Origin of the sequence: Streptomyces sp. Z423-1 (genome assembly GCF_013009255.1) — a bacterium.
Taxonomy (GTDB): domain Bacteria; phylum Actinomycetota; class Actinomycetes; order Streptomycetales; family Streptomycetaceae; genus Streptomyces; species Streptomyces gossypiisoli.
This window is the reverse complement of sequence record NZ_CP053109.1, coordinates 8812626-8870296: the sequence shown is the minus strand read 5'-3', so window position 1 is coordinate 8870296 and position 57671 is coordinate 8812626. Positions and strand designations below refer to the sequence as shown.

Here is a 57671-nt window from a genome sequence, read left to right as displayed (position 1 = left end):
TCCCTGCGCTCGCGCCCGTACATCGACGCCGCCGTCTCCGGGGGCGCCTCGCGGTGGCGGGCGGCGGTACGGCACCTGCTGCCCGGGGTGCTGCCGCAGGCCGCGCTCGCCGCCGTACTGATGGTGCCGCACGCCATGTGGCACGAGTCGGCCCTGTCCTTCCTCGGGCTGGGGCTGCCCACGCACACGGCAAGCCTGGGCACCCTCATCCAGACCGCGCGGGGCTCGCTGCTGGCCGGGCAGTGGTGGCCGACTCTCTTCCCCGGACTGTTCATCATCGTGCCCACCCTCGCCCTCGCCGGACTCGCCGGCGCCTGGCGGGAGCGGATCAATCCCCGCCGCCGATCGGAGCTGATGCTGTGACCGACCGCTTGCCGCAGGGACCGACCGGACGACAGCCGGAGCGACCGGCCGAGGGCACGCCTCTGCGAGCCGTCGAGGGCGTCGTCCAGGAACGGGGCGACCGCGTCGGGTTCCAGGCCGAGCGACCAACGCAGCGTGCGGCCGAACGGCTGCCAGATCAACCGACCGAGCGACGAACGCAGCAACCGGCCGGGCAACTGCGGAAGCAACCGGCCGAGCGACCGCCGCAGCGACCAGCCGAACGACTGCGAGAGCAACCGGCCGAGCAACCACCGCAACCACCGGCCGATCGGCTGCCGGAACAACCGGCCGAGGGCACGCCTCAGCGAGCCGTCGAGCGGTCGCCCGTGCTCGCGGTGCGTGGGCTGTCCGTGCGGTTCCTCATGCCTGGTGGGCGGCGCGTCGACGCTGTCGCCGGTGCGCACTTCGACGTGGCCGCCGGTGAGTGCCTGGCGCTGATCGGCGAGAGCGGCTGCGGCAAGTCCGTTCTCGCCTCCGCCCTGCTCGGTCTGCTCCCGGCCAACGCCCAGACCGCGGGCGAGGCGCGGCTCGGCGGGATCGACCTGCTCTCCGCCGGTGAACGGACCCTCGCCCGCCGGGTGCGGGGCCGTCTGATCGGGCTCGTCCCGCAGAGCCCGGCCGCCCACCTCACCCCCGTCCGCACCATCCGTTCCCAACTGGAGGAGACGGTCGCGGAACTGACCGGCGTCCGTGGCCAGTCCGCACGGCGTGCGGCCGCCGAGGCGGTCGCCGACCGCGCGGCGTTCCCCCTGGACCACCTCGACCGCTACCCGCACCAGCTCTCCGGCGGTCTCGCCCAGCGCGCCGCCACCGCGCTCGCCCTCGTCGGCGACACGCCCCTGCTGCTCGCCGACGAGCCGACGACAGGGCTGGACCGCGATCTGGTGGACCACACCGTCGACGAACTGCGCCGCCACATCGACAGCCCGGACGCGGCGAACAGCGGCGGACGCGCCCTGCTGATGATCACCCACGACCTGACGGCAGCCGAACGCATCGCCGACCGGATCGCCGTCATGTACGCCGGCCGTATCGTCGAACTCGCCAACGCAACGGCTTTCTTCGGCTCACCCGGCCCCCGCCACCCCTACAGCCGTGGCCTCCTGCAGGCTCTCCCCGACCGCGCCTTCACCCCCATCCCCGGCCTGCCCCCGGAGCTCGGCGACCTCCCCGACGGCTGCGCCTTCGCCGCCCGCTGCGACCGGGCCACGGACGCCTGCGCCGCGCTGCCGCCCATGACCGAAGCCGTCGCCTGCCACCACCCCCTCGCAGGTCACGGCTCGCAGAAGCCGCGCCCCGCCGCACCGGCCCCCGAGGACATCCGTGCTTGAACTACGCGCCGTCACCGCCGGATACGACCGGCACGCACCCGTCGTACGGAACGCCTCCCTGACCATCGCACCCGGCGAGGCCGTCGGCCTGCTCGGCCCCAGCGGCTGCGGCAAGTCCACCCTCGCCCGCGTCGCCGCCCTCCTGCACCGCCCCGACTCCGGCACCCTGCTCCTGGACGGCGTACCCGTACGGCACTGGCGCCACCGCGCACCCCGCGAGCTGCGCACCGCCTTCGGCGTCGTCTTCCAGCAACCCCGGCTCTCCGCGGACCCCCGGCTGAGGCTCACCGACCTGATCGCCGAACCGCTGCGCGCCACCGGCCGCCGCGAGGAGACACCTCAGCGCGTGGCCGAGCTGGCCACCACCGTCGGACTCACCCCCGACCTGCTGGGCAGACAACCCCACGAAGTCAGCGACGGCCAGCTCCAACGCGCCTGCCTCGCCCGCGCTCTCGTCCTGCGGCCCCGCTGGCTGGTGTGCGACGAGATGACCGCGATGCTGGACGCCTCCACCACCGCCGCCCTGGTCGCGGTCGTCGAGGAGTACCGCGCCACCACCGGCGCGGGCCTGCTCGCCGTCGGCCACGACCGCACGCTCCTGCACCGCTGGTGCGACCGCACGGTCCCCTGGGAGGCGGTGTGCGGGGAGGAGCCAGTGCCCGCAGGCCCGTCCCACTCCGGCGGGTCCTGAACCGCCCCGCCCGCCGCACATGTGGCACACGCCACAACAAGGGCCGGAACCCGGAAGCGGTTCGGGCCGACTGCTCTTGCTGGGAGGTGCGTCTGTGACGACGGGGCGGAGTGGGACGGGGACGGCTGCCGAGGTGGGCGAAGCGAGGGCGGGCGGCGGTGCCTTGACCGCGTTGCTGACCTGCGCCATGGCCTTCTCGATGATGCAGTTGTTCCTGCTGGGGGCCCTGGGCCCGCGGCTGGTGGCGGAACTCGGCGTCTCCCCGACCGTGCTGGGGCTGACGACGACCGTCGGGTTCGCGACCGCGACCGTGCTCTCGCCGGTCGGCGGTCGGGTGGTGGACCGGGTGGGGCCCCGTCGGTGTCTGGTCGCGCTGCTGGCGGTGTCGGCGCTGGCGCTGGCGCTCATCGGGGCGGCGCCCGGCACCGGTTTCCTGCTGGCGGCGGTCGCGCTCGGCGGGCTGCCGCAGGCGCTGGCCAACCCGGCCACGAACAAGGCGATCCTGGCCGTCGTACCGCCTGCCCGGCGCGGCTCGGTGACAGGGACGAAGCAGTCGGGGGTGCAGCTCGGAGCGTTCGCGGCGGGGCTGCCGCTCGCCGCGCTCGCCGGCCTCGCGGGGTGGCGGGCAGCGGTGTGGACGGCGGCGGGCGCCGCGGTCGTGGCGGCCGTGTGGGCGGCGCGCGTGCTGCCCGGCGATCCGCCCGCGAAGTCCACCCCGGCGGCCTGGGTGCCGCGCGGGATGATCGCCTGGCTGATGGTCTTCTCGCTGCTGCTGGGCTGCGGCATCGCTTCCGTGAACACGTATCTGGCGCTGTACGGCGTTCAGCGGCTCGGTCTCGGCCCGACCGCGGCGGGCGCGCTGGTGGCCGTGCTGGGCGTGGCGGGGATCGCCGGGCGGGTCGGCTGGTCGAAGGTCGCGGGCCGCCCCGGCTGGTCGGTGTGGCTGCCGGGTCTGCTGGCCGCCGGGGCGGTGGGGGCGGCGCTGCTCCTGGCTGTCTCCTCGTACGCCCCTCTGCTCGCCTGGGCCGCCGCCGTGGCCGTGGGGGTCTTCGCGGTGGCCGCGAACGCGGTGTCGATGGTCCTGGTGATGCAGCGTGCCGCGCCCGGCCGGGCGGGCCAGGACTCCGCGCTGGTCTCGGCCGGGTTCTTCGCCGGGTTCGCGATCGGGCCGCCACTGTTCGGTCTGCTGGCGGAGGCCGGACGGTACGGGGCCGGATGGGGGCTCGTGGCGGGCGAGTCCGCGGGCGCGGGAGCGGTCGCCGTGCTGTGGGCGCTGCGGGGACGTCGTACGGCCGTACGGACATGACGGCGTCCACGCCCTCGTGGGCGCATCATGCCCTCGCTTCGGTGCTCGGCCGAGTCGCCGTGACCCGTGCCGAAGTCGGCGACCGCTTCCCGCTGTTCGCGGACCCCGCCGACGGGAGGTGGACGACGACCGGGCGCGGCTCGTGGACCGGCGGCTTCTGGGCGGGGCTGTTGTGGCTGCGCGCCCGGTACACCGGCGCTCCGGCGGACCGGGAGGCCGCGCGGCTCCGCACGGCCCGGCTCGCGGGCTGGGCCGAGGCGGACACCGCCACGCGGGGGCTCATCTTCTGGTATGGCACCGCCCTGGCCGAGGGTGAACTCGGCCTGCGGGAGCGGGCGGCCCGGGCCTGTCTGGACTCCTTCGACCCGGAACTGGGCCTGGTGCCCTGGGGTTCGGCGTTCGGCGGGCCCCGGCTGCTCGCCCGGGTGGACGGGGTGCCGGGGCTCGTGCCGCTGCTCGCCACGGTGGACGCGGAGGCGGCCGTGTCCCATCTGCGGCGCCATCTCGACCTCTGCCTCGGGCAGCAGCCACGGCGCTGGTCGTGGCGGCACGACCCGACGGCGGGCTGGACCGCTCGGGAGGATCCGCCGCCGGGCTGGAGCCGGGGCCCGGCCTGGCTGCTGCTGGCGGTGGCGGAGGCCGTACGCCCTCTCGGTGTTGCCGGTCCCGCGGACGCGTTGCTGCCCGACGACCTCGTCCCGCTCGCCGACGCGGCGCGACCCGACGGCCCTCGCGACACCTCCGCCGCCGCGATCACCGCGACCGCCCTGCTCGTCCTCGGGCAGCGGGACCGGGCCGTCGCCGTCCTCGAAGAGCTGGTGCGCTCCCATCTGACCGATGACGGCCGCCTGTTGGACGGCTGCTACGACCTCACCTCCGCGACGGCCGTCCAGCACGAGCTGATCTGGGGTGACTTCTTCCTCGCGTATGCGCTCGCCCTGCTCACCGGCCTCGTCGACCCGCCTGAGCAGGGTCCGTCCGCAGCACCCGGCGGGCCACCGAGGTGATGTGCAGTTCGTCCGGGCCGTCCAGGATGCGTGCCACGCGGCCGGTGCGGAAGAGGGCGGGCAGCGGGGTGTCCGGGCCAAGCCCCGCCGCGCCGTGGACCTGGATCGCCGCGTCGGCCACCTGTTGCAGCGCCCGGGCCGCCGCCACCTTGGCCAGGCCGACCTCGACGTGGGCGTCGAGCCCGGCGTCCAGCCGGGCCACGGCCTCGTGGACGAGCGGCCGGGTGGTGCGCAGGGCCAGCAGCGACTCGAAGATGTGCCGCTGGACCAGCTGGAGGTCGCCGAGCGGACCACGGGAGCGGGTGCGGGCGAGGGCGCGTTCGCGCATCAGCTCGAAGGCGCGCTGGGCCTGTCCGAGCCAGCGCAGACAGCGCAGGGTGCGGCCGAGCTGGAGCCGTTCGCCCGCGACGGTCAGGGCCTTGCCGCGCTCGCCGATCAGGTGGTCGGCGTCGACGGTCACCTGGTCCAGTTCGATCTCGGCCTGACCTGCCGCGCCGAGCACCGGCAGGTCGCGCACCACCCGGAAGCCCGCCGAACCGGTGGGCACCAGCAGCACTGACAGCCCCTCCCGGTCCGGCGCCGAGCCGTCCGTCCGCGCCAGCACCGTCACGAGGTCGGCACCCGCTGCCCCGCTGGTGAACCACTTGCGGCCACTGATCCGCCAAGCCCCGCCCCCGGCCGGATCGGCATGGGTCGCGGTACTGACCGGGTCGGTGCCGGGGACGTCGGGTTCGGTCATCGCGTAGCAGGCCCGCAGCTCCCCGGCGACCAGGGCGGGGACGTACGTCTCGCGAACGCGCGGGCTGCCGTGCCGCCACAGCATCAGGGCGTCCAGCAGCGACGCCGAACCGAGGGCGGCCGGGCCGTGATCGCTCGCGCCCTCCACTTCGGCGATGTGCGCGTACGACCGCAACGGCAGCCCTTGCCCGCCGAGTCCGGTGGGATGCGGCAACGCCCACAGCCCGGCGTCCTTGGCCTCCTTCCGGAGCCGGGCCAGCACGACGCCGGTGTCCGGCCCGCCCGCGTCCAGCACCGGCTCGTGGGGCATGACCCGCTCACGGACGAACTCCGCCACCCGCTGCCGCAACTCCGCGATGTCCGGCGGGCATTGAGGCTCACCCTGCGTCACTCGCACCACTTTCCTCCGCTCCCGTGGGAACTCCGGCCGCCGCCGGTCCGACTGCTCTTGTCGTGGAACAGGTCGGGGGCGACCGCCCCCCGGTTCCCGAGCGTCAGGAAGGAGAGGCATGGCAACTCCAGCCACACCCATCACCCTGCGCACGGCCCGCCCGCTGGAGGGGCTGCGCGTGGAGACCTCGGGTCCGCCCGGTCCGGCGGACGGTCTCGTCGCGGAGCATCTGCGGCTGCTGGGCGCCACGGACGACGGCCGTCCAGGGGGGCGGTTCGCCCTTTCCGGACGGCAGTTCGGGGCGGGGCCGGTCACCGCCCGTACGACGTGGGGTGACGGCGTCGTCGACGAGGCGACCGTGCAGGCGGCCACCGGCATCATGGCGGTGCACGGCCGTCGCGACGGCGGCCCACGCGGCCTCGCCGTCGACTACGCGGCCACCGTCACCGGCGTACTCACCGTCCAGGCACTGCTGGCCGGACTGCTCGCGCAGGCCCGTGGCGGACGCGTCCACGACGCGGAGGTGAGCGCGGAGCGGGCCGGGTTGCTGGCCGTCTCGCAGTATCTGGCCGCCGCCGGGGCCGAGGAGGGCGAGGCCGCCGAACTGGCGCCGGGCGGGCCGCCCTTCACCGCGGCGGACGGTACTCTCTTCGAACTGGAGACGCTCGACCCGGGCGTCTGGGCCGCGTTCTGGCGTGCGCTCGGCGCGCCCGAGGAGGCGATCCGGCGGGGTTGGCGGCCGTTCCAGTTCCGGTACGCCACCGCCTGCGCGCCCTTCCCGCCCGTGCTGCACGAGATCGTGCGGGCGAGCCCCTGGGATCGGGTCCGGGAGGCCGCCGACGGGTCCGGCGCGGACGTATGCCCGCTGTCGTCGCTCGCCCGGCGGGCCGCGGAGTACGACGGCGTGCCGCCCTGGGAGCTGGCTGCGCACGGGGCGTCGTACGCCGGCACGACGGCACCGGTGGACGCCCCGCTCGCCGGGCTGACCGTCCTGGAGGCGGGCCGCCGCATCCAGGCACCGCTCGCCGCCCATCTGCTCGGCCTGCTGGGCGCGGAGGTCGTCCGGATCGAGCCGCCGGGTGGTGATCCGCTGCGGGGCATGCCGCCCGCCTGCTCGGGGATCTCGGCGCGCTGGCTGGCGCTCAACCGGGGCAAGAAGGCCGTCGAGGTGGACATCAAGTCCGCGGCGGACCGCGAGCGGCTGCGGGAGATGGCGGCGCGGGCCGATGCCTTCCTGCACAACTGGGCGCCCGGCAAGGCCGCCCAGCTCGGCCTGGACCACGGGCACCTGGCCGCCGCCAACCCGGCGCTGGTCTACGCGTACACGAGCGGCTGGGCCGGCCGGCTGCCCGGCGCGCCCATGGGCACCGACTTCATGGTGCAGGCCCGTACCGGCGTCGGTGCGGCCGCCCGGCCCGCCGACGAGCCGCCGGCGCCGTCGCTGATGACCCTGCTCGACGTGCTGGGCGGGCTGCTCGGCGCCGAGGCGGTGCTGGCGGGCCTGCTGCTGCGGGAACGCACGGGATGCGGTGTGCGGGTGGACTCGTCCCTGCTGGGGGCCGCCGACGTCCTGACCGCGCCCGCCCGCGCCCGGGCGGTGCAAGGGCTCGATCCACGGCAACCGGCGGGCTTCCGCCGTCCGCTGCCGACGGCCGACGGCTGGATCGCCCTGCCGGACCACGCCGCGATCGCCCACGACCTGCGCGCGCTGTCCACCGGACAGGCGCTGGAACGGCTGCGCGGCCGCGGGCTCGCGGCCGTCCCGGTCGTCACCGACCTCGCCGACCTGCTCGCCACCCGCTCGATCAGCCGCGACGCGCACGGCGCCCCCGTCGTCCCCGACCCCTGGAGCTTCGCATGACCGTCACCCTGCACGATCTGCTCCCCGCCGACCTGCGCCGCTCCTGGGCCGTCGACGGCACCTGCCCCGACCTCGACCTCTACAGCCTCTACCGCGCCCACCAGATCGCCGACCTGCACCGCACGGCGGTCATCGACGCCAAGGGCACACTCTGCTACACCGCGCTGGACCGCAAGGCGCGAAGTCTCGCGGCGGGACTGTCCGGCCTGGGGATACGCGCCGGTGATGTGGTCGGCATACAGCTGCCGGGCGGCCGCAACGCCGTCATCGCCGACCTGGCACTGGCCGCCCTGGGCGCCGTCGCGCTGCCCTTCCCGGTGGGCCGCGGCGGACGGGAGGCGGCGTCGCTGCTCGCCAGATCGGAGGCGGTCGCGGTCATCGCCGCCGCCGAGCACCGGGGCAACCAGCACGCGGCCGACCTGCTGGCCCTGGCCGGTGAACTGCCCGCCCTGCGCGCCGTGATCGCGGCCGGGCCGGGCACCACGCCCGAGGGCGCTGTCGCGCTGCCCGAGCTGCTGCGCACCGACCCCAAGGCCTTCGTCCCGGCCCGACCCCACCCCGACTCCGCCGCCCGCATCCTCGTCTCCTCCGGCTCCGAGGCCGAGCCGAAGATGGTGGCGTACTCGCACAACGCGCTGGCCGGCGGGCGCGGCAACTTCCTCGCCTCCCTCATGACCGACGGGCGGCCGCCGCGCTGTCTGTTCCTGGTGCCGCTGGCGTCCGCGTTCGGCAGCAACGGCACCGCCGTGGCGCTCGCCCGGCACGGCGGCACCCTCGTGCTGCTCGACCACTTCACCCCCGAGGCCGCGTTGGAGGCCCTCGCCACACATGAGCCCACCCATGTCCTCGGCGTGCCGACCATGATCCGGATGATGCTGGACCGCGTCGCCGAGGGCGGCCACCCCGAGTTCACCCCGCCCACCGCCCTCGTGGTCGGCGGCTCACCCCTGGACGAGGCCACGGCAGCGGAGGCACGGCGCGTCTTCGGCTGCCAGGTCGTCAACCTGTACGGCTCGGCCGACGGCGTCAACTGCCATACGGGACTGGCCGCCGAAGGCGCAGAGAGTGACGGGCCGGGCGTCCTCGCGGGCACCCCGGACCCGCGCGTCGCCGACATCCGCATCGCCGCGCCCGGCACCCGTGAACTGGAGGAGCTGCCGCGCGGCACGGTCGGCGAGATCGTGGCCCGCGGGCCGATGACCCCGCTGTGCTACGTCGCCGCCCCCGACCTCGACACCCGCTACCGCACCGCCGACGGCTGGGTGCGCACCGGCGACCTCGGCCTGCTCCAGGAGGACGGCACCCTGCGGATCGTCGGCCGGCTCAAGGACGTGGTGATCCGTGGCGGGGCCAACATCAGCCCGGCGGAAGTGGAGATCGAGCTCGCGACGCATCCGCTGGTCCGGGACGTGGTGTGCGTGGGCGTGCCCGATCCGCTGATGGGCGAGCGGCTCGCGGCCTGCGTGGTGCCGCGCGAGGGCCGGGTCCCCACGCTCGAAGAGCTGTGCGTCCACCTCGACGAGCGTGGCCTGGAGCAGCGCAAGCACCCGGAACGGCTGCTCGTCGTCGACGAGTTGCCGCTCACCCCGGCGGGCAAGCCCGACCGGGCCGGGCTGCGGGAACGATGCGTCGCAGCGACGACCGCCAAGCAGCCGCTGGCCCCGGCGAGCTGACCCGCCACGCGCTGGGGGCCGCCCGGATCAGGCGGCCCTCACGTGCCCGACTGGCTGCGCTACGACGCGGCCATCGCCGTCTCCACCATCTGAGCGGCGTCCCGGTAGACCGCCAGCAGGTCCAGGTCCTCGCCCGGGTAGTTGACGATGTCCACCTGCTCGGCGCCCGAGTCGGGCAGGACCGTGCCGGTCGTCATATGTGCGTTGTTCAGTACCAGTCGGGGCTTCTTCTTCGACAGGTCGGACAGCTGCTTCGCCGTCACGGCCTCCGGCCCGTAGGTACCGGCGAGGTCCGCGCCCGCCATCTTCGCCGCCCACGTCGAGAACACCTGGGCGACGACGGTGGGCCGCTTTCCGTCCGGCCACTGGGCCTTCAGGTCCTTCTGCAGGGTGCCGTATTCGGAGTCGAAGGACGCGGTCCACCGGGCGGCGGCGTCCTGGGTGCCGAACATCTTGGCCAGTCGGGTCACCTCGGCCTTCGCCTTGTCCGCGTCGTTGTCGAGGCTCACCTCGACCAGCTCGGCGTCGGACCCGGCCGCCTCCTTGATCTTCGCGGCGTACGGCTCGAAGGGGGCGTAGAGCACGTAGTCGGCGTCGGCCACCGCCGCCAGGTCGGAGGGCTTGGGGTCGTAGTCGGGGGCGTGCTGCACCGACTGCGGGACGATGACCTTCACGTCCTGCGCGCCCGCGGCCTTGGCGAGGGCGCCCTCCCAGGTGGTGGTGGCCACGACGACCGGCTTGTCCGAGGAGTTCTTGGCGCCGGAGGACGTGGATTCGCTGTCGCCGCCGCAGCCGGTGACGGTCAGGGCGAGCCCCGCGGTGAGGGTCAGTGCGAGGACGGGAGTGATGCGGACGCGGGTGCGCGCCATGAGCTGATTTTCCGTTCGGGGATGAGATGGACGGCGAGGACGACCACGCCGGCGGTGAGGACGAGGACGGGCCCGGGCGGCCAGTCGAAGCGGAGCGCGACCAGGAACCCGGTGAGGTTCACGGCGATTCCGATGCCGACCGCCCAGGCGGTGATGGACTTCAGGGACGTGCCCAGGCGGCGGGCGGCGAGCGCGGGCAGCAGGGTGAGCGCGTCGACGAGCAGCGCGCCGGTGAGCTTGATGGCTCCGGCGACGGCCACCGCGACCAGCACGAGCAGCACCAGGGTGAGCCGTTCGACCCGTACGCCGGAGGACAGCGCGAGTTCACGGTCGTACAGCAGCAGGGCGAGATCGCGGCGCTTCCACCAGAACAGGGCCGGGACGACGACGGCCAGGGCGCCGATCACCCACAGGTCGGCGGTGCCCACCGACAGGATCGACCCCCACAGCAGGGCGAACGCGCCCGCCGCGTTGACCCCGGAGACCGCGAGCACGAGCAGCGCGGCCGCGATCGCCAGGCTCATCAACAGGCCCATCGCCCCCGACAGTCCGTCCGGGGTGCGGGCCAGCGGTGCGACACCGGCCCCCGCGAGGGCGCAGGCGAGCAGCGCGCACAGCATCGGGTCGAGCCCGGTCAGCAGACCGACCGCGATGCCGAGCAGCGCCACGTGCATCATCGCGAACCGCACCGGCATGATGTCCAGCCCGACGATCACGACACCGATCACGGGCAGGCCCGCGGCCGCCAGCAGCAGGGCGAGGCCCGCGCGCTGGACCGGGGCGAGTTGCAGCAACTGGCCGACGTCGGCCGCGGCGAAGGCGTTCACCGCACCTCCCGAAGACAGACCGCGGCCAAGGCGTTCACCGCACCTCCCGCAGACAGCCCGCGGCCATGTCCAGCACCCGGTCGCAGCGGTCGGCCAGCGCCCGGTCGTGCGTGACGACCACGACGGTCACCGGCAGGGACAGCAGCACGTCGGCGGCCTCCTCCTGCCCGGCGAAGTCGAGCGCGGCGGTGGGCTCGTCGGCCAGCAGCACCCCGGCGCCGGCGGCCACACTGCCGACCGCCCGCGCCAGGTACATCCGCTGCAGCTGTCCCCCGGACAGGGTGTGCAACGGCCGGTCCACCAGGTGTCCCACATCCAGCTTCGCCGCCGCCTCCACCGCCTCGGCCCGCGCACCGCCGCTGGCCAGCAACTCCCCGGCCGGCAGCGGGAACCGGCCGGTCGCCGGTTTCTGCGGAATCCACGCGCAGGCCCGGCGCCGCCACGCCCACTCGGCCGCGCTCCGGGTGTCCCGGCCGCCCACCAGAATCCGGCCCCCGCACTGGCGGTGCAGGCCGAGAACCGCCCTCAGCAACGTGGTCTTGCCTGAACCGTTGGTGCCGGTCAACGCCACCCGCTGGCCGGCCGCGACGTCGAGGTCGACGTCCCGCACGGCCTCCACACGGCCGTGCCGGCAGGCGACCTCGCGCATCACGACGTCCAGTCCCTCCATGCCACCTCCTCGCTCCTCCACAGCAGTCGGAGGGAGGGGGCGGCTGGTTCCCGGCGATCGCGGGCAGCGAGGGGCGTCGTCGGCCTTCTCCGCGTCGGACAGGCGGGCGGCGAGATGCAGCACCTCGTACGCCCGCGGCGCCATCGGTACCGTCGGGCGGCGCGCCACCCCTTGCTCTGGGGTGATCCCGCACCATAGTGGTGCGACATGAGCACGGAACCGATCGATCCGTTCGAGCCGGGACATCCGCACGGCGCCCCGGTGACCGCCGCGCCCGACCGCGCCCTCGTCGGTATCGGGATGGCCGCCGTCGTCGCCGTCGTCCTGTGGGCCTGGCTCGGCGACGAGTCCTTCGACAGCGTCTCCTCCGCGAGTCTGGGCTGGGTCCTGGACAACTTCGGCTGGCTGTTCGTGGTCGCCGCGGACGTGTTCCTGGTCCTGTGCCTGGTGATCGCGTTCAGCCGGTTCGGCCGGATCAGGCTGGGCAAGGACGACTCCGAGCCGGAGTTCGGCAACCTCGCCTGGATCGGGATGATGTTCAGCGCCGGCATGGGCATCGGGCTGATGTTCTACGGCGTCGGGGAGCCGCTCACGCACTATCTGAGTCCGCCCCCGGCGAGCGGTGTGGCGGCCGAGTCCGCCGGAGCGGCGCGTGCGGCCATGGAGTACTCGTTCTTCCACTGGACGCTCACCCCGTGGGCGATCTACGGGATCGCGGGGCTGGGCCTGGCGTACTCCACGTTCCGCAAGGGCCGCGGCAATCGGCTCAGCGCCGTGTTCGTGCCGCTCATCGGGGCCCGGCGGGCCGTGTCGTGGCAGGGCAAGGTCATCGATCTGCTCGCCGTCTTCGCGACCGTCTTCGGCACGGCGACGAGCCTGGGCCTGGGCGCCCTCCAGGTCGCCGAGGGGCTCGATCTGACGGCGGGGATCGACGCCACCCGGAACACGGAACTGATCATCATCGCGGCCCTGTCCGCGGCGTTCGTCGTCTCGGCCTTCTCCGGTCTGCACCGGGGCATCAAGTGGCTGTCGACGCTGAACGTCGTGCTCGCGGCGGCCCTGATGGCGTTCGTCTTCCTGCTCGGCCCGACCGTCTACGTCCTGGACACGATCCCGGCGTCCGTGGGCGGCTATCTGAGCAATCTGCTGCCGATGGCCACGCGCACCGGCGCCTTCTCCGACCACGCCTGGCTGGGCGCCTGGACGATCTTCTACTGGGCCTGGTGGCTGTCGTGGGCACCGTTCGTGGGCACGTTCATCGCCCGTATCTCGCACGGCCGGTCCATCCGCGAGTTCCTCATCGGTGTGCTCCTGGTGCCGAGCGGTGCGACCGTCGTCTGGTTCTGCGTGATGGGTGGTACGGCACTGCGGCTGGAGTCGACGGGGCAGGCGGACCTCGCGGGTGCGGTGGAGGACGGCGCCGAGGCGTCACTGTTCGCGATGCTGGACGCGCTGCCGATCGGCACGGTCACCTCGTTCGTGGCGATGGTCCTGGTGATGACCTACTTCGTCACGAGCGCCGACTCGGCGTCGCTGGTGATGGGCTCTCTGACCAGCCGAGGCGCCCTGCACCCGCTGTCGTGGCTGGTGGTGATGTGGGGCGTGCTGATGGCGTCGGTGGCGGCGGTACTGCTGGTGGTGGGCGGACTGAACTCCCTCCAGACGGCCACGATCCTGGTGGCGCTGCCCTTCGTGGTCGTCATGCTGCTGCTGTGCGGGGCACTGCTGAAGGAACTGCGGGAGGACCCGGGCGCGGGCCCCACCCGCCATCACGCGCTGCACGGCCTGCAGGACGTCGTACGCACGATGGTCGGCGACGCCGTCACGGAACAGGCCCCGGCGCGCCACTACCGGCTGCGACGGGCGGCGAAGGCCCGCAGGGAGACCGACGACGAGCCGTGACGGTCGGCATCCCTGCGCGGCGTGCCGGGCTCTGTTCAGGTGACCGGCGGCATCTCGCCGGGGCGGGAGTCGAGGCCCGTGCGGTGGTTGACCCAGGAGCCGCGGGTGAAGTCGGGGACGGCGACCGGACGGCCGCCCGCCGCGAGGGACTTGACGCTCAGCGGGATCGGGGAGCACCAGGCGGCGGCGTCGTAGACGTCCATGTCGGGGACGAGCCCGGCACGCATCTGCTGCACGGTGCGCCACTGCAGGACGTAGTCCATTCCGCCGTGTCCGCCGTTGTTGGCCGCGTCGTCACCGATCTTCTGCCAGAGCCAGTGGTCGAACTCCTTGAGGTAGGTGTCGAACGACCGCCAGGTGTGGCCGCTGTGATCGGGCTCCAGGTACACGCGGCCCCCGCCCGCTGAGGTCACTCCGGCGTAGTCCTCGAAGATGCCGCGGCTGCCGGCGAGTGAGTTGATACGGCTGTAGGGGCGGGGCGAGCTCACCTCGTGCTCGGCACGGATCACCCGGCCCTGGGCGGTGTCGATCAGGCAGGTGATCAAGTCACCGTTGATGTAGGTCTCCTTCCAGCTGGGGTGGGATCGCGGGACGAACCGCGCGCGGTAGTCGGCCAGGCCTCTGGGCTCGGTGGCGGTGGCCCGCAGCGTCGTCATGCGGTCGCCGCGGTTGATGTCCATGGCCGCGGCGATCGGGGCGAGGCCGTGCATGGGGTAGAGCGACGCGGTACTGCGGGTGTGCCACAACCGTCGCCAGGAGTCGGTGTAGTACGTGTCGGAGAACAGCAGTGCGCGCAGGTCGTGCAGGTAGCCGCCGTGGCCGTTGGTGACGTCGCCGAAGAGGCCGTCGTGGGCCATCTTCAGCATGGCCAGCTCATTGCGGCCGTAGGAGCAGTTCTCGGACAGGAACAGGTGTCTGCGGGTCCGCTCGCTGGTGTCGACGAGGTCCCACAGTTCGCGCAGTTCGGTGGCGATGGGCAGTTCGACGATGGCGTGCCTGCCGGAGAGCAGGGCGGCGCGGCCCTGTTCGTAGTGGAACTCCCAGGGGGTGGCGACGTAGACGAGGTCGATGTCCTCGCGGCGCAGCATGCGTTCGTAGGCGTCGGCGGAGCCGCCGTACTCGGCGGGCCGGGGGCGGCCTTCGGCGGCCAGTTTGTCGGCGGTTCGGCCGGCGCGGTCGGCGCGGATGTCGCAGACGGCGGTCACGGTGCAGCCGGGGACGGCGGCCCATCCCGAGGCCATGCCGTGGCCCCGGTTGCCGAGGCCGATCAGGGCGACGCGGACCGTCCGGTACGTGTCGAAGGGGACGTTGATCATCGACTTCTGGCCGCGGCGCGGGGCCGGTGGGGTGTCGGCGGTTGGGGCCGCGTGGGCGGTGGCGGTGCCCAGACCTGCGACGACGGCACCGGAGGCCAGGGCTCCGCCCATGAGAGTACGGCGTGAGACGGCAGGGATTTCATGCATGGCGCTGAACGCTCCCTTGTGGGTGGCCGACTGCTCTTGTCGCCGAACGACTCTGTCGACCGGGCGACGGAGTGTCAATAGGTGCTCAAAGAGAGGCTGTTGCAAGCAGAAATGAGCACCCAAGGGTGACCGGTGGGCAACGAGCCGGTGTGCCTACGGGGCCTGCTCTTCCGCCTCGCCGAAGCGGGCCAGCGCGAGGGCGCCCGCGATGGAGGCCACGAAACCGGCGACGGCCAGCGGCGCGAGCCCGTGGCGGGTGGTGTCGCCCAGCCAGACGACGCCGAACAGTGCGGGCCAGACGGTCTCGCCGGTGACCATCGCCGCGGTGGCGGAGGTGACCGAGCCGGACTGCAGGGCCGCGATCAGGAGCAGATAGCCGGTGATCCCGGAGACGATCACGGCGTACACCGCCGGATCGACGAGCAGGCCGGGCAGAGTCAGTCCCTGCAGCAGCCGCGCCGCGACGGACACCAGGCCGAAGCTGATCCCGGCCAGGCCGCCCAGCACGGCCGCGCGGTGCCGCAGCTCCCCCAGGCGGAGGTTCAGTGCCCAGCTCACCAGGGCGAGCCCGACCGAACCCACCAGCACCGCGAGCCGCATTCTCTGGTCGCCGTCCCCGCCGGTCTCCCGGCCCGCGGCGATCGCCATCAGCGCGAGCCCGCCGCACACCGCGGCGACGGCGGCCCACTCCACCCGTCGCAGCCGGATGCGCAGCACGATCGCCGAGACGATCGCGGTGACCGCCAGTGCCGCGGCGACCGCCGCTTCGACGAGGAAGAGGGGGACCGAGCGCAAGGAGAGCAGTTCGGCACCGAATCCCAACGTGTCGAGGGCGACTCCCACGATGAACGGCCACTGCCAGGTGGCCCGCACGGTCGCCCCGGCGCCGCCGGCCACCCTTCGCGCTCCGAGCGCCTGGAACACGGTCGCCGTTCCCATGAAGACGGCGGCGCACAGCGCGAACAGCAGGCCGAGTCCCATGACCGCAGGCTAATGGGCCGACGGTGCCTCGGAGCGGAGGGCGGCCCGCCGTGGTGTCGCGACCGGCGTCGGGGCGGTCCCGCCGGTCAGAGCCCGTCCTCGCCCTCCAGGAAGGTGCCCAGCACTTCGATGTCCGCGATCCGGGAGGGCTCCACCTGGTACGGGTCGTCGCCGAGCACCACGAGGTCCGCTCGCTTGCCCGGGGTGAGGCTGCCCGCGTCGTGCTCCCAGTGGCAGGCGTGGGCGGCGTCGATGGTGTAGGCGCGCAGGGCCTCGTCGACGGTGATCGACTCGTCGGGGCCGACGGCCAGCCCCGACTCCGAGGCCCGTTCGACCATGAACTGGATGGCCCGCAGCGGCGCGCCGTTCGCGACCGGGCGGTCCGAGCTGCCCGCCACCCGGACGCCGTGGTCGAGGAAGCCCCGGCCGCGGTAGAGCCAGCCCGCCCGGTCCTCCCCCATGACGGCGGCGTAGTCGTCCCCGTAGTAGCGCAGAAAGCTCGGCTGGACGACGACGGTGACCCCGAGCGCGGCCAGCCGGGGCAGCTGGTCGGGGCGGACCAGGCCCGCGTGCTCGATGCGGTGGCGGGCCTGCGGGCGGGGGCGCAGTCGCTGCGCCCGCTCCAGGGCGTCCATGGCGACGTCGACCGCCCGGTCGCCGATGGCGTGGATCGCGAGCTGCCAGCCCGCGCGGTGCCCCGCCACGATGGTGTCCTCCAACTCCTCGGCGCTCGTCTGGAGTTGCCCGGAGGTGTCGGTTCCGCGGTAGGGGCTGGTCAGCGCGGCCGTGCGGGCCATCATCCCACCGTCGGTGAAGATCTTCAGGGCTCCCAGGGAGAGGGCACCGTCGCCGAATCCCGTGCGCAGGCCGAGTGCGAGGGCGCGGCTGGTGGTGTCCTCCGGGGCCGTGCGGACGCGGTCGAGGGCGTCGGCCGCCACCATGAGCTGGACGCGTATCGGCAGCCTGCCTGCGTCGTGGGCGAGCTGGTAGGCGGCCGCCTCGATGGGGCTGTGGCCGATCAGACGGCCGCCGACTCCCGCCTCGGCGCAGGCCGTCACGCCTTCGGAGCGGCAGACGCGTGCCGCGCGCTCGATCGCTCGGGCCAGTTCGTCCAGGGAGTGCGGTGGCCGGGTCCGCAGGGCCGCTCCCATGGCGCCCTCCACTAGGAAGCCGTCGGCGCTGACCGCCTCGGCGGGGAGGTCTCGCAGGATCGCGGTGTTGACCAGGCAGGCGTGGCCGGAGAGATGGCCCAGGTACACCTTGCGGCCCGCGCTGACGGCGTCGAGGTCCGCGGCCGTCAGCGGGCGGTCGAGGGTGCGCTGGTCGTAGCCGCCGAAGTCCAGCCAGGCGTCGGCGGGCGCCTGGGCGGCCGCGTCCGCGACGACCCGGAGTACGTCGTCGGCCCGGGTGCTCGGCGCGACACTGGGGACGGCCGCCTTCAGCCCGGTCCAGGCCAGGTGGACATGGCTGTCGATGAAGCCCGGCAGCACCACGGCTCCGTCCAGGTCGTGGGTGCGCCGCGCCGGGAGTCCCGCCACCTCTTCGTCCAGGCCGACGACGCGGCCGCGCCAGATGCCGAGTTCGCGGGCGATCGGGCGGGCCGGATCCATCGTGATGATGCGGGCGTTGGTGATCCTCGACGAGAGCAAGGACGGCTCCTTCCGGTTCTCCCCGGCGACCTGCTGGCACACAGCTCGTTCATATGTTTAGGTAAGGCTAACCTAAGGGGGCTCCGGTGAGGGAAACGACCGGTCCCGACCGCGACTTGGCGGCCTGGGCCGATGGTGTGCTGGCGCGGATCGACGCGCAAGAAGGACTCGACGGCGAGTTGCTCGCCGCGTTGGGGCGTGGTCCGAGCCTGCGCGAGGAGACGCTGGCGCGCATGGCCGAGGCCGTGCGGGCGGCGGCCCTCGGCTTCGGTCCGGCCGGCTGCGCCGCGGCCGCCGGGGTGCCGGAACGGCTGCTGCTGAACTGGCAGGACCGCAACCCCGCGTTCGCCGCGGCGATGTCGGGCGCGCGGGCACTGGCCCGGTCGCACGGGTCCGACGGCGACGGCGCCGCGCGCCCGCCGGCCCCGGCCGCGTTGCTCGTGCTGCTCCAGGCGATTCGCGCGGGCGCCCAGCACGCGTCCGCGGCGGCGCTCGCCGGCATGCCCCGGGCGGCCCTCAGCAGGCTGCGCAAGGAACGCCCGAAGGTGAACGCGCTGATCCTCGCGGCGCGTCGCGCCCGGCCCAAACGGGCAGATCGGCGCGGCAGTTCGACGTACGCACACAGATACCGGCTCGTCAGCGTCGATGATGCCCCTTCGAGTCCTCAAGGGGGTAGCCGCGAGGGGCAGTTCTGATTAGCCTTACCTAAGTTTTGTGCACCATGTATGGGCGCTGTGAACCCCCTTCCGGAGGGATGCGTGAGAAAAGCGGACCTGCCGGGGCGGAGCGTCCTGTGGCGTGCGGTCGGCGGACAACGCCGCGATGTCGCGCTCGGCGCGGTCCTGGGCATGGGTCACCAGACGGGCGAAGCCCTGGTGCCGGTGCTCATCGGACTGGCCGTCGAACGAGGCGTCGTGGACGGTGACGCGGGCGGACTGCTGCTGTGGCTCGGCGTCCTGGCCGTCGTCTACGTCGGGCTGTCGTTCAGCTTCCGCTTCAGCGCACGAGCCGGCGAACGCGCCTCCGTGACCGCCGCGCACCGCCTCAGGACCCAGCTGATCGGCCGCGTCCTCGCTCCCGAAGGCGGCGCGGAGGACGGCCGGTTGCCCGGGGAGCTGGCGAACACCGCCACCGAGGACGCCAAGCGGGTCGGCGCCGTCACGATGGCGCTCATCGTCGGCATCGCGGCCGCGACCGGGCTGGCGGTCGGCGCGGTCGTCCTGCTGCGTATCTCCCTCGTCCTCGGTCTGCTCGTCCTGCTGGGCACCCCGCTGCTGCTGTGGCTGGTGCACCTGCTGAGCAAGCCCCTGGAGCGGCGCAGCGAGACCGAGCAGGAACGCGCGGCGCGGGCCTCGGGCGTCGCGGCGGACCTCGTGGCCGGGCTGCGGGTGCTCAAGGGCATCGGCGCCGAACCGGCGGCCGTCGCCCGCTACCGCCGCATCAGCCAGGAGTCGCTGACCGCCACCTTGCGCGCGGCCCGGGCCGAGGCCTGGCAGAACGGTGTCGTCACCATCCTCACCGGCGCGTTCCTCGCGCTGGTGGCACTCGTCGGCGGGCGACTCACCGCGCGCGGCGACATCAGCCTCGGTGAACTCGTCTCGTCCGTCGCGCTCGCGCTCTTCCTCATCGGCCCGCTCTCCGAGTTCTCCTGGGTCAACGCGCAGCTGGCGCAGGGCCGCGCGTCCGCCGCCCGGATCGCCGAAGTGCTCGGCGCCGACCGGGCCGTGACGCCGTCGGGGCCGTCCGGCAGCACCGTCCTGCGACGGGTCGAAGGCCGACTGCGGCTGAGGGGCCTGTCGTACGGCTCTCTGCGCGAGGTGGACATCGACATCACCCCGGGCGAGACGGTGGGCGTGGTCACCACCGACCCCGCCGACGCGACGGCCCTGCTGCGCTGCCTGGGCCGCCACGCCGACCCGGAGAGCGGCGCGGTGGCACTGGACGGGACGGAACTGCCCGCGCTGAGCCTCGCGGAGGTGCGGGCCGCGATCCTGGTCGCCGAGCACGACGCCGACCTCTTCGAGGGCACGCTCCTCGACAACGTCACCGCCGCCGTCGGCGCCCACGCCGCCGCTCCCGTCACCGCCGCGATCGCCGCGTCGGGCACGGACGAGGTGGTACGCGCCCTGCCCGACGGTCCCGACACGGCCGTCACCGCACGCGGCCACTCGCTCTCCGGAGGTCAGCGGCAGCGGGTGGCCCTGGCCCGGGCGCTGGCCGCCGACGCGCCGGTGCTCGTGCTCCACGAGCCCACCACGGCCGTCGACGCCGTCACGGAGGCGGGCATCGCCGCCGGGATCCGGGACGTCCGCGGCGGCCGCACCACCGTCCTGGTGACCAACAGCCCCGCGCTGCTCGCCGTGACCGACCGGGTCGTCCTGATCGACGGCGGCAGGGTCACCGCGACCGGCACCCACGAGCACCTCGTCCACGACCGCGCCGCCTACCGGACGGCGGTCCTCACATGACCGAGCCCCGCACCGACAGCCGACCCCACTCCCCCCTCCTCCCCGTCGCCACCCCGGCCCGCACCCGCGCCGCCGTCGCCGAACTGCTGCGCCCGCAGCGGCGGTTGGCCCTGACCGCCTTCACCGTCATGGTCGCCTCCACGGCCGTCGGGCTGCTCGTGCAGCCGCTGCTGGGCCGGATCGTCGACCTGGCCGCCGACCGCGGCTCCGTCGACGCCATCACCACCATCGCGGCGCTGCTCCTGGCTGTCGCCGTGGCGCAGGGTATTACGGCCGGGTTCGGTCTGTCCCTGATCTCCCGGCTGGGTGAGACGACCCTGGCCCGGCTGCGCGAGCTGTTCGTCGAACGCGCGCTGGGACTGCCGCTGGAGCGGATCGAGAAGGCCGGCGCCGGTGATCTGACCGCACGGGTCACCGCCGACGTCTCCCTCATCGCCGAGGCCATCCGCAACGCCCTGCCCGAGCTGGCCCGGTCGCTGCTGACCATCGTCCTCACCCTGGGCGCGCTGGCGCTGCTCGACTGGCGTTTCCTGCTGGCCGCGCTGCTCGCGGTGCCCGTGCAGGCGGCCACCGCCCGCTGGTACGTCGCCCGCGCGGTCCCGCTCTACGCCGAGCAGCGCCGGGCCGCGAGCGCCCAGCAGCAGCAACTTCTCGACACCATCGCGGGCAGCTCCACCGTGCGCGCCTTCCGGCTGGAACGGCAGCACACCGAGCGGGTCACCGAGCGGTCCTGGTCCGTGGTGGCGCTGACGATGCGCGGAGTGCGGCTCGTGCTGGGCTTCTACAGCCGCCTGCACATCGCCGAGTACCTCGGACTCGCCGCCGTGCTGTGCACCGGCTACTGGCTGGTCCGCCAGGGCTCGGCGTCCGTCGGCACGGCGACCGCCGCCGCCCTGTACTTCCACAGCCTGTTCGCCCCGGTCAACTCGGCGCTCGTCCTCCTCGACGACGCCCAGTCGGCCACGGCGAGTCTGTCGCGGCTCGTCGGAGTCACCGACCAGCCACCGCCCCCGGAACGGACCGGTTCCGTCCGGTCGGGCGGTGTCGAGGTCACCGTGCGGGGCCTCGGTCACGCGTACCGGCCCGGCCATCCCGTCCTGCACGACATCGACCTGACGATCCATCATGGTGAACGCGTGGCCCTCGTCGGTGCCAGCGGCGCGGGCAAGACCACGCTGGCCCGACTGATCGCGGGCATCCAGCCGCCCACGACCGGCACCGTCCTGATCGGCGGCGTGCCACCGACCGAACTCGGCGCGGCCGCCTCCCGCACAGTCGCCCTGATCACCCAGGAGACCCACGTCTTCGCGGGCCCGCTCGCCGACGACCTCCGCCTCGCCAAACCCGACGCCACCGACGGCGAACTGCGCGCCGCGCTCGACCGCGTCGACGCCCTGGCCTGGGCCGAGGCGCTGCCCGACGGCCTCGACACCGTCGTCGGCGACGGCGGGCACCGGCTCAGCGGCGCACAGACGCAGGCTCTCGCGCTCGCCCGGCTCATCCTGGCCGACCCTCCCCTGGTGATCCTCGACGAGGCCACCGCCGAGGCGGGCAGCTCCGGAGCGCGCGCCCTGGAGAAGGCGGTCGCCCAGGCGGTGGACGGCCGCACCGCGCTGATCGTCGCCCATCGCCTCAGCCAGGCGGCGACCGCCGACCGCATCGTCGTCATGGACGCGGGCCGCGTCGTCGAGGCCGGCACGCACGACGAACTCCGCGCCGCCGCGGGACGCTACGCGGCCATCTGGCAGGCGTGGTCGGACACCCGCGACACCGGCACCCACACCCGCCCCGGCCCCCACACCCCGTAGAGGCACCGCTGAGATCCACCCCCCGCACCGCCCCGCTCCACTGGAACCCGAACAAAAAGGACCACGATGTTCCGCTCCCGCAGAGCACCACGGCTCGCCGCCGCGCTCACCTCAGCCCTCCTGCTCCTCGTCACGGCCACGGCATGCGGCGGTGACGACTCCGGATCCGACGACACGGACGCGGGTGCGCGGGCAGGCGCCTCCGGCGAGTCCGCCTTCCCGGTCACCCTCGCGCACAAGTACGGCAGTACGACCATCGAGTCCGAGCCGAAGCGGATCGTCACCGTCGGCCTCACCGACCAGGACGCGGTCCTCGCGCTCGGCAAGGTCCCGGTCGGCACCACCGAGTGGCTCGGCGGCTACAAGGGCGCGATCGGACCGTGGGCCGAGGACAAGCTGGGCGGCGCCGAGGCGCCCACGGTGCTCAAGGACACCGGCACCGGCCCCCAGGTGGAGAAGATCGCCGCGCTCAAGCCGGACCTGATCCTCGCGGTCTACGGCGGACTCACCAAGGAGCAGTACGAGTCGCTGTCCAAGTTCGCCCCTGTGGTGGCCCAGCCGAAGCAGTACAACGACTACGGCGTCCCGTGGCAGGAGCAGACCGAGACGATCGGCAAGGCGCTCGGCAAGCCGGAGGAGGCCGCCGCGGCCGTCAAGGCGACCGAGGACGAGATCGCGGCAGCCGTCGAGGAGCACCCCGACTTCAAGGGGAAGACCGCGGTGATGGCCACGCCGTACGAGGGCATGTTCGTCTTCGGCAGCCAGGACCCGCGCTCGCACCTCCTCACCGACCTCGGCTTCTCCCTGCCCAAGGACCTGGACAAGGCGATCGGGGACCAGTTCGGCGCGAACATCAGCAAGGAGCGCACCGACCTGCTCGACCAGGACGCCCTGGTGTGGCAGGTCGGCGATGTCTCCAAGGACGCCGACAAGCTGCACAAGGACGCCTCCTACAAGGACCTGAACGTGGTCAAGCAGGGCCGCGAGGTCTACGTCAACGAGACCAGCGACTACGGCAACGCCCTGTCCATGGGCACCGTCCTCAGCCTGCCGTACGTCGTCGAGCGACTGGTCCCGCAGCTGGCCGCGGCCGTCGACGGCAAGACGGACACGAAGGTGGAGCAGCCCGCGTCCTGACGCCCGGCACCGAAAGGAGGGGCGGCCGTACGGCCGCCCCTCCTTTCGTATGCCCGTGGTCAGCCGTCCATGGCCTCGGCCAGGCTCCGGGGCCGCATGTCGGTCCAGTGGGTCTCGACGTATTCCAGGCAGTCCCGCCGCTCCGCCGGCCCGTGGACGACCCGCCAGCCGCCCGGCACGTCGGCGAACTCCGGCCACAGGCTGTGCTGGTTCTCGTCGTTCACAAGCACCAGGTAGACGCCCTCGGGGTCCTCGAACGGATTGCTCATGCTCTTTCTCTCCTCACGGTCCTACGGACGACGGTTCCGCTCTGCCCGTGCGACGAGCCCCTCCAACGCCCGGAACCAGGTCCCGGCGAGGTCCTCGACCGTCTCACGCGGCAGCAGCCCTTCCAGATAGGACCAGTGGGCGGCCAGCACCGGCCCGTCCGCCCGGTCCTCGGTCACCACGTTGATGCTCAGCGCGTGGCCCTCACGCATCGCGGCCTCGGGTCCGATGTCGGCCGCGTCCTCCTCGGGCGCGTACGACCAGTCCCGCTCCTCCGGGATGCCGAACCGGCCGAGGTAGTTGAACTCGATGCGGGCCGGTTCACGGGCCGCCAGTACCTCGCGGGTACGGGGGTTGAGGTGGCGCAGCATGCCGTAGCCGACGCCGTTCGCGGGGAGCGAGGCCAGGTGCTCACGGACCCGGCGTACGGCTTCCTCGGCCGCCGGGCCGCCCGCGAACGCCTCGGCCAGGTCGATCGAGCCCGGATCGAGCCGCACCGGGAAGACGCTGGTGAACCAGCCCACCGTACGCGAGAGGTCGACATCGTCCCCGGCCAGATCCTCCTCACGGCCGTGGCCCTCCAGGTCGACCAGGACGGAGGTGTCGGTTCCGCCGCCGCGCCGCCGCCAGTCGGCGAAGGCCAGGGCGAGACCGGCGAGCAGCACGTCGTTGACGCCCGCGCCGAACGCGGCGGGCACGGTCGACAGCAGCGGCCCGGTGCGTTCGGCGGGCAGCCGCGTGATCACCTCGCGCTGGGTCGCGGTCGTGTCCAGGTCCGGGTCCAACGCCCGTACGAGAGGGAAGGGTTCGCTGCCGCCCTCCAGGACGGCCGTCCATACGGGCAGCTCCGCCTCGTGTTCGGGGGCCTGGGCCAGTTCGGACAGCAGCCGCGACCAGCGGGCGAACGACGTGTCCACCGGATCGAGCCGCACCGGCCGCCCGGCGGAGACGACCTGCCACGCCGCCGCCAGGTCCGGCAGCAGCACCCGCCACGACACGCCGTCGACCACCAGATGGTGGGCCATCAGTAGCAGCCGTCCGGGCGCGTGGCCCGCGTCGAACCACACGGCCCGCACCATGGCGCCCGAGTCCGGGTCCAGCAGTGCCCGCGCCGCGTGCGCGTGCTCGCGTACGGCCTCGCCCAACGCCTGGGCGTCGTGCCCGGCCACGTCCACCCGGTCGATCCACGCGGCCGCGTCGACCGCGCCGACGGGCGGGACGTGCAGCGACCAGTCCTCGGTGGCGTCACGCGACGGCCGCACCAGCCTCGCCCGCAGCAGGTCATGCCGGTCGGCCAGCGCCTGGAGCACGGCGGTCAGGCCGGGCAGGTCCAGCTCCGCGGGCGTACGGACGAGCGCGGCTTGGTGGTACGTGGAGAAGGGGCCGCCCAGTTCGCGCAGCCAGTGCATCACCGGGGTGAGCGGCACCGTTCCGGTCCCGTCGTCCTCCGCGCGCGGCGCGCCGGTGTCGGCGGACTCGGCGACCGTGCTCAGCCCGGCGACCGTACGGTGCCGGAAGACGAGACGCGGAGTGATCCGTACGCCCGCCGCCCGGGCCCGGCCGACGAGCTGCATCGCGACGATGCTGTCGCCGCCCAGGGCGAAGAAGTCGTCGTCCACACCGACCTGTTCGAGCCCCAGCACCTCGGCGAAGACCGCGCAGAGCGCCTTCTCCACGGGTGTGGCGGGCGCGCGTCCGGAGGACAGGCCGGAGAAGTCGGGCGCGGGCAGGGCGGCCCGGTCCAGCTTGCCGTTCGCCAGCTGCGGGAAGCGCTCCAGCGGGACGACGGCGGCCGGGACCATGTGGTCCGGGAGCCGGGCGCCGACGTGGGCGCGCAAGTCCGCGGGGTCCGGTGCGGAGCCGGGGGCCGGGATCACGTACGCCACGAGCTGCTTGTGCTGACCTTGCTGACGTACCGTCACCAGTGCTTGGGCGACGGAGGGATGTGCGGTGAGCACGGACTCGATCTCGGCCGGTTCGATGCGGAAGCCGCGGATCTTGACCTGGTCGTCGGCCCGGCCGAGGTAGTCGATGCGGCCGTCGGCGGTCCAGCGGGCCAGGTCGCCGGTACGGTACAGCCGCGTGCCCGGCGCGCCGAAGGGGTCGGCCACGAAGCGTTCGGCCGTCAGGGCGGGAGCGCCCAGATAGCCGCGGGCCAGGCCGCCGCCCGCGAGGTACAGCTCGCCGGTGACGCCGGGCGGCACGGGTTGCAGCAGGCCGTCCAGCACGTAGGCGCGGGTGCCGGTCACGGGCCGTCCCACGAGCGGGCGTTCGCTGTCGCGGACGCGCGCGACGAGGGCGTCGACGGTGGACTCGGTCGGACCGTAGAGGTTGAACGCCTCGGTGCCGCTCAGCGCCGCCAGCCGCCGCCACAGCGCGACCGGCACGGCCTCACCGCCGACGCCGACGACGGAGAGGGGGCAGGTGTCGCCGTCCAGCAGGCCGCTGTCGGCCATCTGCGCGAAGAACGACGGGGTGACCTCCAGGAAGTCGAAGCGGTGCTCGACCACGGCAGCGGCGAGCAGTTCGGGATCGCGCTGGACCTCCTCCGACACGATGTGGACGCAGTGCCCGTCCAGCAGCCACAGCTGCGGCTGCCAGGAGGCGTCGAAGAAGAACGACCAGGCGTGTCCGGCCCGCAGGTGCCGCCGCCCGGTGATCCGGGTCGCCGGGGTGTAGAGGGTCTCGCGGTGGCTGCGGAACAGGTTGCCGAGGGTCCCGTGGGCGACCACGACGCCCTTGGGGCGGCCGGTGGAGCCCGAGGTGTAGATGACGTACGCCGGATGCTGGGGCGACAGCGCAGCGGTCCGCTCGGCGTCGGTGAGGTCGGCCGGATCCTGGTCGGCGATCCGCTCCGTCACCGCGGGCTCGTCCAGTACCAGCACACCTCGCGTGGGCAGGGCACCGGCGAGGTCGCGGGTGGTGAGGGTCAGCACCGGACGTGCGTCGTCGAGGACGTCGGCCGTGCGCTCGGCCGGTGCGTCGGGATCGAGGGGCAGATAGGCGGCCCCCGCCTTGTGGACCGCGAGGACGGCCACCAGGAACCGCGCGGTGCGGGGCAGGGCCAGCGCCACGAACCGCTCCGGTCCCGCCCCGTGGGCGACCAGCAGCCGGGCCAGGCGGTTGGCCTCGGCGTTCAGCTCGGCGAAGGTGAGCTCGATGCCGTCGGAGGCCACGGCGGGCAGCTCGGGGCACTGCCGCGCCCGGTACTCGAACAACGCGGGGACGGTCGTCGGCGCGGCGAGGAGCGGCCGGCTGTGCCAGCCGCCGACCAGGCGGTCCCGCTCGTCCTCGCCGAGGATGTCCACCCGCCCCACGGTGACGTCCGGGTCGGCGGTCACGGCCCGCAGGACGCGGCGCAGGCGGTCCGCGAAGGACTGCGCGGTCGCGTGGTCGAACAGCTCGGCGCTGTACTCCAGGACGCCGTCGACACCGCTGCCGTCGCCGCGCTCCACGAAGTCGAAGGACAGGTCGAACTTGGCCGTCGTCGACGCCACCTCATCCCGTCGGGCGTGCAGCCCGGGAAGCCCGGTGTCCTCTCCGCCGGAGGCGAGGTACACCACCATCACCTGGAACAGCGGGTGCCGGGCGAGCGACCGGGCCGGGTTGAGCACCTCCACCAGCCGCTCGAACGGCACGTCCTGGTGGTCGAAGGCCGCCAGGTCCGTCTCCCGCACCCGGGCCAGCAGCTCCCGGAAGGTGGGATCGCCGGAGGTGTCGGTGCGCAGCACCAGGGTGTTGAGGAAGAACCCGACCAGGTCCTCCAGGGCCGCGTCGGTGCGCCCGGAGATCGGGCTGCCGATCGGGATGTCGTGGCCGGCGCCCAGCCGGGTGAGCAGGGTCGCCACGGCGGCCTGCAGGACCATGAACACGCTGACGCCGTTGTCGCGGGCCAAGCGGTGCAGATCCGCGGCCAGTCCGGCGTCGAGGGAGAGGTCGGCGGAGCCGCCCCGGTAGCCGGCCTCCAGCGGCCGGGGCCGGTCGGCGGGCAGCGCCAGCTCCTCCGGCAGTCCGGCGAGCGCCTGCCGCCAGTAGGCGATCTGACGCTCGCTGACCTCGGCGAGCAGCCGCTCCTGCCACAGCGTGTAGTCGGCGTACTGGACCGGCAGCGGCGCCCAGTCCGGAGCCCGCCCGGCCGTTCGGGAGGCGTAGGCGAGGGCCAGGTCCCGGTTGAGGGGCAGCTCCGACCACTCGTCACCGGCGATGTGGTGCAGCAGGAGCAGCAGGGTCCACTCGTCCTCGCCGGTGCGGAAGACGTGAACGCGCAGCGGGGGTTCGCGGTCCAGCTCGAAGCCGTACGCCCCGGCCTGTGTCAGCCGCTGGGCGAGCCGCTCCTCGTCCGTGGCCTCCACCTCGAAGGGGATGCGGACCTCGTCCGGGTCCAGGATTCGCTGGAACGCCCGGCCCTCCTCGTCGGGGAAGACGGTGCGCAGCGTCTCGTGCCGTACGACGAGATCGTGCACCGCGGCCCGCAGCGCCTCGACGTCCAGCGCGCCGGTGAGCCGCCAGGCCGAGGGGATGTTGTACGTCGCGCTGGCCCCCTCCACCTGGTAGAGCACCCACAGGCGCTGCTGGGCCGAGGACAGCGGCAGCCGCTCGGGGCGTGGGCGGACCGTCAGCGCCGGACGGGCGGCGGCCTCTGCCGTGCCGCCCTCCGCCAGCCGTTCGGCGAGCCGGGCCACCGTGGGCGTGTCGAACACCGTGCGCAGCGATACCTCGGCGCCGAGCACTGCGCGGATCCTGGCGGTCAGTCGCATGGCCAGCAGCGAGTGACCGCCCAGGGCGAAGAAGTCGTCGTCGATGCCCACCTCGGGGACGTCGAGGACCGCCGCGAACGCCTCGCACAGCAGGTCCTCGCGCGGGGTGCGGGGCCTGCGTCCCGACGTGAGCGCGGCGAAGTCGGGTGCCGGCAGGGCCTTCTCGTCAAGCTTGCCGCTGACGGTGCGCGGCAGGGCGGGCACCGTGACGTAGGCCGCCGGCACCATGTGCGAGGGCAGCGCGGCAGCCGCACGAGCGCGCAGGTCGGCCGGATCCGGCATGCGGTCGCCGACCGGAAGGACGTACGCCACCAGCCTGCGCACACCCGGGGTGTCCTCGCGGACGACGACCGCGGCGGTCGCCACATCCGGGTGCCCGGCGAGCAGGGCCTCGATCTCCCCGAGTTCGATGCGGAAGCCGCGCAGCTTGACCTGGCTGTCGGCCCGCCCCAGGAACTCCAGCGAGCCGTCACGGCGCCGCCGGGCGAGGTCGCCGGTTCGGTACATGCGGCTGCCGGGCGCCCCGAAGGGGTCGGCGGTGAACCGCTCGGCGGTCAGGCCCGGTCGGTTCAGGTAGCCGCGTGCCAGGCCCTCGCCCGCCAGGTACAGCTCGCCGGTCACGCCCACCGGTACCGGTCGCAGGGCGCGGTCGAGGACGTGGGCGCGGATGTTGTCGAGCGGCGCGGCCCATCGGCCGGAGGCGTCGTCGTGCCATCCGTAGGCGTCGACCGCGCACTCGGTGGGGCCGTACAGGTCGTGGACCTGCACGCCGGGCAGGGCGCACAGGCGCTCCCACAGCGGCGCCGGGGTCGCCTCGCCGCCGACAGCGATCACGCCGGGGACGTGGCCGCCCGGCTCCAGGAAGCCGTGGTGGATCAGCTCGCGCAGATAGGTCGGCGTGACGTCGAGGAAGTCGATCCGCTCCCGGCCCAGATACGCCAGCAGCGCGGCCGGGTCGGCCATGGTGGCCTCGTCGGTCACGTGCAGTTCGTGGCCGGCCAGCAGCCAGATCAGCGGCTCCCACGAGCCGTCGAAGCTGAACGACGCGGCGTGTGCCGCCCGCAGCCCGGCCCGTCCGGCGGCCCGCTCCGCCGGACCGATCAGGTCGTCGCGGTGCGCGGCGAAGAAATTGCTCAGGCCGCGATGGGTCCCGACCACGCCCTTCGGCCTGCCGGTGGAGCCGGAGGTGAAGATGACGTACGCGGCGCTTGCGGGAGCGGGCGACAGCCGCGCTGGAGCGTCCCCGCCCGCTCGCAGGTCGAGGTCGTCGAGCAGCACCCGCCCACAGTCGTCCGGCAGCCTCGGGGCAAGGGCCGCCGTGGTGAGCACGCACAGCGGTGCCGCGTCCTGCAGCATGAACTCCAGCCGTTCGGCGGGGTATTCGGGATCCAGCGGCAGACAGGCCGCCCCGGCCTTCAGCACACCGAGGATCGCCGGGACCATGAGGGCACGGGGCAGGGCCAGCCCGACCACCGTCTCGGCACCGGCGCCCCGGTGCGACAGGAGCCGCGCCACGGCGGCCACACGCTCGGACAGCTCCCGGAAGGTCAGCCGGGTCCCTCCGGCGACCAGGGCGGGGGCGTCGGGGCGGTTCCGTACGACGTCGTCGAAGATCTCCGGGACGGTGCGGGTCTCCAACGGCCGGGCCGTGTCGTTCCACGCGGTCGCGGCGGCCGACTCCTCCTCGTCGGTCAGGACGCGCAGGGTGCTCACCGGCCGTGCCGGGTCCCGGGCGACTTGCTCCAGCAGGCGCAGCAGCCGCTCGGCCAGCGCGTCCGCGGTCTCGGCGTCGGTGAGGTCGGTGGCGTACTCCAGCAGCAGCGCCATGTCGCGTCCGGCGCCGTGGTCGACGAAGGTGAAGTCCAGGTCGAACTTGGCCATGCCGGTGTCCATGTCGAACCACTCGGTCGGCAGTCCGAACAGGTCGGGATCGCCGTCGGGCCGGTGGTGGTAGCCGAGCATCACCTGGAACAGCGGGTTGCGGTCGGCGACCCGGACGGGGTTGACCGCGTCCACCACCCGGTCGAACGGCACGTCCTGGTGTTCGAAGGCGGCGAGCGCTGACTCCTTCACGCGGTCGAGGAGTTCGGCGAAGGACGGGTCGCCGGACAGGTCCGTGCGCAGTACCAGCGTGTTGACGAAGAAGCCGACCAGGTCGTCGACCGCGCTGTCGGTGCGGCCCGCGATCGGCGCGCCGAGCGGGATGTCGTCCCCGGCGCCGAGCCGGTGCAGCAGTGCCGCCGTCGCCGCCTGGAACAGCATGAACATGCTGGCCTGATGGGTGGCGGCCAGGTCCCGCAGCGCGGCCCCGGTCGTGTCAGGAACCGCCCTGCGTACGACGGCACCACGGCCGGTGGTCCGGGCGGCACCCGGGCGGTCCAGGGGCAGCGGGATCTCTTCGGGCAGGTCGCGCAGTGTGCGCGTCCAGAAGTCGAGCTGCCGTTCGCCCACCTCGGCGAGCAGGGCTTCCTGCCACAGCGTGTAGTCGGCGTATTGCGCCGGCAACGGCTCCCAGTCCGGCTCCCGCCCGGCCGTGCGGGCGGCGTAGGCGTGGTTCAGATCGGCCAGGAAGGGCCGGTCGGACCACTCGTCGGTGGTGATGTGGTGCAGCACCAGCGCCACCACCGAGTCCTCGTCGCCGAGGCGCAACACCTCGGCCCGTACCGGGAGTTCGGCGCTCAGGTCGAAGGGGCGGCGCTGGGCGGCCTCGATCCGCGCGGGCAGTTCATCCTCGGCGCAGTCGGTGACCCGGAACTCGGGCTCGGCCTCACCGGGCGCCGCGATCCACTGGTACGGCTCGCCGTCCTCCACCAGGAAGCGCGTACGCAAGGCCTCATGACGGTTCGTCACGTCTCGCAGCGCGGCCCGCACGGCGTCGAGATCCAGCGTGCCGCGGAGCCGGAAGACGAGGGGGAAGTTGTATGCGACGCCGCCTCCGGTGATCCGCTCCACCAGCCACAGCCGCCGCTGGGCCGCCGACAGCGGGATGCGCGCGGGCCGCTCCGTCGCGGGGGTGAGGACCGGGCGGGCGGGCCGTCCGGCCTCCGCGCGCAGCGCCAGCGTCTCGGGGGTCGGGGCCTCGAACAGGTCGCGGATCGCCAGCTCCGCGCCCAGTTCGGTGCGGGCCCGGCTGATCAGCCGGGTGGCCAGCAGCGAATGGCCGCCCAGGTCGAAGAAGTTGTCCTCCGCGCCGGTGCGGGGCAGCCCGAGCACCTCGGCGAAGAGACGGCACAGCACCTCCTCGACGGGCGTGCGCGGCCCACGTCCCTCCGACAGGGCCACCGCGGGCTCGGCGTCCGGCAGGGCCCGCACGTCGAGCTTGCCGTTGTCGTTCATCGGCAGCCGTGGCAGGACCACGAAGGCGGCCGGGACCATGTAGCCGGGCAGCCGCTGCCCCAGATCCTCACGCAGCCGTCGTACGAGCGCGCCGTTGCCGCGGGTGGCAGTGGGGGTGTTGGCGTACGGGGCGGTGCCCCGGTCCGGGCGGGGGCGGTGCAGGCCCGAGGTGCGCCGGGGTTCCGTGCCGCGTACGAACACGGCGTCGAAACAGCCCGGTTCGTCGGACCAGGTGGTCAGGACCCGGTAGCCGTGGGACTCCCCCAGCCGCCGCAGGTGCTCGGGCTCCTCGCCCGCCGGAGCGGGGCCGGGCAGCCGTCCGGCGTCCATCGCCCGCATCGCCGCGAGGTCGTCCGCCGTTCGCGCGTCGGGTATGCGGCGGACCCGGAGCAGTTCCGCGCCGTCCAGGCGGGCGACGAGGTCGCCCGTGCCGGTCCAGTCGAGCACGGGAGCGTCGTCCACCCGCACGGCGCCTCCCCCCTCGTACAGCACCACGTCGTACCGGTACCGGGTCAGCTCGTTGTGGTGCCGTCCGGCCTTGGCGCGCAGTTCGACGCCGACGCCGAGGGTGCTGAACCAGTCCGGGTCGACGAGGAGTTCCTTCTCCAGGGCGAGCCCCCGGTCCACGGCCCGGCGCAGCGCATCCGGATCGGCGTCCGCGCCCGCACGGGCCAGCTGGATGCCCGTCTGGAACACGCGCGCCTGCCGCAGATCGCGCACGTCCCCGAGGAACAGGGCACCGCCCGGCGCGAGCAGCCCCATCGCGCCCCGGATCACCTTGCGCAGATGGTCCAGGCTCGGGAAGTACTGCACGACGGAGTTGATGACGACCGTGTCGAAGAAGCCGGTCGGCAGACCGTCCGTCACCTCGGCGGCCTGACAGCGCAGTTCCACCTTCCGGGCCAGCTCCGGGTCGGCCTTCAGATCCTCGCCGAGCTTGCGGATCACGGGTGCCGCGAAGTCCGTCGCCCAGTAGGACTCGGCGTCCGGGGCGAGCCGTGACAGCAGCAGTCCGGAGCCGACGCCGATCTCCAGGATGCGCCGCGGCCGCAGCTCGCGGATGCGCTCCACGGTGGCCTCACGCCACTCGCGCATGTGGTCCAGCGGGATGGGCGCACCGTCGTAGGAGCTGTCCCAGCCCGCGAAGTCCTCGGTGAAGACGGCCGTGCCGATCTCGGTGTACTCCGCCGAGTAGATCTCCCGCCACTCACCGATCTGCTCCCGCTCGGCCGCCTGGAGAGCCTCGGCGTCGGGTTCCGCCGGGACGACGTAGCCCACCAGCCGCTTGGTGCCGGGCGCGGAGGTGTCGTCGCGGGCGATGACGGCGGCCTGGGAGACCTCGGGGTGCTGCGCGAGCACCGTCTCGATCTCGCCCAGCTCCACCCGGTGGCCGCGGATCTTGACCTGGTCGTCGGTACGGCCGAGGAAGTCGAGGTTGCCGTCCGGGCGGCGGCGCACCAGGTCGCCGGTGCGGTACATGCGCTCGCCCGGACGCCCGTAAGGGTCGGCGACGAACCGCTCGGCGGTCAGGCCGGGCCGGTCGAGGTAGCCGCGGGCCAGGCCCACGCCCGCGATGTACAGCTCGCCCGCCACACCGTCCGGCACCGGACGCAGCCAGGTGTCGAGGATGCGGGCGCGGGTGGCGCGGATCGGGCGGCCCACGGTCGGGGTGGCGCTGTCGTGGGTGCCGCCGCCGAGGGTGTTGATCGTGTACTCGGTGGGCCCGTACAGGTTGTAGCCGTACGTCCCCTCCGTGTCCCGCAGCGTGTTCCACACCGCCTCGGTGACCGCCTCGCCGCCGAGCAGCACCAGCGGCGGCCGGTGGCCCTCCAGCAGGCCCTCCTCGATGAGGAGATGGGCGTACGTGGGGGTCACGTTCACGACGTCGACGCGGTGCTCCTCGCAGTACGCCACCAGCGCGGTGGCGTCCCGCCGCAGCTCCTCGTCGCAGACGTGCACCTCGTGGCCCTCGACGAGCCACAGCAGCTCCTCCCAGGACATGTCGAACGCGAACGACACGGTGTGCGCGATGCGCAGCCGCCGCCCGCCCGCCGACGCGATCGCCGGGGCGAAGATCTCCTTCTGGTGGTTGAGCTGCATGTTCGTCAGGCCGACGTACGGCGTGACCACGCCCTTGGGGCGGCCCGTGGAGCCGGACGTGTAGATGACGTAGGCGGGGTGGTCCAGGCTGAAGGTCCGCTGCACGGGATCGGCGGGCAGACCCGCGAGTTCCGCGGCCACCTCCGGGTCGTCGAGCAGAACGCGCGGGGTGTCGCCCGTCAGCGTCCCCGACACCGCCTTTGTCGACAGCAGGAGCAGCGGGCGGGCGTCGGCCAGCATCAGCGACAGCCGCTCGGCCGGATGGTCCAGCTCCAGCGGCAGGTAGGCGGCTCCCGTGCGCAGCACCGCGAACAGCGCCACCACCATGTCGATCGACCGGGGCAGGCCGAGCGCGACGACCTGCTCGGGGCCCGCCCCGCGCGCGATGAGCAGCCGGGCCATCCGGTTGCAGCGGGCGTCGAGTTCGGCGTACGTCACGGTCTGCGCGCCGAAGACGAGGGCGGTCGCGTCCGGGGTGCGGGCGGCCTGGGCGGCCAGCATGTCCGCGACCGTCTCGTGCGGCACCGGCTGCCGGTTCGCGGCCTCCTCGCGGGCCAGTGCGGCGGCCTCGGCGGGCAGCAGCGGGTCCAGCGAGCCGACGGGCGTGGCGGGGTCGGCCACCAGCCGGTCCACCAGGAGCACGAAGCGGTCCAGCAGGCTGCGCGCGTACGTGTCGTCCAGCAGGTCCGGGCGGTAGGCGAGGGTGACGCGGACCTGCTCGCCCGGGGTGACGACCAGGTTGGCCGGGTAGTGCGTGGCGTCCACGTTGGCGACCGCCGTCGCCCCGTGCCGGTCGCGCAGCTCGGCGAGCCGTTCGTCGGTGTCGGCGTTGCGCAGCACGAACAGCGTGTCGAACAGCCGCCGGTGGCCGGTCTCGGCCTGCAGGACGCCCAGACCGAGGTACTCGTGCCGCATCAGCTCCAGCCGCTCGCCCTGGATGCGGCGCAGCAGGTCGAGCACCGGCTCGCGCGGGTCGAAGGCGATGCGCGCGGGGACCATGTTGAGGAACATGCCGATGACGTTCTCGACGTCCGGCACCTCGCTCGGCCGGCCCGCCACCGTCGTACCGAACACGATGTCCGTACGGCCGGTCGCGCTCGCGAGGACCAGGCCCCAGGCGGCGTTGAGCACGGTGTTGAGGGTGAGTCCGTGGCGGCGGGCGGTGTCGCGCAGCCGCTCGGCGGCCTCCGGGGCCAGGACGGCGTCGAGGTGCTCCGGGATCACCGGCTCCGGGCCCCGGTCGTCGACGGCGGGCGCCAGCAGTGTGGGCTCGTCGAAACCGGCCAGCGCGGCGCGCCACGCGCGGGTCGCTTCGGTGTCGTCCTGCCGCTCCAGCCAGGTCAGGTAGTCGCGGTAGGAGCCGGGGCGGGCCAGACCGGCCGGGTCGCCGCCGCTGTCGTACAGGGCGAACAGCTGGTCCAGGAACAGCCAGGCGGACCAGCCGTCCCACAGGATCAGATGGCGGCCGATGACGAGCCGGTCGCCGCGGGCGTCGCCGAGCCGGACCAGCAGCATCCGGAACAGCAGCGGGCGGGTCAGGTCGAAGCGCCGGGAGCGCTCCTCGTCCATCAACTCCCGCATCCGCCGGTCCTGTTCGGCCGTCGGCAGCCCGGACAGGTCCACCTCCGTCAGCGGGATCTCGGCGTCCCGCACGATGAACTGCACGGGCTGGCGCAGTCCTTCGCTGGTGAACCCGGCGCGCAGGCTGGGGTTGCGGGCGAGGAGGGTGCGGGTCGCGGCCCGCAGCCGCTCGGCGTCCACGCGTTCGGCGAGGTCGAAGGACTCGTGGACGGTGTAGACGTCGAGGGAGCTGTCGTCGTACGTGGAGTGGAAGAACAGGCCCTCCTGGAGGGGGGCGAGGGGCCATACGTCCTCGATGCGGCCCGGCGCCAGCCGCTCGACCGAGGCGCGCTCCTCGTCGGTCAGCTCGAACACGGACACGGTGACCGTCGTCTCGTCCGCCGTGGTCGCGGCCGCCGCGAGCGCCGCCGGTGTGCGGTGCTCGAAGACGTCGCGCGGGTCGAGCACCAGGCCCGCGCGGCGGGCCCGGCTGGAGACGGCGATGGAGCTGATGCTGTCGCCGCCGAGCAGGAAGAAGTCGTCGTCGACGCCGACGTCCGTGAGCTTGAGTACGGCGGCGAAGATCTCCGTGAGCAGCTGTTCACGCGGGGTGCGCGGGGCGCGGGCGGCGGCCCGCACGGCCCGGGGTGCGGGCAGCGCCGCCCGGTCCAGCTTGCCGCTGGGGGTGAGCGGCAGGGCGTCGAGGACGACGTAGGCACCGGGGACCAGGGCGGCGGGGAGCGTGCCGGACAGGGCGTCGCGCAGTGCGGTGGCGTCCGGGGCGGCACCGGCCCGCGGCACCACATGGGCGACGAGCGCGTCGTCCCGTACCGTCACGGCGGCCTGTGCCACCTCGGGCAGGCGCGCCAGCGCCGCCTCGATCTCGCCGAGTTCGATGCGGTTGCCGCGCAGCTTGACCTGCCGGTCGGTGCGGCCCAGGTACTCGATCACCCCGTCCGCGCGGCGCCGCACCAGGTCGCCGGTGCGGTACATGCGGGTGCCGGGCGGGCCGTAGGGGTCGGCGGTGAACCGCTCGGCGGTCAGCGACGGACGGCCGTGGTAGCCGCGGGCGAGTTGCACGCCCGTCAGATACAGCTCGCCCGGGACCCCGTCGGGAACCGGCCGCAGGCAGGAGTCCAGCACCCGCAGGCCGGTGTTCCACACGGGCCGCCCGATGGGCACGGTCGTGCCCACGTCGTCGCCGTACGCGTGGTAGGTGACGTCGACGGCGGCCTCGGTCGGGCCGTACAGGTTGTGCAGCGGTACGCCGGTCAGGGCGTGCCAGCGGCGCGCGGCCTCGACGGGCAGCGCCTCCCCGCTGCTCAGCACGCGGCGCAGGGAGGCCGCCCAGGAGGGGTCGCCGGTCACCTCGTCCGACTGCAGGAACGCCTCCAGCATCGACGGCACGAAGTGCAGGGTGGTGATGCCCTGTCGGCGGACGAGTTCGGCGAGATACGCCGGGTCGCGGTGGCCGTCCGGCCGGGCGAGGACCACGGCCGCGCCTTCGAGGAGCGGCCAGAAGAACTCCCACACGGACACGTCGAAGCTGGACGGCGTCTTCTGCAGCACCCGGTCGTCGGCGCGCAGCCCGTACGCGCCCTGCGTCCACGCGAGCCGGTTGACGATGGCGCGGTGGGTGACGACCACGCCCTTGGGCAGGCCGGTCGAGCCGGAGGTGTAGATGAGGTAGGCGGGGTCGTCGGGGCGGGCCGCGCGCCCGGGGACGGGCTCCGCGTCCTCCGACGGGGCATCCAGGAGAAGCACCGAGGGGCCCGTCTCCGGCAGTCGGTCGGCCGTCGCGGTCAGCGTGACCACCGTCGTGGCGCCGGAGTCGGTGAGCATGTGGGCCACGCGGTCCGCCGGGTAGTCCAGGTCCACCGGCAGGTAGGCGGCGCCCGACTTCAGTACGGCGATCAGCGCGACCATCAGCTCCGCCGACCGTGGGACCGCGACCGCGACGAACGCACCGGGACCCGCGCCGCGACCGCGCAGCCGGTCGGCCAACGCCTCGGCACGGGCGTCGAGTTGGGCATACGTCAGCCGCTGGTCCTCGAACACGACGGCGATCGCGTCCGGCGTGCGGGCGGCCTGTGCCGCGAACGCCTCGGCCAGGGTGGTCTCCGGAACGGGACGCTCCTCGCCGACCGGGTGGGCCCGCAGGGCCTCGTCGGGCGACAGCAACTCGACGGAGGCGGCGGGGTTCGTGGGCTCGTCGGCGATCGCCTCCAGGATGCGGGCGAGCCGGTCGCCGAGTGCGCGCACGGCGTCGGCGTCCAGCCGTTCCGTGTGGTGCTTGAGGCGCAGGTCCAGCCGTCGGCCGGGCTTGACGACGAGGGCGAGCGGATAGTGGACGGCGTCGTGGAACGCGTCGCCGGTGATCCGGATGCTGCCCGAGGGGTCCCCGAGGTCCGTCTCGGCGGGGTAGTTCTCGAAGACCACGAGGGTGTCGAAGAGTTCGCCGCCGCCCGCGTGCCCGGCCAGCCGCTGGATCTCCGCCAGGCCGAGGTGCTGGTGGTCGAGCAGCCGTGCCTGCTCCTCCTGGAGGCGGACGAGGAGGCCCCCGAGCGGCTCGCCCGGGGCCCAACGGAAACGGGTCGGCAGGGTGTTGATGAACAGGCCCACCATCGAGGCGATGCCCTCGACCTCGCTGTCCCGGCCCGAGACCGTGGTGCCGAACACCACCTCGCCCCGGCCCGTGAGCCTGCCCAGCAGCAGCCCCCAGGCGGCCTGGACCACCGTGCCGAGGGTGACTCCGTGGGCGCGGGCCCGCTCGGTGAGGCGCGCGGTGGTCGACTCGGGCAGCTCCACGCGGACGTGCGCCGGCCGCACCGGCGCTCCCGTGCCGGGGGCGTCGACCAGCCGGGTCGGCTCGTCGAGGCCGGCGAGGGCGGTGCGCCAGGCGTCGCGGGCCGCGTCACGGTCCTGCTCCGCGAGGCGGCGCAGGAAGGCGCGGTACGGGGTGACGTCGGCGAGCGGAGGCGTGCCGTTGCCGTAGGCGGCCATCAGTTCGCGGTGCAGGACCGGCAACGACCAGCCGTCGGCCACGATGTGATGGAACGTCAGGACGAGTCGGCTGCGGTGTTCGCCGAGCCGGATCAGTGCGCAGCGCAGCAGGGGCGGCGCGGCCAGGTCGAAGCCCTTGGCGCGCTCGTCGGCGGCCACCGCCTCGCCCAGCGTCTCCCGGACCGCGCCGCCCTGTGCCGACACATCGACTTCCCGCCACGGCAGCTCGGCATCCCGGGTGATGATCTGCACCGGCGTGCCGTCGGGGCGCCGGCGGAAAGCGGCCCGCAGCGGCGCGTGCCGGTCCAGCAGGTGCTGTGCGGCGCGGCGCAGGGTGGGGCCGTCGACCGGTCCTGCCAGGTCGAGCACCTGCTGCACGACGTAGGCGTCACCGTCCGGGCCACCGCTCAGCGCGTGGAAGAAGAAGCCCTGCTGAAGCGGGGTGAGCGGGAGCAGTTCCTCGACGGCGAGCGGCCGCGCGCCCTGGATTTCGGCCAGTTCGGCCGCGTCGACCTCCACCAGCGGGTGGTCGGCGGTGTGCTCGTCGGTGCGTTCGACGGCCGCCTTCGCGAGGGCCTCGACCGTGCGGTGCCGGAACACGTCACGGGTGGTGAGCCTGAGCCCCGCCTCCCGCGCCCGGACCAGCAGCTGGATGGCGGTGATGCTGTCGCCGCCGAGGGCGAGGAAGTCGTCCTCGGCCGTCACCGAGTCCAGCCCGAGGACACCGGCGTACAGGCCGCACAGCAGTTTCTCGCGGGCGGTGCGCGGGGGGCGGCCGGAACTCATCGCCGTACGGTCCGGGACGGGCAGCGCCTTGGCGTCGATCTTGCCGCTGGGGGTGACCGGCAGGGCGTGCAGCGGGACGAAGGCCGACGGGACCATGTAGTCGGGCAGCCACTCGGCGGCGTGCGCGCGCAGGGTCCGCATCAGGGCCTGCACGTCACGGAAGGGAGCGGGACGATTGGCGTGGGGGTACGCGTGGGCGGGGCGGTACACCCCGGAGAGCGGGCCGTCGAGGGCGAGGACCACGTCGAAGGCGCCGTCGTCGGCGGCGCCGTTCCAGGTGAGGGCCGCCCGGTAGCCGTGCTCGGCGGCCAGGGTGTGGACGTCCTCGGGGTCGACGCCGGGGGCCGCCTCCTGGCCGCTGCCGTCCAGCCGCCGCAGGTCGGCCAGGTCGTCGGCGAGACGGGCGTTGGGCACGCCGGTGACCCGCAGCCGCCGTGGCCCCTCGGCCAGCAGCCCGGCCAGGCCGGTGAGCCCGCCGACGGCGGCCCAGTGCACCTCCCGCTCCTCCGGCATCCCCGGCGCGGCTGCACCGGGGCGCAGGACCACGTCGTACCGGTACCGGCTCAGCTCGTTGTGGTGGGCGGCCCGCTTGATCCGGACGTCGGTGTCGAAGCCGTCGAGCGCGGCGAAGAAGTCCGGGTCGAGGAGCAACTCGCCCTCCCACCGCACCGACTGCTCGACGGCCGCGCGCAGCGCGCTCTTGTCCACGTCCTCCTCGCCCGCCGAGCGCCTGGTCTCGACGGCGGCGCGCAGGGTGCGCAACAGCCGCAGATTGCGTACGTCGCCGACGAAGATCCGCCCGCCGGGGGCGAGGAGTTCGGACACCTTGCGCAGGACGTCGGTGAGGTACTCCGCGCTCGGGAAGTACTGGGCCACGGAGTTGAGGACGACGGTGTCGAAGTAGCCGACGGGCAGCCCGGTCGTGTCGTGCGCGGGCTGCGCGCGCAGTTCGACCCCGGTGATGTCCACCTGGGCGCGCAGCGCCCCGATCGCCTCGGCCGAGAGGTCGGTGCCCCAGTACGCCTCGCAGTCGGGCGCGATCCGGGACAGGATCAGACCGCTGCCGACACCGATCTCCAGCACACGCCTTTGTGGGCCGAGTTCACGGATGCGCTCGATGGTCGCGTCCCGCCACTCCCGCATCTCCCCGACGGGGATGGGGAGCCCGTCGTACATGCTGTTCCAGCCCGCGAAGTTCTCCCGGAAGCCCTCCGAACCGGCGGCGCTGTAGAGGAGTTCGTGGACTTGCTTCCACTCCGCCACACGGTCGTCCGGGGCGTCGAGGGCGGGGACGACATAGGCGGCGAGCCGCCGGTCGCCGGGGCGGTCCTCGCGGGCGACCACCGTGACCTGGTCGACGGCCGGGTGGCCGCGCAGCACGGACTCGATCTCGCCGGGCTCGATGCGAAAGCCGCGGATCTTGACCTGGGTGTCGGCGCGGCCGAGGAACTCCAGCCGTCCGTCGGCCTTCCAGCGGACCAGGTCGCCGGTGCGGTAGAGCCGTTCGCCGGGCGCACCGAAGGGGTCGGCGACGAACCGCTCGGCGGTCAGGTCCGGACGGCCCAGATAGCCCCGCGCGAGGCCCGCTCCCCCGAGGTACAGCTCGCCCGTGACACCGGCGGGAACCGGCCGGAGGAGCGCGTCGAGGACGTACGCGCGCGTGCCGGGGTCGGGAACGCCGATCGGCACGATCGACCCCGCCGGGATGTCCGGATCGCACAGGCCGAGGGTGGAGTTGGTGGTGGCCTCCGTGGGGCCGTAGGCGTTGAACATCATCCGCCCGCGGGCGTAACGGCCCACCAGCTCCGGGGACACCCGCTCAGTGCCCGCCAGCAGCGTGGCGGCGGGCGGCAGTCGTACGTCGTCGGGCAGGGCGGCGAGCAGCGCCGGCGGCAGGATCATGAAGGTGATGCCGTGGGCGTTCGCGTAGTCGGCGAGCGGAGCGCCGGGCACCCGCCGTTCGGCCGGTACGACGACCAGCCGGCCGCCGGAGAGCAGTCCGAGACACAGGTCCCAGAAGGCGACGTCGAAGCTGGGCGAGGCGAACTGCAGCACCCGGCTGTGCGGCCCGATGCCGAACCGCTCGCTCTGCGTGGCGACGAGTTTCGCCACACCGCTGTGGGCGAGGACGACACCCTTGGGGCGTCCGGTCGAGCCCGAGGTGTAGATGACGTAGGCGGCGTTCAGGACGGAGACGGTCGCATCGGGGTCGTGGGCGGGTCGCCCGGCCAACTCCGCCGCCGTGCCGGGTGAGTCGAGTTCGAGCAGGGCCATGCCGTCCCGCTCTGGGAGTTCCCGCGCGGTGTCCTCGGTGGTCACCATGCAGACGGGCGCGGCGTCGCCGAGCATGTAGGCAATGCGGTCCACCGGGTAGTCGTGGTCGATCGGCAGATAGGCGGCGCCGGACTTGAGGACGGCGACCTCGGCGACGATCAGGTCGGTGGAGCGCGGCAGCGCCAGCGCGACGATGCGTTCGGGGCCGGCGCCGCGCGCGATCAGGGCGTGCGCGAGCCGGTTGGCGCGCTCGTCCAGCTCGGCGTACGTGAGTTCCTCGTCCTCGAAGACCAGGGCGACGGCGTCGGGACGCGTCCGGACCTGCTCGGCGAACATCGCGGGCCAGGTGTGCGGCGGCACCGTGTGCTCGGTGGCGTTCCAGTCGACGACGACCTGCCGGTACTCTTCCGGGCTCATCAGGCCGAACCGGGCGACGGGGGTGTCGGGCCGGGCCAGTGCGTCGGCGAGGAGGGTCCGGTAGTGGCCGAGCAGCCGCTCGACGGTGGTGCCGTCGAACAGGCGGGGGTCGTACGACGCCCGCGCCGCGCCCCCGCGTACCTCCAGCACCACGTCGACCGGAGCGGGCAGCTCCCCGGCGGGCCGCGCAGCCGTCGCGAACACCGTGTTGAAGAACAGGCCCCCGCCGCGCGTCGGCCGGGGGCGCAGTTCGTCGATCAGGAGCTCGGCGGGCACCCGGTAGGTCTCCGCGTCCTCCCACGCCTCCGTCACCCGCCGCACCAGCTCCTGGAAGGTGGGGTCGTGGTCGACGGACACCCGCACCGGGAGCCCGTCGTGGCCGACGGTGAGGTCGGAGGCGCCGGTGTAGCGGTGCAGCAGGGCGACGAACGCCGCGAGCAGCACGGGGTCGGCGGCCTCGGGGACACCGGCCAGGGTGCGGGTCTGCCGTTCCGGGGCGGGCCGCGCCGGATGGGGCCGGTCGGTGGGCAGGGATGTCTCCAGCGGGAGCGGTGTGAGTATCCGTCGCCAGTACGCCAGGACTTCTTCGGAACCGCACACAGCAGCGTGCCTCCCCAGCGGGTCGGTCCCGGCCCTGGGCCGGGGATCGCCGACATACTAAGGTAAGGGTTACCTAATTCACAGGGGAACCACATGGTTCACCAAGGGGTGGGATGCCGGGCCGTCTCGCCCTAGGCTGGGTTAAGGTAAGCCTCATCAAAGGAAGTTGACGTGGGGACCTCAGCGGTCCGGGCGGCGAAAGGCCCCCGCGCAGTCACACTGCTCGCGCTCTCCGGCGCGGCGCTCCTCGCGCTGTGCGCCCTGTCCATGGCGTACGGCGCGCTCGCCGTACCCCTCGACCAGGTCTGGGACACGCTGCTCGGCGACGCGCCCAACTCCCGGGTCGAGAACGTGATCTGGTCGGTACGTCTCCCCCGCACCGCCCTCGGCCTGGCGACCGGGGCCGCGCTGGGCCTGTCGGGGGCACTGATGCAGGCCCTCACCCGCAATCCCCTGGCGGATCCGGGGATCCTGGGCGTGAGCGCGGGCGCGGCGTTCGCCGTCGTGCTGTCGGTGGGTGTCCTGGGCATCGGCTCGGTGTACGGCTACATCTGGTTCGCCTTCGCCGGTGCGCTGGCGGCCAGCGTGCTGGTCTACCTCCTGGGCGGGCTGGGACGGTCCGGATCGACGCCGGTCAAACTGGCCCTGGCCGGTGTGGCCGTGACGTCCCTGCTGTTCTCCCTGACCAGTGCGGTGGCGCTGACCGACCCCGACGCCCTCAACCGTTACCGCTTCTGGTCCGCGGGCTCGCTCGCCAACCAGAACGACGAAGTCCTCCTGCGTGTCCTGCCGTTCCTCGTCGTCGGCGCGGTCCTCGCGCTGGCCTGCGCCCCCGCCCTCAACAGCCTCGCGCTCGGCGACGACGTCGCGAAGTCGCTGGGGCTCAAGCTGGGGACGGTCCGGGTGTGCGGGGTAGTGGCCGTCACGCTGCTGACCGGCGGAGCGGTCGCCGTGATCGGCCCGGTCGTCTTCGTCGGCCTGGTCGTGCCGCACATCGCGCGCGTCCTGGCGCAGTACGCCGGAATCGGCCCCGATCACCGCTGGCTGCTCCCCCTGTCGGCGGTGCTCGCCCCTTGCCTGCTGCTGGGGGCGGACATCGCCGGGCGGCTGATCGCCCGTCCGGTCGAGATCCAGGCGGGCATCCTGGTCGCCTTCATCGGAGGCCCGTTCTTCATCGCACTGGTCCGCCGCCGCCGACTCGCGGAGCTGTGAGCCATGACGCACCGACGCAGGGGTTGCGAGACCCGCAGAACCGACGCACGAAGCTGCGAGCCCGGGACGAGCCGACACCCGGAGGCGTGGGCCATGACGCACCGGCACACAGGCTGCGGACCCGCGACGAGCCAACACCGGGAGGGGCGGGCCGTGACGCACCGACGCACGGGCTGCGGACCCGGGACGAGCCAACACCGGGAGGGGCGGGCCGTGACGCACCGACGCACGGGCTGTGCACCCGGGACAAGCCGACACCCGAAGCCACGGGCCACGACCCACCGACGCACGGCCTGCCACCCCGCCACGCACCGACACCCGAAGCCACGCGCCATGATCCACCGGCACACGGCCCGCGACCCCGCCACGAGCCGACGCCCGAAGCCATGGGCCCATGAGGGACCGGCTCGCAGGGCTGTGTGTCATGTCGAACCGACGTGCGGAGCGGTGAGGCCATGACGACCGAACTCGTGCCCGGAGCGGGCCGGAGAGACGCGGCGGACCGGGTTGCCGTGCCCCGCTCCGCCCGCCGTGTCCCCTTCCGGCTCGCCGTCCCGCCCGTCTCCGGGGTGCTGCGGCCCCGGCTGGTGGCCGTGTGCCTGGTCCTGGCCGCCGCCGCGTTTCTCGCGTTCTGCGTGGAGACCGCCATCGGGGACATCAGCCTCCCGCTCACCGATGTGATGCGGGCCCTGGTCGGCGCGGGCGACCCCGGAACCCAGCTGATCGTCCATGAACTGCGCCTGCCGCGGGCCCTGGCGGGACTGCTCGTCGGCATCGCGTTCGGCGTCTCGGGCGCTCTGCTCCAGACCATGACGCTCAACCCGCTCGCCAGCCCCGACATGATGGGCATCACCCAGGGCGCCGGAACGGCGGTGGTCGCCGGCATCGTCCTCGGCTGGGACACCGGCGCGGGCACCCAGGCCCTGGGCCTGCTCGGCGCGCTGACGGCCGCGTCGCTGGTGTACGTACTGGCGTGGAAACGCGGCACCACCGGCTACCGGATCGTCCTCGTCGGCGTCGGCATCGCCTGGATCTGCACCAGCGCCACCGACTACCTCATGGCCCACGGCCGCCAGTTCCAGGCCCAGGCGGCGCTCGGCTGGCTGGTCGGCAACCTCAACGGCCGCACCTGGCAGCAGATCGGCCCCCTGGCCCTGACCATGGCCGTCCTGGTGCCCGCGGCTCTGCTGCTGGGGCGGCTGATGCGGACCCTGCAACTCGGCGACGACGTCGCCCGGGGTCTGGGCACACGCGTGCAGACCGTCCGGGTGGCCGTGCTGCTCATCGCCGTCGGACTGGTGGCCTTCGGCACGGCGACCGCCGGACCGGTCGCGTTCGTGGCGCTCGCCGCACCCCAGGTCGCCCAGCGCCTGGCCGGCACCGCCGTCCCGCCGCCCGTGGCCGCCGGTCTGACCGGCGCCGTGATGGTGCTCGTGTCCGATCTGATCGCCCGGAAGCTGATCCCGGACACGGAGCTCCCGGTGGGCATCGTCACGGGCGTGCTGGGCGCACCCGTTCTGCTGTGGCTGCTCGTCCGCGCCAACCGCGCCGGTTCAGGAGGCTGACAACGTGTCATCGAAGCACGAGGTGTACGAAGACCCCGCGGACGGCCCCGACCTGCGCGCCGAGGGATTGCGCCTGGCGTACGACGACCGGGTCGTCGTCGAGAACCTCGACGTGGTGATTCCCTCCGGCCGGATCACGGCGATCGTCGGCGCGAACGCGTGCGGCAAGTCCACACTGCTGCGGGCGCTGGCCCGGCTGCTCACGCCCAAGTCCGGTGCCGTGTATCTCGACGGGCGCTCGGTGCACTCGATCCCCACCCGTGCCCTCGCGCAGCGGCTCGGCATCCTGCCGCAGACGCCCGTCGCTCCCGAGGGACTGACCGTCATCGACCTGGTGGGGCGCGGTCGTTCACCGCACCAGACGTGGTGGCGGCAGTGGTCCGCCGACGACGAGCAGGCCGTGCACGAGGCGCTGCGGGCCACGGCGATGACCGACCTCGCGCACCGGACCGTCGACGAACTCTCCGGAGGACAGCGACAGCGGGCCTGGATCGCCATGGCGGTCGCGCAGGGCACCCCGGTGATGCTGCTGGACGAGCCGACGACGTATCTGGACCTCGCGCACCAGATCGACGTCCTCGACCTGATCACCGATCTGAACCGGCATCAGGGCCGCACGGTCGTGATGGTGCTGCACGACCTCAACCAGGCCTGCCGGTACGCCGACCACGTCGTCGCCATGAAGGCGGGCCGCGTCGTGGGCGAGGGCGCTCCCGCCGAGGTCGTCACCGCGGCGATGGTGGAGGAGGTCTTCGGGCTGCGGTGCGTGGTCGGCGAGGACCCCGTCAGCCGGACGCCGATGGTGATCCCGATGGGCCGTCACCACGAGGCCACCGACGAGTCGGCCGCCGTCGCCGTCCCGGGCACGACCGGCTGAGGCCCGGGAGCGGTGCGGACCGGTGAGGTCACCGGTCCGCACCGTACAAGCTCCGTCACGGAACGGTTCCGCCATGCGCCCCTGCGCTACGGACGATCCGTCAGATAGCCCCCCATGGTACGGAAGTAGTCGGTGGCGGCGTACTCGGTGCCGTCCTCGGTCCGCACGCGTCTGACCACCAGACCGGGCAGGCGCCCGGTCCGCGCATCGGCCCCGGCGACGACGACCACCCCGTCGCCCTCGCGGATGAAGATCCGCCCCGGTGTGCCCCCGTAGCGGCCCTCGGAGACGGCGGCCGAGACGATCCGGATGCGTTCGCCGCGGTGATGGGTGAAGGCGTTCGGATACGGGTCCGACTGGGCCCGTACGAACCGCTCCAGGTCCTCGGCGGGCCAGGTCCAGTCGATCCGGCTGTCCTCCGGGGACCGCTTGTGGAAGAAGCTGGAGCGGGAGCGGTCCTGCGGCGTCCACACCGCCTTGCCGGAGGCGATGAGGTCCAGGGCGTCGGTGACGATCGGGCCGATGAGGTCGACCGTGCGGTGGAACAGGTCCGTCGCCGTGTCGGTGGACCCGACCGGCACCGCGCGCTGAAGCAGGATGTCGCCCATGTCGAGCTCGGCGTCCATGCGGTGGGCGGTGACCCCGACCTGCTTCTCGCCGTTGATGAGGGCCCAGATCAGCGGCGAGAAACCGGCGTAGGCGGGCAGCAGCGAGTCGTGGATGTTGAGCGTGCCGTGCGGCGGCAGGTCGAAGATCTCCGGCGGCAGCCAGGTGCGCCAGTTGTTCGCCACGATGATGTCCGGCTCGGCCTCCTTGAGCGCGCGCAGGAGTTCGTCGTCGCCCGGCCGGTTGCGCAAGAGCACCGGCACACCGTGCTGTTCGGCGAGGTCGGCGACCGAGTCGCTCCAGATCCTCTCGTACGCGTGGTCGCTCTTGGGATGGGTGACGACCAGGACCACCTCGTGCCGGGAGTCGAGCAGAGCCCCCAACGTCCGGTGCCCCCACGTCTGATAGCCGAACATGACGACCCGCATATGAGCCTCCTCAGGCATTGCTAGGTAAGGCTTACCTTATCTAGCATGTGCCTGCTTGGGGGAGGCTGTGTTCCAACTTTCGGAAACACAGTGTCCCCCCTTCACGGGAGGCGATGAAGCGGTGACGACACTGCAGAGCGGGCCGGATTCCATCCACGACCTTCTGGGCATCGGCTTCGGACCGTCCAATCTCGCGCTCGCGATCGCGCTCCACGAGCGCGGCGCGACATCACGCGAGGACGGCGGATTCCGGGCCCTTTTCCTCGAAAAACAACCTCGGTTCGGCTGGCATCGCGGCATGCTCATCGACGACGCCACCATGCAGGTGTCGTTCCTCAAGGACCTGGTGACCATGCGCGACCCCACCAGCGACTTCAGCTTCCTGTGCTACCTGCGCGAACGCGGCCGGCTGGTCGACTTCCTCAACCAGAAGACGCTCTTCCCGCTGCGCATCGAGTTCCACGACTACTTCGAGTGGGCGGCCGGCCGGGTCGCGCCGCTCGTGGAGTACTCCGCCGAGGTCGTCTCCGTACGACCCGTCACCGAGGACGGCGAGGTGAGGTACTTCGACGTCATCAGCCGCGATCCGGCCGCCCCGGAGCGTGTGACGGTCCGCCGGGCGCGCAGCATCTGCGTCGCCACCGGCCTGGAGCCGCACCTGCCGCCCGGTGCCGTGCGGTCCGAACGCATATGGCACAACAGCGAGTTGCTGCCCCGCGTCGACGAACTCGTGCGTTCGGGAGCCCCCGTACGCCGCGCCGTCGTGCTCGGCGCCGGGCAGAGCGCCGCCGAGGCCGTCGACTATCTGCACCGCACCTTCCCCGACGCCGAGGTCTGCTCGGTGTTCGCCAAGTACGGCTACACCCCCGCCGACGACAGCCCGTTCGCCAACCGCATCTTCGATCCCGAGGCCGTCGACCTGTACTACGGCGCGCCCCGCGAGGTGAAACAGTCGCTGTTCGACTATCACCGCAGCACCAACTACTCGGTGGTGGACATGGAGTTGATCGAGGCTCTGTCCCGGACGATGTACCAGGAGCAGGTCCAGGGCAGGCAGCGGCTGCGGATGCTGAACGTCTCGCGCATCCGCGAGGTCGAGGACGGCGCGGACGACGTGCGGGTGACGGTGGAGTTCCTGCCGACCGGCGAACGCAAGGTCATCGCGTCGGATCTGCTGGTCTACGCGACCGGTTACCAGCCCCAGGGCATCGGCGACCACCTCGGCGAGCTCGCCAAGCTCTGCCTGCGCGACGAGGAGGACACCCTCAGGGTCGGCCGCGACCACCGCGTGGAGACCGCCCCGAACGTCACCGCCGACATCTACCTCCAGGGCGGCACCGAACACACCCACGGCCTCACCTCCACCCTGCTGTCCACCACCGCCGTACGGGCCGGGGAGATCCTCGACTCCCTCCTGGCCCGGCGCACCGCCGACACCGCGAGGGCGGACAGGCCCTAGGGGGCGACGCGTGCGTCACCTCGCTGCGCAGACCCTGCTGCCGGTCGGTACGGCGCTCGCCGTGGCCCTCGTCGTCCTGGTGGTCGCGGCCACCGCGGTGGTCGCGGTGTTCCGCCTGTCCCCGGACGACTCCTACGGGCGGGCCCGCGAGGTCGTGGTGACCGGTGTACGGGCGACCGTGCAACTGGCCGCGGTGTCCCTGGTGGTCGGCTGGGCCGTCCGCCACACCGCGGCCCTGCTCGGGTTCCTGCTTCTGATGTTCGCCGTCGCCACCCGTACGGCCGGACGGCGCATCACGCCGAACGGCACCTGGTGGTGGGCGGCCCTGCCCATCGCGGCCCCCGTGCTGCCCGTCCTGGCCGGGCTGGTGCTCGCCGGGCTGCTCCCCCTCCCCGGTATCGCCGTCGTCCCGGTGAGCGGCATCCTCATCGGCGGCGCGCTCACCGCGACGGTGCTCGCCGGACGCCGCGCGCTGGACGAACTCGCCCTGCGGTACGGCGAGGTCGAGGCCGCCCTGGCGCTGGGTCTCCTGGAACGCGACGCCCACCTCCTGGTGATCCGGCCCGCCGCGTCGGACGCCCTGCTGCCCGCCCTCGACCAGACCCGTACCGTGGGTCTGGTGACCCTGCCGGGCGCGTTCGTCGGCATGCTCCTGGCGGGCGCATCGCCCGTGCTCGCCGGTGCCGTCCAGCTCTTCGTACTCATCGCACTGCTGGCCGTCGAGGCGCTCTCCGTGGCCCTGACGGTCGAACTCGTCGCCCGCCGCAGGCTGCATCGCAGGACTGCTGAGCGCCGGTGAGGCGTCGGACCGACCGGGAACAGGGACCCCGATATCTCGTTGCGGCACGTGTCGTGAAGCAGCTATGTTCCCCCGGCCTTTCGATGCCGTCCGGACCGCTCGTTCAGAGAGGTGCGCAGGAGTGCCGAGCGGTCAGCCCCACGCGCCGCCCGTTGCGACCACCCCACGACGGAGACACCTTGTCGATTCGCATCACCCCGCTGACCGACCCCAACCGTGGCCCGTTCAGCCGCCGCCTGGTCTGGCTGGCGTCCGACGCCGACGGAATACCGGTCGGCTCGGCGTTCCTGCGCCTGCCCACCGACGCCGGTCAGGAACACCGGGCCGAGCTGGAGCTGACCGTTCATCCGGCCGAGCGGCGCAACCGTGTCGGCTCGCGGCTGCTCGACGCGGCCGTGGCCGCCGCCCGCGAGGAGGGCAGGCGTGGTGTCGCCGCCCACGCCGAGGCCGGTTCGGCCGGGGACCGGTTCCTGGCGGCACGCGGCTTCCGCAAAGTTCTCGCACTGACCTACGCACGACTCACGTTGGCCGGTGCGGACATCGCCGCCCTGACGGAAATCGTCGAACAGCCGCACCCCGGCTACCGGCTGGAGTCATGGCAGGGCAGCGTCCCCGACCACCTCGCCGAGACCTTCACCGCCGCACGCCGGGCCATGGACGACATGCCCATGGACGAGGCCGACCACGTGCCCGCGACCTGGGACGTCGAGCGGGTCCGGGCCGTCGCGCGGGTCATCGAAGAACGCGGGGACCTGCTCCGCACCGTCGTCGCCGTCGACACGTCGGACAACTCGATCGCCGGCTTCACCGAACTGGTCGTTCCCGGCGGCGGAAAGGGCGATGGTCAGCACTACGGCACCGGCGTGCTGCCCGAGCACCGCGGGCGCGGCCTCGGCCGGTGGATGAAAGCGGAGTCGTTCCGGCACGCCCACGAGCACCACCCCGACCTCGACGGCCTGATCACCGACACCGCCGACAGCAACTCACCCATGCGGCACATCAACGACAGCCTCGGCTATGTGCCGACGCATCAGGTGATCGGCTACCGACTCGACCTGTGACGTCGGCTCACCCCCCATCCCGACGCCGTACCGGACACGGCGAGAACGGAGAGCAGGACGAGCGCGCAGGCCGGGCCGAGTACCGCCCAGGGGGCCAGTTCCAGGTACGGCTGGTTCTCCGACAGGAGGCGGCCCCACTCCGCGGTGGGCGGCTGTTCGCCCAGGCCGAGGAAGCCGAGGGACGCCAGTACCAGGACCGTGGTGGGCAGTCGTAGGAGCGCGTTGCGCAGCACGGCGGGCAGTACGGCGGGCAGATGGTGGTGGCGCAGCAGGTACCGCGGACCGGCGCCGAACGAGAGCGCCGCAAGCATGTGACCACTGGCCCGTTCCTGTTCGAGCAGCGCCGCGGTCTGCGCCGCGTACGGAGTCCAGCCGACCATGCACACCGCGAGCGCGGCACCCCAGACCGACGGCCCGGTCACCGCGGTCGTCAGCAGTCCGGCGAGGACGGCCGGGAGCGTCGACAGCGCCTCTGTCAGGCCGGAACTCACCTGTGCCGCCATGCCGAGCAACAGCCCGAGCAGGACGCTGACCGTCGTCACCGCGAGAGCAACTCCGGTCGTACGCAGCGCGCCGTGGCCCAGCCGGGCCAGCAGATCACGGCCGAGCGAGTCCGTGCCCAACGGGTGCGCCAGGGAGGGCGGCAGGAGGCGGGCCGCCGTGTCCACGTGCAGAGGGTCGCGCAGCAGACCTGCCCCGATCGCGGTGAGCAGGGCGACGCCGCAGAATGCGGCGATCCAGGACATCGATCGCCGCCGTGGCAGGTCCGGGGCGTGCAGCGCGGGAAGGGCGCCGTCCCGCAGGGCCGGGCCCAGCAGTGCGCGGCGCAGGGCCTGGAGGAGAAGGCCGGCGGTCACGCCGAGCAGGATCAGCACCAGAGTCGCGGTCTGCAGCGGGGGGAGGTCCTGCGCCAGGGCGGCGTCCAGGGCGAGTCGGCCGAGTCCGGGAATGTTGAAGATCTTCTCCACCGCGACGGCACCGCCGACCAATCCCACGACGGTCGGCAGGAGTTGTGGGAGTACGCCGGCCAGCGCGCGGCGCAGCGCGTTGCGGGCGATCAGCCCGGGCGGGAACCCGAAGGCGTGCCAGGTCCGGGCCCACGGTTCGTTGAAGGCGGCGGGCAGCGACTGGTCGAGCAGGCCGCCGATCATCGCCCCGGACGGCACGCCGAGGGCGAGCGAGGGCAGCACCATCGACGACGGCCCTTCCCAGCCACTTGAGGGCAGCCATCCCAGCCAGACCCCGCACACGGTGGCGAGCAGCGAGGCGAGCAGGAACTTGGGCAGCGCGGCGAGGACCGCCGCGCCGGTGCCCGCCCGTGCCTGCCGCAGCCGTCGCCGGGAACCGAGGTACAGGGTGCGGGCACTGAGCAGCGCGGCCACCGCGAGGGTGACCACGAGCGCACCGAGCATCAGCGTGCCGGAGACCGCGAAGGCGGCGCTCACCTGGGGCAGGACCGGCTCGCCCGACACCCAGGAGGTGCCCGCGTCACCACGCGGCAGGCCGCCCAGCCAGTGCGCGAGATGGGTGAACGGCCCCTGGTCCAGGCCCAACTGCTCCCGTACGGCGGCCAGTTGAGCCGGGGTCGGATCCTGGTCGGCGGAGCGGGCCCGCAGGACGGTCCGCGCGGGATCGGTCCCGGACAGCCAGGGCAGCAGGGCCACGGCCGTCAGCAGCGCGGCCCCGGCGGCGAGGCGGCCCAGGCCCGCGCGCCACTGGGCCGGGCGGGCCTCGGCGCCGGCCGATATGGCACCCATCGGCTGCTACTTCAGATGCGTGTCGACGTCGATCAGAGAGCGCTCGCGGGGGTCGAGGATGACGCCCTCGACGTCGGCGGCGATGCCCTGCACGACCTTCTCGTGGACCAGCGGCACCACCGCGTCGGTGCGCAGGATCTCCGCCTCGGCCCGCATGATCTTCCGCTGCCGCTGCTCGGTGTCGCCCTCCTCGGCGGCGGCCTTGATGGCCTGGTCCACCTTGGAGTCCTTCAGGCCGGCGATGTTGTAGACGCCGTCGCTCGTGTAGTCGCTCGCGAGGTACGCGACCGCGTCGCCGGTGTCCAGGAGCGTCACCCGGGAGAAGACGAGGGCGTCGTACTTGCCGGCGAGCAGGTCGGCCTCCATCTGCGTGTACTCGCGTACGTCCTGCCGCACGGTGAACCCGGCCTCCTCCAACTGCTGTTGCAGCACGCTGGCGGCCTCGGGGAGTTCGGCGCGGTTGGTGTAGGTGGCCAGGCGCAGGGTCCTGCCCTTGGCCTTCGCCTTGACCTGGTCCGTGGTCGCGGCCTTGGCACGGCCGGTCACCTCGACGCGCCGATCGGCCGCCCAGGAGACGGCGGGCCCGAACAGGCCCTGGGCGGGATCGGCGTACCCGCCGAAGACGGAGTCGACGAGGGCGGAGCCGTCCACGGCCTCGCGGGCGGCGGCGCGCAGCGAGGCGTCGGAGAAGAGGCCGCCGCGGGTGTTGAGGACCAGGCTGTCGGTCCGTACGGACGGCACTTCGTGGCGGATGTCCGTGTCCAGCAGCTTCGCCTGGGCGGTGGGGATCCACTCGGCGATGTCGACGTCGCCGCCGCGCAGGGCGTTGGCGCGGGCGGTGCCGTCGGCGATCCAGGTCACGTCGATGCCGGATGCCTTGGCCTTGCCGCCCCAGTAGCCGTCGTAACGGTCAAGTGTGGCCCCGGTCTTGCCGGTGAGTTTCGTGATCTCGAAGGGGCCGGTTCCGTTGCCGACCGGGCTGACGGTGCCGTCCTTCTGGTACGCCTTCGCGGAGAGGACGGCGAGGGCGGGGCTGGCCAGCCGCAGCGGGAGCACGGGGTCGGCGGTCTTGGTGCTGATGGTGACGGTGTCGGCGTCGTCGGCCCTGGCGGTGAGGGTTACGTCGCTGAGGACACGGGGCTTGGGCTCGGCCGCGCCCGCGTGGTCGAGGGCGTTGACGACCGACTCGGCGGTCACCTCGGTGCCGTCCTGGAAGGTGGCTGTGCGCAGTTCGAAGGTCCAGGTGGTGTCGTTCTTCCGGGTCCACGACTTGGCCAGCGCGGGCGCGGCGGCCCCGTCCTTGTTCAGCGCGGTGAGGCCCTCGGCGACGGAGAGCTTGCTCAGCACGGTGGCGTCATTGCTGTACGGCGACAGGGCCTGCACCGGCGGCACGGCGAGGGCGACCCTCAGCCGTCCGTCCGAACCGGCCGCGCCATCGTCGCCCGAGCCCCCCTCTCCCGACACAAAACAGCCGGCGAGCAGCGGCGTGAGAGCGAGCACCGCGCAGAGGCCGCGGAAGGTGGTGCGCATGGTTGTCCTGTCGTGCGGGAGGAAGGAACAGGCCCGGCACCGCCGGTGCGGCAGCGAGGGCCTGGGAAGTATATGAGGTAAGCCTTACCGAACTTCATCTCGGGGTTGGTGAATTCTCAACCAATGAGACCGGTTTCACGTGAGGCCCCCAACCAACGCACGCAACCGGAAGCCGCCAGGTGCCCACCGTGCCCGCTCGACGGCCCGCCGGCGCCGCCGGGCGACAAAAAGTTCCGAAAGCTAAAATTCCAGACATGGCAGAGCGGTCTGCAAAGCCGACCCCGACCGAACTCGTGCACATCGGACGCACCCACTCGAGCGACCTCGAGCTCACCGCCGGGGTGTGGCTGCCGAGTACGGCCGCCATGGTGGTGTGTCGCGCGGTGCTCTGGTACGCCGTCAGGCGTCTGCCGAGGCGTCACGAGCCACCGATCACGCGGAAGTAACGGAAGCGGAAGACATGGCCACCCCCGACGCCGACTTCCTTCCGACCCATGTCGTCCCCAGGGACGGACTGGCCGCCTGGGAGACTCCCGACCCTTCCCGCCCGACCGTGCCGCTCGACCCACTCCTGCCCGTCCAGCTGGTCGAACGGCGCGGCGACTGGGGGCGCATCGTGTGCCACAACGGCTGGTCGGCCTGGGTCGACGGCCGCCTACTGCTTCCCGTGCCGCAGACCCCGCCCGCGGCCGAAGCGCCGCCCACCCGCACGGCCGACGCGCGCCCGCTGCTGGCCCGGGTGAGGGAGTCGCTCAGCCGCTACGGGCTGGCCCTGGAGGACATGGCGGCAGGCAAGGCGGACGGCGAGGCCTTCCGGCGGCGGACACGTGGACTGCGGGCCGGGATGGTCATCGACGGGGAGGCGGTGTGGCTGTACGACGCCGAGCAGGAACGCTGGGTGTACTGCGACGGCACACAGGCCGACACCTATGCCGTCTCCTCCGCACCGTCCGCCGACGAAACCACGACGAGGCCGACACAGACGGCAGGCGAGACCCCGGCACCGACGCAGGTCGTTGACCGGCCGGGCGAGTCCCGATGACCCGGCTTGGGACTCTGCGACGCCGAAGCGCACAATAGGAACCAAAGGGGTGAAATCCACACGGAGTGTGGATGAATCTTTAACAAATCCTTCGATCTACACAATTGCTTCGCCCGGCGGGAGGGAAAGCTGTGAATTCCGAACCGCTCTCAGAGCGTCCCACCGGCCCACCCTCCGGCCCACTCGCCGACCGCCCTTCCGGCGAACCAGCAGGACCTCCTCCACCGCCACCTCCGCCGAGCGGCGGTGGGGGGCCGGGTGGCCCGGGGGGCCCGGGTGGCCCCGACCACCCGAAGCGGCGGCCAGGCGGGGGAGGAAGGGGCCGCTGGTGGCGGTCCGTGCCGCGGATGACGGCGATCACCGCCCTTGTCGCCGCTGTGGGTCTGACGGTCTTCCTCACCCGCCCGGTCGGTGGACCGGCCCAGGCCAGCGAGGTCATCCTGCAGCCCACCAACGCAACCGGGCCGGATCCGTACACCCAGTCGACAGCGAACACGACCTCGTCGTTGCCCGCTGCCGCGCCCAACACACCCCCCACCAAGCCCAACGCCATCCGCAGTGTGGCGGGATCGGAACCCGGCCTCTACGGCGGGAGCCACAACACCGCCAGTTGCGACGTGGAGAAGCAGATCCGCTATCTGACCTCCGACAAGGCCAAGAACAAAGCCTTCGCCTCGGTTCTGAGCATCCCGGAGTCCGCGGTCCCCGGCTATCTGCGCTCGCTGACGCCGGTACAGCTGCGTTCCGATACCCGCGTCACCAACCACGGCTACCGCGACGGCGCCTCCACCAGCTACCAGGCAGTGCTCCAGGCCGGAACGGCCGTCCTCGTCGATGGCTACGGAGAGCCGAAGGTGCGTTGCGCCTGTGGCAATCCGCTCAGCCGTGCGGTCGCCCAGACAGGTACACCCCAGCAGAAGGGGACCGCCTGGCCCGGATACCAGCCGGAGAAGGTTGTGGTCGTCAACCGTTCGGCCACGGAGATGAAGGAATTCGTCATCTTCGACGCGAAGGACCAGGACTGGGTCCGCCGCCACTCGGGCGACAACGGCGAACGTGACAAGAAGACCGCCCCTCCGCCCAAGCACTGGCCACTGCCGGCGACACAGTCGCCTCCGGCGAACGAGCCGCCGGACACCAAGCCTGAAAAGAAGGACCGCGACACCAAGCCCGGCGGCGACGACCGCGAAACCAAACCAGAGAAGGACCCCGACACCAAGCCCAACAAGGACGACCCCGAAACCAAACCGGACAAGGACCCCGACACCAAGCCCAACAAGGACGACCCCGAAACCAAACCGGACAAGGACCCCGACACCAAGCCCAACAAGGACGACCCCGAAACCAAGCCCGACAAGGACCCCGACACCAAGCCCAACGACGACACCCCCCAACCCAAGCCCGAGAACAACAACCCAGAACCCAAGCCCAACGACGACACCCCCCAACCCAAGCCCGAGAACAACAACCCAGAACCCAAGCCCAACGACGACACCCCCCAACCCAAGCCCGAGAACAACAACCCAGAACCCAAGCCCAACGACGACACCCCCCAACCCAAGCCCGAGAACAACAACCCAGAACCCAAGCCCAACGACGACACCCCCCAACCCAAGCCCGAGAACAACAACCCAGAACCCAAGCCCGACAACGACACCCCCCAACCCAAGCCCGAGAACAACAACCCAGAACCCAAGCCCGACAACGACACCCCCCAACCCAAGCCCGAGAACAACAACCCAGAACCCAAGCCCGACAACGACACCCCCCAACCCAAGCCCGAGAACAACAACCCAGAACCCAAGCCCGACAACGACACCCCCCAACCCAAGCCCGAGAACAACAACGGCCCAGGACCTCAGCCCAATAACGACAACCCCGCCCAGCCACCCGAGGCTCGTCTTGCCCTCGCCGGGGAACCAGCTTGATCTTCAGCCTGTGCGGCCGGGGGCGGTTGCTGCGTACTGGCAGGCGGCAGACCCGACACACCCGGATGCCTCGCCCCGCCGCTGGGCGGCGGGACGAGGCATCCGGGATGTCGGAGGGCAGCCTCAACGAGCGGGCTTGCCGTGTCCGCTCACTTGACGATCACGTCGTCGCTCGAAGGGGGCGGGGCCTGCGGAGCCGGTGCGTCCGGAGCGGAGGGGGCGCCGCCTTCCTCCTGGCCGGGCTCGTGGGGCGGCTTCTCGTCCGGGCACGGGGGACCGCCATTGCCGTTGGTGCCGCTCCCGCCGCGGCCGTCCGTCCCCTTGCCGCCGCACCTGCCAGCGCCGCGGCCGCCGGAGCCGCCGGTACCCGTGCCGCCCGGCGCCGTGCAAATCGTTCCGTCGCCGCCCGTGCCGTTGCCGCCGTTGCCACCATTGCCGGAGTTGGGACGGCAGTAGTCGTCGTCCTTGTGGTGATCCTTCTTCTTGTCCCGTCCCTTCTTCTTGTCCTTCTTGTGCCGGTCGCCCTTCCTGTCTCCCTTGCTCCAGTCGTCGCCGGACGAGGCCGAGGCCGTCACGCTGTGCGGCGCTGAGGCGGCGAAGGCGGTGCCCGCCGGGATCAGCACACCACCGAGGGGGAACAGGACGGAGGCGACGGCAACGGCCACGCCGCTCTTCCGGAAGTTGGAGATCATGGGCATTTCGTTTCTTGTGTGCGGGATGGGGTGGCTCGCTTCGGAGCCGTGAGAGGTGGGGCCGGGTGGCGCGGCCGTCGGCTGCACCACCCGGCTCCTGCGGAAATGAGCAGGGTCACGGCCGTGCGCGTCAGCCGGCGGTGGCGTCGCCGCCATTGCCGCCCGTGGCGTTGCCATTGCCTTCGGCAGTCGCATTACCGCCATTACCACCATTGGCATCGCCATTGCCCTTGGACGTGGCGTCACCGCCGTTACCACCATTGGCATCGCCATTGCCCGTGGTCGTAGCATTACCGCCGTTACCACCATTGGCATCGCCATTGCCCTTGGACGTGGCGTCACCGCCGTTACCACCGGTGGCATTTCCATTGCCTTCGGACGTGGCATTACCACCGTTACCACCCGTGGCGTTGCCATTGCCCGTGGTCGTGGCATTACCACCGTTACCACCGGTGGCAT

The 57671-nt window shown here is 72.9% G+C and carries 34 protein-coding genes (2 of these 34 cut by a window edge); 20 read left to right on the top strand and 14 right to left on the bottom strand.

The window, feature by feature from the left end:
- The 5 genes from HJD23_RS40400 to HJD23_RS40380 all read left to right on the top strand — a co-directional run.
- Positions 1-363, top strand: the final stretch of a protein-coding gene (locus HJD23_RS40400; RefSeq protein ID WP_171117124.1) for an ABC transporter permease. The gene continues 534 nt to the left of window position 1, outside the view; 363 of the gene's 897 nt are visible here — the last part of the coding sequence; the start codon falls outside the window, past its left edge; it ends in the stop codon at positions 361-363.
- A gap of 383 nt (positions 364-746) precedes the next feature.
- The gene (locus HJD23_RS40395) at positions 747-1715 is read left to right on the top strand and encodes an ABC transporter ATP-binding protein (protein ID WP_171119092.1); all 969 of its coding nucleotides are present in this window, start codon (positions 747-749) and stop codon (positions 1713-1715) included.
- The gene (locus HJD23_RS40390) at positions 1708-2406 is read left to right on the top strand and encodes an ATP-binding cassette domain-containing protein (protein ID WP_171117121.1); all 699 of its coding nucleotides are present in this window, start codon (positions 1708-1710) and stop codon (positions 2404-2406) included. Before HJD23_RS40395 ends, HJD23_RS40390 begins: the two co-directional genes overlap by 8 nt.
- A 187-nt stretch (positions 2407-2593) precedes the next feature.
- A complete protein-coding gene (locus HJD23_RS40385) occupies positions 2594-3712 on the top strand; it encodes an MFS transporter (RefSeq protein ID WP_171119091.1) in 1119 nt (372 codons plus the stop codon).
- A 41-nt stretch (positions 3713-3753) separates the two neighbouring features.
- Positions 3754-4719, top strand: coding sequence for a sugar ABC transporter permease (locus HJD23_RS40380; protein ID WP_332112425.1), 966 nt, complete (start codon positions 3754-3756; stop codon positions 4717-4719).
- Here the strand turns inward: HJD23_RS40380 and HJD23_RS40375 are convergent.
- Positions 4655-5857 carry an acyl-CoA dehydrogenase family protein gene (locus tag HJD23_RS40375; protein ID WP_240980931.1) on the bottom strand — a complete coding sequence of 401 codons (1203 nt, stop codon included), beginning with the start codon at positions 5855-5857 and terminating at the stop codon, positions 4655-4657. The two genes, HJD23_RS40380 and HJD23_RS40375, sit on opposite strands and share 65 nt — an antisense overlap.
- Before the next feature lie 109 nt (positions 5858-5966).
- Between HJD23_RS40375 and HJD23_RS40370 the strand changes: the two genes are divergently transcribed.
- On the top strand, positions 5967-7709 hold the full coding sequence (locus HJD23_RS40370) for a CoA transferase (RefSeq protein WP_171117114.1): 1743 nt from the start codon (positions 5967-5969) through the stop codon (positions 7707-7709).
- A complete protein-coding gene (locus HJD23_RS40365) occupies positions 7706-9382 on the top strand; it encodes a class I adenylate-forming enzyme family protein (RefSeq protein WP_171117113.1) in 1677 nt (558 codons plus the stop codon). The genes HJD23_RS40370 and HJD23_RS40365 overlap by 4 nt, the downstream gene beginning before the upstream one ends.
- A 59-nt stretch (positions 9383-9441) precedes the next feature.
- Here the strand turns inward: HJD23_RS40365 and HJD23_RS40360 are convergent, their stop codons facing one another.
- Genes HJD23_RS40360 through HJD23_RS40350 form a run of 3 tightly spaced genes read right to left on the bottom strand, consistent with a single transcriptional unit; the run spans position 9442 to position 11748 of the window.
- Positions 9442-10251 carry a zinc ABC transporter substrate-binding protein gene (locus HJD23_RS40360; RefSeq protein WP_171117111.1) on the bottom strand — a complete coding sequence of 270 codons (810 nt, stop codon included), beginning with the start codon at positions 10249-10251 and terminating at the stop codon, positions 9442-9444.
- Positions 10209-11078 (bottom strand): metal ABC transporter permease, encoded by an 870-nt coding sequence (locus HJD23_RS40355; RefSeq protein WP_171117110.1) that lies wholly within the window; start codon positions 11076-11078, stop codon positions 10209-10211. Before HJD23_RS40355 ends, HJD23_RS40360 begins: the two co-directional genes overlap by 43 nt.
- A gap of 34 nt (positions 11079-11112) precedes the next feature.
- Positions 11113-11748: an ATP-binding cassette domain-containing protein gene (locus HJD23_RS40350; protein ID WP_171117107.1), complete on the bottom strand. Its 636-nt coding sequence runs from the start codon at positions 11746-11748 to the stop codon at positions 11113-11115.
- Positions 11749-12048: 300 nt separating this feature from the next.
- Between HJD23_RS40350 and HJD23_RS40345 the strand changes: the two genes are divergently transcribed.
- Complete coding sequence (locus HJD23_RS40345; RefSeq protein WP_232108313.1) at positions 12049-13650, top strand: BCCT family transporter; 1602 nt, start codon at positions 12049-12051, stop codon at positions 13648-13650.
- Positions 13651-13685: 35 nt separating this feature from the next.
- On the opposite strand, the gene HJD23_RS40340 is transcribed toward HJD23_RS40345, so the two are convergent.
- The 3 genes from HJD23_RS40340 to HJD23_RS40330 form a co-directional block, all read right to left on the bottom strand.
- Positions 13686-15113, bottom strand: a complete 1428-nt coding sequence (locus HJD23_RS40340) for a Gfo/Idh/MocA family oxidoreductase (protein ID WP_171117104.1) — start codon at positions 15111-15113, stop codon at positions 13686-13688.
- A 153-nt stretch (positions 15114-15266) separates the two neighbouring features.
- Positions 15267-16094 (bottom strand): hypothetical protein, encoded by an 828-nt coding sequence (locus tag HJD23_RS40335; protein ID WP_171117102.1) that lies wholly within the window; start codon positions 16092-16094, stop codon positions 15267-15269.
- A gap of 86 nt (positions 16095-16180) precedes the next feature.
- Positions 16181-17743 (bottom strand): amidohydrolase, encoded by a 1563-nt coding sequence (locus tag HJD23_RS40330; RefSeq protein WP_171117101.1) that lies wholly within the window; start codon positions 17741-17743, stop codon positions 16181-16183.
- 86 nt (positions 17744-17829) lie between these two features.
- On the opposite strand from HJD23_RS40330, the gene HJD23_RS40325 reads away from it, so the two are divergent.
- The 4 genes from HJD23_RS40325 (at position 17830) to HJD23_RS40310 (ending at position 23156) form a co-directional block, all read left to right on the top strand.
- Positions 17830-18438: a hypothetical protein gene (locus HJD23_RS40325; protein ID WP_171117099.1), complete on the top strand. Its 609-nt coding sequence runs from the start codon at positions 17830-17832 to the stop codon at positions 18436-18438.
- A gap of 63 nt (positions 18439-18501) precedes the next feature.
- Positions 18502-20211: an ABC transporter ATP-binding protein gene (locus HJD23_RS40320; RefSeq protein WP_171117097.1), complete on the top strand. Its 1710-nt coding sequence runs from the start codon at positions 18502-18504 to the stop codon at positions 20209-20211.
- Complete coding sequence (locus HJD23_RS40315) at positions 20208-22019, top strand: ABC transporter ATP-binding protein (RefSeq protein ID WP_171117095.1); 1812 nt, start codon at positions 20208-20210, stop codon at positions 22017-22019. Before HJD23_RS40320 ends, HJD23_RS40315 begins: the two co-directional genes overlap by 4 nt.
- 66 nt (positions 22020-22085) lie before the next feature.
- Positions 22086-23156, top strand: a complete 1071-nt coding sequence (locus tag HJD23_RS40310) for an iron-siderophore ABC transporter substrate-binding protein (protein ID WP_171117093.1) — start codon at positions 22086-22088, stop codon at positions 23154-23156.
- A 59-nt stretch (positions 23157-23215) separates the two neighbouring features.
- Here the strand turns inward: HJD23_RS40310 and HJD23_RS40305 are convergent, their stop codons facing one another.
- Together HJD23_RS40305 and HJD23_RS40300 are read right to left on the bottom strand one after the other, a co-directional pair.
- Positions 23216-23425, bottom strand: a complete 210-nt coding sequence (locus HJD23_RS40305) for an MbtH family protein (RefSeq protein ID WP_171117092.1) — start codon at positions 23423-23425, stop codon at positions 23216-23218.
- 21 nt (positions 23426-23446) lie between these two features.
- A complete protein-coding gene (locus HJD23_RS40300) occupies positions 23447-42256 on the bottom strand; it encodes a non-ribosomal peptide synthetase (protein WP_171117090.1) in 18810 nt (6269 codons plus the stop codon).
- Between the two features lie 171 nt (positions 42257-42427).
- Here HJD23_RS40300 and HJD23_RS40295 point away from each other — a divergent pair, with 171 nt between their 5' ends.
- From HJD23_RS40295 to HJD23_RS40285, 3 genes are all read left to right on the top strand, one after another.
- A complete protein-coding gene (locus tag HJD23_RS40295; RefSeq protein WP_171117088.1) occupies positions 42428-43468 on the top strand; it encodes an iron chelate uptake ABC transporter family permease subunit in 1041 nt (346 codons plus the stop codon).
- Positions 43469-43923: 455 nt separating this feature from the next.
- Positions 43924-45033 (top strand): iron ABC transporter permease, encoded by a 1110-nt coding sequence (locus HJD23_RS40290; RefSeq protein WP_171117086.1) that lies wholly within the window; start codon positions 43924-43926, stop codon positions 45031-45033.
- A gap of 4 nt (positions 45034-45037) precedes the next feature.
- The gene (locus tag HJD23_RS40285; protein ID WP_240980930.1) at positions 45038-45910 is read left to right on the top strand and encodes an ABC transporter ATP-binding protein; all 873 of its coding nucleotides are present in this window, start codon (positions 45038-45040) and stop codon (positions 45908-45910) included.
- 86 nt (positions 45911-45996) lie between these two features.
- Here HJD23_RS40285 and HJD23_RS40280 read toward each other — a convergent pair whose 3' ends face one another.
- Positions 45997-46944: a methionyl-tRNA formyltransferase gene (locus tag HJD23_RS40280; protein ID WP_171117084.1), complete on the bottom strand. Its 948-nt coding sequence runs from the start codon at positions 46942-46944 to the stop codon at positions 45997-45999.
- A gap of 121 nt (positions 46945-47065) precedes the next feature.
- On the opposite strand from HJD23_RS40280, the gene HJD23_RS40275 reads away from it, so the two are divergent.
- From HJD23_RS40275 to HJD23_RS40265, 3 genes are all read left to right on the top strand, one after another.
- Positions 47066-48403, top strand: a complete 1338-nt coding sequence (locus HJD23_RS40275; RefSeq protein ID WP_171117082.1) for a lysine N(6)-hydroxylase/L-ornithine N(5)-oxygenase family protein — start codon at positions 47066-47068, stop codon at positions 48401-48403.
- Positions 48404-48413: 10 nt separating this feature from the next.
- Positions 48414-49202, top strand: coding sequence for an ABC transporter permease (locus HJD23_RS40270; RefSeq protein WP_171117080.1), 789 nt, complete (start codon positions 48414-48416; stop codon positions 49200-49202).
- Positions 49203-49381: 179 nt separating this feature from the next.
- Positions 49382-50263: a GNAT family N-acetyltransferase gene (locus HJD23_RS40265; RefSeq protein WP_171117078.1), complete on the top strand. Its 882-nt coding sequence runs from the start codon at positions 49382-49384 to the stop codon at positions 50261-50263.
- On the opposite strand, the gene HJD23_RS40260 is transcribed toward HJD23_RS40265, so the two are convergent.
- Both HJD23_RS40260 and HJD23_RS40255 read right to left on the bottom strand, forming a co-directional pair.
- Positions 50245-52020 carry an ABC transporter permease subunit gene (locus HJD23_RS40260; RefSeq protein ID WP_171117076.1) on the bottom strand — a complete coding sequence of 592 codons (1776 nt, stop codon included), beginning with the start codon at positions 52018-52020 and terminating at the stop codon, positions 50245-50247. The genes HJD23_RS40265 and HJD23_RS40260 overlap by 19 nt on opposite strands.
- Before the next feature lie 6 nt (positions 52021-52026).
- The gene (locus tag HJD23_RS40255) at positions 52027-53550 is read right to left on the bottom strand and encodes an ABC transporter substrate-binding protein (RefSeq protein ID WP_171117074.1); all 1524 of its coding nucleotides are present in this window, start codon (positions 53548-53550) and stop codon (positions 52027-52029) included.
- Positions 53551-54010: 460 nt separating this feature from the next.
- Here HJD23_RS40255 and HJD23_RS40250 point away from each other — a divergent pair, with 460 nt between their 5' ends.
- Positions 54011-54592, top strand: a complete 582-nt coding sequence (locus tag HJD23_RS40250) for a hypothetical protein (RefSeq protein ID WP_232108308.1) — start codon at positions 54011-54013, stop codon at positions 54590-54592.
- 347 nt (positions 54593-54939) lie between these two features.
- Entirely contained in the window at positions 54940-56520 is a 1581-nt protein-coding gene (locus HJD23_RS44830; RefSeq protein WP_171134125.1) for a DUF6777 domain-containing protein, read from the top strand.
- Positions 56521-56669: 149 nt separating this feature from the next.
- On the opposite strand, the gene HJD23_RS44825 is transcribed toward HJD23_RS44830, so the two are convergent.
- On the bottom strand, positions 56670-57212 hold the full coding sequence (locus tag HJD23_RS44825; protein ID WP_171112427.1) for a hypothetical protein: 543 nt from the start codon (positions 57210-57212) through the stop codon (positions 56670-56672).
- Positions 57213-57342: 130 nt separating this feature from the next.
- On the bottom strand, positions 57343-57671 hold the 3' portion of the coding sequence (locus HJD23_RS40235; RefSeq protein ID WP_171112429.1) for a hypothetical protein. It continues 295 nt past the right edge of the window; only the last 329 of its 624 coding nucleotides appear in the window; the start codon falls outside the window, past its right edge; the stop codon is at positions 57343-57345.

Bases quoted from the DNA above. Each gene is read 5' to 3' on its own strand.
- HJD23_RS40385 (WP_171119091.1), top strand. From the start codon at position 2,594: ATGGCCTTCTCGATGATGCAGTTGTTCCTGCTGGGGGCCCTGGGCCCG.
- HJD23_RS40340 (WP_171117104.1), bottom strand. From the start codon at position 15,113: ATGCATGAAATCCCTGCCGTCTCACGCCGTACTCTCATGGGCGGAGCC.
- HJD23_RS40395 (WP_171119092.1), top strand. From the start codon at position 747: ATGCCTGGTGGGCGGCGCGTCGACGCTGTCGCCGGTGCGCACTTCGAC.
- HJD23_RS40250 (WP_232108308.1), top strand. From the start codon at position 54,011: ATGGCCACCCCCGACGCCGACTTCCTTCCGACCCATGTCGTCCCCAGG.
- HJD23_RS40260 (WP_171117076.1), bottom strand. From the start codon at position 52,020: ATGGGTGCCATATCGGCCGGCGCCGAGGCCCGCCCGGCCCAGTGGCGC.
- HJD23_RS40305 (WP_171117092.1), bottom strand. From the start codon at position 23,425: ATGAGCAATCCGTTCGAGGACCCCGAGGGCGTCTACCTGGTGCTTGTG.
- HJD23_RS40280 (WP_171117084.1), bottom strand. From the start codon at position 46,944: ATGCGGGTCGTCATGTTCGGCTATCAGACGTGGGGGCACCGGACGTTG.
- HJD23_RS40345 (WP_232108313.1), top strand. From the start codon at position 12,049: ATGGCCGCCGTCGTCGCCGTCGTCCTGTGGGCCTGGCTCGGCGACGAG.
- HJD23_RS40290 (WP_171117086.1), top strand. From the start codon at position 43,924: ATGACGACCGAACTCGTGCCCGGAGCGGGCCGGAGAGACGCGGCGGAC.
- HJD23_RS40350 (WP_171117107.1), bottom strand. From the start codon at position 11,748: ATGGAGGGACTGGACGTCGTGATGCGCGAGGTCGCCTGCCGGCACGGC.
- HJD23_RS44830 (WP_171134125.1), top strand. From the start codon at position 54,940: ATGACGGCGATCACCGCCCTTGTCGCCGCTGTGGGTCTGACGGTCTTC.
- HJD23_RS40315 (WP_171117095.1), top strand. From the start codon at position 20,208: ATGACCGAGCCCCGCACCGACAGCCGACCCCACTCCCCCCTCCTCCCC.
- HJD23_RS40370 (WP_171117114.1), top strand. From the start codon at position 5,967: ATGGCAACTCCAGCCACACCCATCACCCTGCGCACGGCCCGCCCGCTG.
- HJD23_RS40360 (WP_171117111.1), bottom strand. From the start codon at position 10,251: ATGGCGCGCACCCGCGTCCGCATCACTCCCGTCCTCGCACTGACCCTC.
- HJD23_RS40365 (WP_171117113.1), top strand. From the start codon at position 7,706: ATGACCGTCACCCTGCACGATCTGCTCCCCGCCGACCTGCGCCGCTCC.
- HJD23_RS40310 (WP_171117093.1), top strand. From the start codon at position 22,086: ATGTTCCGCTCCCGCAGAGCACCACGGCTCGCCGCCGCGCTCACCTCA.
- HJD23_RS40335 (WP_171117102.1), bottom strand. From the start codon at position 16,094: ATGGGACTCGGCCTGCTGTTCGCGCTGTGCGCCGCCGTCTTCATGGGA.
- HJD23_RS40255 (WP_171117074.1), bottom strand. From the start codon at position 53,550: ATGCGCACCACCTTCCGCGGCCTCTGCGCGGTGCTCGCTCTCACGCCG.
- HJD23_RS44825 (WP_171112427.1), bottom strand. From the start codon at position 57,212: ATGATCTCCAACTTCCGGAAGAGCGGCGTGGCCGTTGCCGTCGCCTCC.